Source organism: Micromonospora sp. NBC_01405 (genome assembly GCF_045040155.1).
In the GTDB taxonomy this organism is placed as follows: Bacteria; Actinomycetota; Actinomycetes; order Mycobacteriales; family Micromonosporaceae; genus Micromonospora.
The window spans coordinates 6737759-6795429 of sequence record NZ_CP109532.1 but is presented as its reverse complement, the minus strand read 5'-3'; the positions used below and the strand labels follow the sequence as shown (position 1 = coordinate 6795429).

The window sequence follows — 57671 nt, the reverse complement described above, 5'->3', positions numbered from 1 at the left end:
CGTTCTCGGCGTCGATGTTCGCCGACTGCCGCTGCGGCTCCTCGGTCTGCGCAACGAACTCGCCGGCGAGGCGCTGGGCGGCGAACGGCGTCTCGGCCGACCACGGCCGGGCGATGACCGGCGACGGGATGGATCGGGTACGTCCAGGCCCGTAGAGCGTGGCGGCCAGGATCTGCCAGGCGGAGGCGAAGTCGTCGTGCCCGGCCGCGTAGCGCTGCCGTGCGAACGAGCGCAGCCAGTCCTCCAGCTGCGGAACGTCCCAGGCGAGGTCGGTGGCCAGCTCGTAGAAGACCGTGTTGTTCTCGATCGCCTCCGGCGCGAGCCCGATGCCCACAAGCCGGGACGGCCGCGCACGCCTCAGCTCGTCGACGTCGCGGCGCAGACCGCTCAGGTCGCCGAAGAGGGCGAAGCGACCGCCGAAGTTGTGGATCGCACACCAGACCCAGCGCCGCTCGAACATGTCGTCGCGACGCCACATGGGGGCGTGCTCGCCCCACAGGTCGAGCAGGACGAGCCGCTCCTCCGGTACGCCGGAGAGGAACGCGCGCACGCGCTCCGGCCGCCAGAAGTCGCGCTGGTAGTGGAACGGCCAGCCCTGGAGCACCCAGGTCGCCTCCGGGTCGCCGTCCGTCATCGCCTGGTAGACCGCCCGGCCGACCGCCGCCAGGTAGCCGGGCTCGCCCGACGGGGGCACCGACTCGATGAACGGGTCGACGGCGTAGTGGTGGTCGGTGCCGAACAGGTCCCGCTGGATGCTCAGGAACTCCGCGGTCAACGACGCGAACCGCTCGCTGTCGGGACCGAGGATCGGGGTGAGCCAGCCCTGCCACTCGATCTCACCGGCCGAAGCATCGGCGAGCTCCGGAGGCACGTGCCCCCCGAACATCGGCAGGACCGGCGTCATGCCCAGCGAGCGTTGCCGATCGAGGATCCGCCGCGCCAGCTCGACGTGACGGCTGATCCAGTCCGCCGGCAGCGGCCCACCGAACGAGTTGGTGTTACCCATCCACGTCCACGGGAAGTGCGCCGCGCTGCCGATCCACTCGTCGATCCGGGCCGTGTCGAGCCCGGCGCGCCGGAACATCTCGGCCAGCACCGCCTCGTGGCCTACCTGCATGAGCGGGTGGGTGACGCCGTGCAGCGCCATCCAGTCGATCTCCTGCTCCCAGCGGTCCCAGTCCCAGTACGCCGCCGAGTAGCCGTAGGTCACGGCGTTGAGGTAGTAGCGGACCGGGAACGGGCTGGAAAGTCGGGTCGCGGGTGCCTCCGGCCACGGCTGCGGCCGGGGGTCGAGCCGTGGCTGTTCCCAGGTCACCTGGCGGCCGGCGTGCGCCTTGAGGTACTGCGAGAACGCGGACGCCGCGGCGACGGCGTCCGAGCCGCGCAGGGTGAGGACGCCGTCGCGGCACTCGTACCCGGCGACGGCGGCGTCCTCGCCGGCGGGAACCCTCTCCACCCGCACGTTGTCGGCGGTGCCGGCGACGCGAGCCACGAGAGCGCGGACCTCGTCCACCGTCACAGCTCCTCGAGGGTGTGGTTCAGCCGCGACCGCTCGGCGGCGAAGGCGACGAAGTGGCTCTCCACGCTCTCCTCCAACGAGCTCGGCGCCGCCTCGACATCCTCACCGGCCAGCGCGCGCCGGACGCGCTCGGTGAAGTCCTTCATCAGCCCGGCGTCTCCGCCCCCGTGTCCGGTGAATGCCTCGGTGACGTCGTTGACGCCCCCGGGATCAACGGCGTCGACCTGGAACGTCTCGTCGGTCGGGTGGGCCTCCAGGCTGGGCGGCGTCTCGACGAAGGGCGTCAGGTCGATGCGGCCCGTGCGCATGTCCGCGGTGATCTGGCCATGGCTGCCCATCAACGTGATCGTCCGGGTGTTCCACGCGGTGAAGGCCGAGACCACCAGTGACGCCGTGACACCGTTGCCGAACCGCAGCGCCGCCGTCTGATGGTCGACGACGTCGTTGTCCATCCGGTAGACGCACCGCCCGTAGTCGGTCATCCGCAGGGCCTGTCGTCGGCCGGCCACGCTCGTGTCGTTCGTGACGACCGTGACGGGCGGCCCGTTGACGGCGGCGAGCTGGTCGACATACAGGCGTTCGGCGTTGTAGGGACAGGTGTCGGCGACCGCGCAGCCGTCGACGCAGCGCTCGGTCGACCCCTTCGGCGCGTGCTCAACCCGGAAGTGGCGGCGTTCGCCGAATGAGGCGACCGCCGTGCACGGCGACCCGACCAGCCACCGGAGGATGTCGATGTCGTGACACGCCTTTGCCAGCAGCATCGGGCTCGACTGGTCGGCACGGTGCCAGTTGCCGCGTACGTAACTGTGCGCGAAGTGCCAGTACGCGATGTTCTCGATGTGCGAGATGCCCTGTAGTTCGCCGATCCGGCCCTCGTCGAGCAGGCGGCGCAGGGTGCCGAAGAACGGGGTGTAGCGCAGCACGTGGGCGACGGTCACCGTGCCGGGGCTGTCGCGGGCCGCGGCCGTCAGCCTGTTCAGCTCCTCGGGCGTCGGCGCGATGGGCTTCTCGAGCAGGACGTGGTGGCCCAGTTCGAGAGCGCGGAGGGTGGGATCGACGTGATCACGGTCTGGGGTCGCGACGATGACGGCGTCCCACGGCCCACGCGCCGAGAGGGCCTGCGGCCAGTCGGTGAACCGGTGGGCAGCCGGGATGGCATGCGCGTCACCCAGACGGTCGCGGCGCTCCGCGTCGGGTTCGGCGACCGCGACGACCCGAGCGGCCTCGGGGTGCTCCAGGCACCACGTGGCGTATGCGTGGGCGCCGCGTCCTCCCGCGCCGAGTACGAGCAGTCGCACTGGACCCGATCCCGGTGTCACAGGGCCTGTCACGTCGATCATCCTTTCGGTGTTCACTTGTCCGCCCCCGCCGTCAGGCCGGCGACCATGTAGCGCTGGGCGAGGAAGAAGATGGCGATGACGGGCACGGTCACCGCGATGGAGCCGGCCAGCAGCACGGTCACCGGCACCTGGAAGTCGGTGAGCTGGGCGAGACCGAGCGGAGCCGTCCATCGTGACCGGTCCTGGACGAGGAACAGCAACGCGTAGAAGTACTCGTTCCAGGCGATCATGAAGACGTAGATGGCGGTCGCCACGACGCCGGGCAGCGCGATCGGCAGCACGACCTTGCGCAGCATCGTCGGCAACGAGCACCCGTCGAGCAGCGCCGCCTCCTCGACGCTCTCCGGCAGGGCGAGGAAGTAGTTGCGCATCATGTACAGCGCGACGGGGACGGTGGCGGCGACGTAGACGACGAGCAGCCCGACGAGCGACCGGGAGAGTCCCAACCGGCTCAGGATGACGAACTTCGGCACCGCGAGCACGATGCCCGGGAACAGGTAGACGGCGAGGATGATCCCGCTCGTGAAGCGGCGGCCCCGGTACCGCAGGCGCGCGACGGCGTACGCCCCGAAGATGCACGCGACGATCGACACCACGACGGTGGCAAGGGCGACCATGAGGGAGTTGAGCACGAACCGGCCGAGCCCGAAGCCGCCCGCCGACTCGTCCTTCATCGCCGTGACGTAGCTGGACAGGTCGATCTCGCCGAGACCGGGGACGATGTCGAGAGGCTCCAGCAGCACCGCGGAGTACGGGCGCAGCGAGAGCAGCACCCCGTAGAGCACGGGCCCCACCGCGCAGACGAGCGCGACGGCGATGAGCGTCCACCGCAGGATGTTGACCGGGCGCGAGGGCCGCATAGCTGAACTCACAACGCCTCCTTCCGCCGGGAGAGCAGGACGTAGCCGGCCAGCAGCACGCAGAGAACCAGCGACATCAACAGTCCGTAGGCGGCGGCGCTGCCGATGTCGGACCGGGTGACCAGTTCGGTGTAGACCTTGATCGCCATGACCTGGGTGCCGCCGGCGCCCTCGGTCAACAGGTAGACGTCGTTGAAGTTCTGGAACGACCAGATGAACCGGATCAGCAGCAACAGCAGGAGCACCCCCCGCAACTGGGGGAGGATGATGTGGCGCAGGTTCTGCCACCGGGAGGCTCCGTCCAGCGCCGAGGCCTCCTCGATCCCGCCCGGCACGTTCTGCAGCCGTGCGGTGACGAAGAGGAAGGCGAGCGGGAACGACTTCCAGATCTCGAAGGCGATGACGACGAGCAGCGACACCGGTACGGGCACGCCCGCCACGTCGGCCGAGGTGGTGCTGAGGAAGCCGACGGGATTCTGCCAGCCGAGGTATTCCTGACCGATCGCGTTGATGATGCCGTACTGCGGGTTGAGCATCGTTCGCCAGATCATGGCCGCCGCGACGACCGGCAGCACGTACGGGATCAGCAGCAACGCGCGGACGATGCCCTGGCCGCGGAAGGGCCGGCGCAGGGCGAGGGCGAGGACGAGGCCGACGCCGATGGACCCGATCGTGGTCAGGGTCGCGTAGACGACGGTGGTCCAGAGCGCCCCCCAGAACGCCTCCGACCGCCAGGCGTCGACGATGTTGTCGAACGTCCACTCGATGGTGGACGGCGACAACCTGGGGATGTCGATCAGTCTCGTGTCGGAGAACCCGAATACGAGGACCAGGAGGAAGGGGAGCAGGACGACCAGGGCGATCAGCAGCAGAGTCGGGCCGGTGAGCAGCTGGCCGTTCAGGTTCTCCCGCTGGGAGCGGCTGAGCCGCTCCCAGCGGGAAGACCGACGTGTGGACGTGCTCACAGGTCGGCCTGGACCTTCTTGACCTCCTCGGCCATCCCCTTCGTCACCTTTGCGGGCGACTCCCCGCCGTAGAGACGCTCAAGGAACTGCGCGAGCACGTTCTCCGCGGTGACCGCCCCGGCCAGGGGCGAGTCCTTCGTGCCCATGCCCCACAGGCTCACGGCGTTGACGCCGTCGCGGATCTGGGTGACCATCTCCGGGCCGTACAGCTCGGCGACGGAGCTCTTGGCCTCCGGCCCGATGCCGAGCTTGCCCCACGCGTCGAGGTAGGCGTTCGGGTCGGCCTTGGTGCCGTTGCGCAGCGGGATCCGGCCCTCGGTCGCCGAGGCGAGCGTGTCCGAGTAGCCCTCCTCCATCATGAACTTGATGAATTCCTTCGCCCCGGCCGTGTTGGCGCCCTCGGGGATGCCGTAGCCGAGCGTGGCGCCGTACTGCGCCGGGTGGTTCCGGTCGAGCACGGTGATGAACCCGGAGTTCTTCGAGAGGAACGCCGGGTCGGCCTTGCACTGCGGGCACGTCGGCGGGTTGGCCTTGTCCAGGCCGGCGAGCTCGTCGAGGATGTGGGTCGAGAAGAGCAGCATCGAGGCCTTGCCGGCGAGGTACGCCGCCCGCGCGCTGGTCACGTCGAAGTCACCCTGCACGCTCGAGTCGCGCAGGACCTTGAACTGCTCAGCCGCCCGGGTGCACTCGGGCGAGTCGATCTTGACGTTGCCGTCCTGCACGAGCTGGCAGCCCGCGCTCTGGAACATGGAGTAGATGCCCTCGGTGCCGGACGGGGTGCCGGCCTGGGTACCCAGGGCGATGCCGCTCACCCCGGTCGCCTTCATCGTGGTGGCGGCCTTCGCCACCTCCTCGAGGCTGGCGGGCACCTTGACGTTGGCGGTCTGGAGGAGGTCCTTGCGGTACACCAGGAGGTGCACCCAACCGTCGCTCGGCACGGCGCCGACCTTGCCGTCCAGGCTGAACGCCTTCAGGGCGTTCGCGTTGAACGTGTCGGCGCCGAGCTCCTCGACGACCTCCTCGGCGGCCTTCGTGTTCAGCAGCCCCTGGGACCGCCAGGCGGCCGTCGTCGTGGCGCCGTGCAACATCACGTCCGGTACGTCACCGGAGGCGGCACCGGTCGCCAGGGACTGCTTCTGGTCGGTCTCGCTGAGCGGGACGACCTTCACGGCGATGCCGGTCTTCTCGGTGAACCGGGCCGCGACCTTCTCCTGCGCGGCGACCCGCTGCGGGGTCGTCTGCGGGGTCCAGAAGGTGATCTCTTTGGCCTTCTCCGCCTCCGACTCGCCCGATCCGCCGCAGGCGGCGAGGGTGGTGAGCGCGGTCACGGCGGCGATCGCCGCCGCGAACCGGCGCTTGGTCAGGTGGGTCATGTCGTGCCTTTCCTTGATGTGCGTGTGGTGACGATCAGGACCGCTCGATGGCCTTGCGCATGACGCGCCCCTGTGAGGTGGCCGGCGGCTGCACGCCGAGCAGTGCGCTGATGGTGGCGGCCACGTCGACCAGGCCGACGTTGCGCAGCGGGACGCCGCGACGGATCCCGGCGCCGGAGAGCACCATCGGGACCTGCGACTCCGGCAGCGCGCCGTGCGAGGCGCGCGGGGCGCCGTCGGTGAGCGTGGACAGGTGGTACGGCTCGACCGGCTCCACGACGAGGTCACCGAGCTTGTCGCTGGCGTTCATCCGGCGCAGGTCCCGCTCGTCATGGACGGCCGCGATCCCCGGGATGCCCTTAATGATCTTGGCAATGTGGCGCGCGTTCTTCGCGGTGTCCGCCCGGCCGCTCAGGGTGATGTCGGCGGTACGCGGGGAGGCCACGATGACGATCTCGCTGGTCGGGTCCGGTACGCCGCCCGAGGAGGAGATGACCTGGACCTTGAGGCCCGTCACGGACAGCCGGTCGAGCACCTCGGGCAGCAGCGGAATGGTCCACTCCCGGGCGCCGTGGTCGGCGGTGACGATGAAGGCCGTCCGGTCCAGGATGCCGGCCTCGCGGGCGGCGTCGCGGACCCGCCCGATCTGGGCGTCCACCCGGGCCAGGGCGGCCGGCAGGTCGGGGTCGGAGAATCCGTCGTCGTGCAGCGCGCCGTCGACGTCGTCGCAGTAGACGGTGATCAGGTCCGGGATCGCGGCCGGGTCGACCATCGTGCCGCCGGAGTTGACGGGCTCGCCACGCAGCAGCGCGATCGCCTGGTCGGCGCGGGTCTCGCAGTTTCCGCCCGGCTGGGTGTACAGCGCGGCGGGGTCACCGTACGTGGCGCCGTAGTTCTGCACCGCGTACCACTGGAGGTAGGCCGAGGTGCGGTCCTGCCGCTTCAGCGAGTGGGCGATCGTCTCGACGCCGGGCTCGATGTACCGTTCCTGCGAGACGCCCTTGTTGGTTTCCTGGTTGTAGTAGTAGCCGGTGTTGCGGTGCACGGCGGGGTACGCGCCGGTCGCCGTCGTCGTCCGGGACGAGTTGGAATACGACGAGTACGACCCGTCTGCGACGCCGTGGGCGCCATTCGCGATCAGTGCCCGGATGTTGGGCAGTTCCGCCAGGTCGGCGTAGCGCCCCTCAAGGAAACGGGGGTCGAACCCGTCGAAGTCGAACATGATCACGTGCTGCGCGGGCCGCGTCTGGCTCTTCGCCGTGTCGGACGACGCCGACGCCGTACCCGCCGGCAGCACAGCCGCCGCGAGCAGTGCAACCGTACCCGCCGCGACACCTCTGGCCGCGTTCGAGCGCCTGATCGGATGCGCCACCTTCTGCCTCCCTCAACCCTTGGTAGCCGTGGACGAGAGTCTGCCGGAGGCACGAGGCAGATTGTCAAGATCGTGGTGTGAGATGCAAGATTCCGGTATGAAGAACCGCTCAGGTGACGGGATAGACGGATCCTTGGACGAACTCGACCGCCGGATCGTCGGCGCGCTGCTCGCTCACCCGCGGGCCACCCACGCGCAGATCGGCGAGGCGGTGTTCACCTCGGAGGCGACCGTGTCCCGGCGGATCCCGCGGCTTCTGCGCAGCGGGGCGGTCCGGGTCATCGGCGTCATGGACGGCGAGGCGACCCGCCGGGCGCGATCGCTGTTCGTCCGGCTGCGCTGCCGTCCGGACGCCGCCAGCCGTTCGGCCGAGCACCTGGCCCGGTGGGAGGAATGCGGATCGGTCAAGCTGCTCACCGGCAGCGTGGACTGCCTGGCCGAGGTCTCCTACACCTCCAACGAGCACCTGCTCCAGCTCATGTTCAAGCAGCTGCCAGGCCTGGACGGCGTCCTCGCCGTCTGGAGCAACCAGGTGATCCGCAGGTTCGCCACACCACACAACTGGAGCCCGAGCCTGCTGCCGGCGGAGGTGGTCGACAGGCTGCGGGCGCAACGGACGGATCGATGGGACGAACAATCGCTCGTCGAGGCGCCGCAGCGGCTCAGCCCGCTCGACGAGATGATCGTCGCCAGCCTCGCCAAGGACGGCCGCCAGGGTTGGCAGCAGATGGCCGAGCGGTGCGGCGCGAGCCCTGCCACCGTACGACGGCGGGCCGAGGCGATGATGGCGGCCGGATTCCTGCGCATGCGGACGGTTGTCGAGCCCAGCGTGGTCGGGCTCACGGTGAACGCGTTCATCTTCCTCAGCATCAACCCCACCCAGCTCGGGCAGGCCGGTGAACTGCTCGCCGCGCACCCCGCCGTCCTCATGATCGCCGCGACGACCGGGGACCGGAACCTGTGCGGCGAGGTCGCGCTGGAGAACGACGCCGCGCTCTACGAGTTCCTGTCCGGCACCATTGGCCAGCTGCCCGGCCTGCAACACGCGGACATCGCCGTTGCCCTACGTTCCGTCAAGCGGGCGGGGATGGTCCTGCCGCTCATGCCGAGCCCTCGTTGACCGGACGCCAGGACGGTCCGCGCGTCAACCGGCTCAGGGCCCGGTGCCCGTGGTCGGCCGACAGCCGCGAGCCGTTGCGCGACGGCGTCTTCCGGCCTGGCGGACCCGCTCAGCGGAAGATCGCCTTCCCCATCTCGGGCACGTCCCGCCCGAGCGACAACAGCTGTCGGATCGCCGTGAGGTACCCGTCCCGGTCCCGGTGCCCGATGGCGAGGTCACAGGCGCCGCCCGCCTGCCCCGCCCTGGTCAGCAGGGCATTCCAGGCAGCCTGGCCCTGCGGGTCGGGATGGCGGAAGTACCGGCGGGCGCCGGCGACCCGTTCGGAGAGTTCGACGCAGCGGGGCCGCACCTCGGTGTCGATGAACGGCCAGTCGGTCAGTGCCCGGTCCGACCCGTCGGCGATGAGCTGATCGAGCCGCCGCAGCACGTCCAGCACGCCGGTCAGGACCTCGTCGGCCCGCTCGTTCCCGCCGAGCGCCCGCCAGGCGTGCACCTGCGCCGCCCGCACCGTGGGTGAGGTGGCCTGCGCACTGAGCACGGGAGCCAGCGCGGCGGAGGCGGTGGGCGTCGAGGCAGGTGACCGGAGGTCGGCCACGGTCACGGCGGCGGTCAACGCCGTCATCAACAAACACGGCGCCACCACCAATGCCCGGCGCGGTGCCAGCCGGCTGGGGTGGACCGGGGCGGGGGAGTCGTCCCCGGCCCGCCGGGCGACCGCGGCACGGGCGCGGAACCGGCGGAGCGTCCTTCCTGCCAGCGTGCCGAGGGCGGCGACCGCGACGGCGAGGAACACGCCCAGGCCCAACGTCGTCGGGGCAAGCAACGTCAACAACGACCAGCCGCCCAGGGGATCGGGCCGGCACGACGACGACGCCAGGATCGTGAGCGGACGGACGCAACCGTCGACCGAGGCCAGCGCGGCGGTGGTGACCAGCCCGGCCAGCCCGGTGGCGCCCGCCACGACCAGGGCCTGGATCAGCGGGCAGCGGTCCGCCAACGCGGCGGTGACCCCGGCCGCCAGCCACATGACACCGATGACGACGACCATGAGCCACGTCACGTAGGCGACGAGGTGGGTCTGTTCCCGACCGGCGATCACCGGCGACCACACCCGCAGGGCGGCGGTTGCCGCCACCGCCGCCACCGTGGCACAGAGCGCGCCGATCCCGGCGGCGGACAGGACCGGCCGCGGCCGGGTGGGGCCGGTGGCGCGGGGGAGCCAGGCCAGGAACGGGAGGACCCAGAGTGCCCCGGTGGTCCAGAGCAGCTCCGGGCTCCTGCTCAGGGCCAGCAGCACCGGTAGTCCGGGAGCGGAGGCCAGCAGCGGTCCCTCGTACCCGTGGCCGCCGGTCATGCTCTGCTCGTGTGCGTCGACGAGATCGCCGCTGAAGGACAGGAGACCGCCCGCGAGGATGGTGCCCTGGGCCTCCCACCATCGCCACCACAGGGCCAGCACGAAACAGCTCACGCCGAGACCCACCAGCAGCGGCCAGCGTCGTCGCGCACCCGTCGTCCCGGCGGCCGAGACCTGGGCGTACTCCGCCGTCCACCAGACGGCCGCGAGCCCCGCGAGCACGGGCAGCACCAGGAAGACGGGCTGCTCGGGGAGCAGGTCCCAGACGCTGCCGGTGCGACCGACCGCCAGCTCACCCACGATCAGGCCGACCCCCAGCCAGCAGCCGGCCGGTAGCCCGGACGGTGCCGGGCCGGTGGTGAGCGCCGCGTGGGTCACGGCCGGCCAGAGCAGCAGCCCGGTGGTCGTGGTGACCAGGACCGCGACGACCACCGCCACGGCCCAGCTCTCCCAGCTGCCGGTGACCCCCAGCAGGGACAGCAGCGCCGGCATCATGGTGGCGGCGATCGTCGCCGTCGCGCCGGTCAGGAAGAAGGGCAGCGCCCGTGGCGTGAACAACGCCCCCGGATCGGCCAATGACCTGAGCCGCTGCTCCCAGCTCGGATGGGTGTGCCAGAGCGAGGCCCCGGCGGCCACCAGCCGCCTCGTGGCGAACCGGGGGGAGGCGGCCCGTTCTGTCACCTCCGGCCCGGCGGCGGCCTCCCAGAGCCGTACGTCCGCGCCCCAGCGCCGGGCCGTGCGGTCGGCGTGGAACTCACGGGTACGCAGGATGTCCGCGCGCGCCAGGTAGACCAGGACGATCGTGACGGCCAGCATCGCCACGTGGTGCGCCACCCGGGACTGTTCCCGCGTCGCCATGTACGAGCCGGCCGTGTCAGGCAGGCTCACGGCCGCGATGTACGCCAGATCGAGGGGGACGACCACCCCCAGCAGGATCCGCCACAGCGAGACGGTCGCGTAGGTGATGTCGACGTCGCGGTTGTGCAGGTGCGCCAACTCGTGCAACACCACCGCCCGGAAGCCCTCGGGCTCACGGTGGCGCTGGGCGACCAGGCCACCGTCCAGGCAGACGGTGTAGCGGCGCAGCCGGCCGAAGACCACAGCGCCGGTGGTCGGCACGGCGGGCGCGATGACGAAGCGGGGTGGGCGGCGCAACCCGGCCACGGCAACCAACTCGGCCAGGGTGGCCGTCAGCCCGCCGTCGCCGTCGACCTGCTCGACCGGCACGACCCGGCCCCGCCGCCCCTTCCACATCGGCAGCACCCAGTACAGCACCGCCGCGCAGACCACCAGCAACAGCAGCGCCGCAGGATTCCACCACCACGCCAGGGCCGGCACGAAGCGGTCCACACAGGTCTCGAACGCGGACTGTTGGTCGACCGTCCGCAAGCTCACGTCGAGGTCGCTCAGGCCCGGATCGCCTCCGGCCGCGAGCCCGCAGCCGACCCGTACGCCGTTCGGGTCGGTGCGCGCCTTGATGAGGTTGACCGTGATGACCGCGGCGGTCCCCACGAAGAGGACGATCAACAGGACGAACCGCGGGAGGGTACCCGCGTTCGACAGCCGCTGGTGCGCGGGCGGGGGCTCCGCTGGCATCGCCCGGTCCGGGGGCGCCGACATCGTGGGGCTACCGCCCGCCGGCCTGGTCGACCGACCCCGACGGGGCGTCGCCAGCCAGGGACAGCCGGCCACCGGCCGGGCGGCCCGTGCCGAGCCGTTCGTCCGCGCGTCGCGCTACCGGCTCCATTTCCGACCCCCGTGGTGTCGCCGTCACCTGCCGCCGCTGATCCTATTGATTGGCGTCGAGGAAGAACACCGGCGTTTCCGTGCCGAGGACGACGAGCTCGCCGGTCAGGGTCCCGCCGGATCGCGGTCCGGCGGGACGCTCACGCCTCACTTCCGTCCGTCCGTCCGCCTCGGGCGGCAGGCACGCGCGCTCTTGTTGGGCGATGACAGAATCGGCTGGTGTCGTGAATGGAGGGTGTTGCGGTGACCGGTGTCGAATTGATCGCGGCAGCGTTGGCGGCGGGGGCGGGCGCGGGGACCAGTGCGGTGGCGGTGGACGTCTACACGGGGTTGCGTGACGCGCTGCGGCGCCGACTGACAGGCCGCCGTGCCGCAGAGCAGCTCCTGGAGGCAGCCGAGACCGATCCGGGGGTGTGGGAGAGACGGATCGGTGCGGAACTGGCCGATTCCGGTGCCGACCGGGACGAGAAGGTCCTGACCGCCGCCAGCCGGCTTCTCGATCTGGTGGATCCGGAGGGCTGCCGGGCCGGCAGGTACACGGTGGATCTGCGTGGGACGCAGGGTGCGCAGCTCGGTGACGGCACCGTACGTGTGGACACCGCCTACGGGCCGACCGCAGGCATCATGACCGGCCCGGTCAGTGTCAGCTACGGGCAGTTGCCGGTCCCCCCGGCCGGGCCGGGGGCGTAGTAGGGTCGACCGCCCCCGGCACCGGCCCCACCGACCCCGTCGCAGCGGTACATCTCCACACCACCTACGGTCCGGTGGGCCAGTTTCACGCCCCGGTGACGGTCAACACCGGTCGAGTGGTGCGGTGGCCACACCGCGTCGGGGTGATCCCGACGGTGGCCGACGCCTACCAGCACCGACGGCGCACCATCGAGCTGGAGCAGGCCACCGCAGAGGGCGGGACAGCGGTGCTGTCCGGGCTGGGTGGGGTGGGCAAGACCCAGCTGGCTGCCGCCGCCGCCCACCATGCGTGGTCGCGGCAACGGGTTGATCTGCTGGTATGGGTCACTGCCGCCACCCGGCAGGGCGTTGTCGCCACGTACGCCCAGGGCGCGTACGGAGTCCTCGACACCGCCGACGAGGAGGGTGAACAGGCCGCGACCCGGTTCCTGGCGTGGCTGGCGACGACCGATCGGCGCTGGCTGATCGTGCTCGACGACCTGCAGGCCCCCGCCGACCTCATCGGTCTGTGGCCGCCCGCCATGCCCACCGGCACGGTGCTGGTGACCACCCGCCGCCGCGATGCCGCTCTCGCCGGCGGCAAGCGCCGGCTGCTCGACGTCGACGTGTTCACCCCTGGCGAAGCGACCGCGTACCTACGGCACAAACTGCCGCACGAGCCCGCCGATCAACTCCACCAACTCGCCGCCGACCTCGGCCACCTTCCGTTGGCGCTGGCCCAGGCCACCGCCTACCTCACCGACCGAGGGCTGGACTGCGCCGGGTACCGAGCTCGGCTGGCCGACCGGCAACGCGCGCTCGCCCACCTGCTGCCCGAGCCCGAGGCGCTGCCCGACGAGCACCGCGCGACGGTCGCGGCGACATGGTGGTTGTCGATCATCGCCGCCGACCGGCTCCAGCCACGGGGACTGGCCCGGCCCCTGTTGGAGCTGGCCGCGATGTTGGACCCCAACGGGATTCCTGTCGGCCTGTTCACCACCTCGGCGATCACCGACCACCTCAGCGGCCTCGACCGCGGCACCGGCGCTGAGCCAGTAGCCCAGGAGGCCGTCACCGACGCCCTGCACAACCTGCACCGACTCAGCCTCGTCACGTACGGCGCCAGCCAGCTCCAGATCCACGCCCTCGTCCAACGCGCCACCCGCGACCAACTCACCCCGGACCAACTCGACACCGCCGCCCGGATCGCCGCCGACGCGTTGCTGGAGTTCTGGCCGGCCCCGGAACGGGACACCCCGGCCGGCAGCCAGGTCCTGCGCGCGAACACCGCAGCACTGTACGAGCACCCCCGCCACGCCCTGCTCGATCTCCACTGCCACGCCGTGCTGTTCCGGGCTGGACGCAGTCTCGGCGACACCGGCCAGCCCGCCGCCGCCGTGGCCTACTTCACCGATCTGCACACCGACTGCCTGCGAGTGCTCGGCCCAGACCACCCGGACACCCTGACCGCCCTTCACCAGGTCGCCCAGTGGCGGGGTGAGGCCGGTGACCCGGCCGGCGCGGTCGAAGCCTTCACGCGGGTGCTGGCCGAGCAGCTCCGAGTGTTGGGCCCCGACCACCCCGACACGCTGACCACCCGCAACAACCTGGCCTACAGTCAGGGCCGGGCCGGTGACCCGGCCGGCGCGGTCGAAGCCTTCGCACGGGTGCTGGCCGATCGGTTGCGGGTCATGGGTCCCGACCACCCCGACACCCTCTTCACCCGCAACAATCTGGCCTACTGGCGGGGTGCGGCCGGCGACCCGGCCGGCGCGGTGGAAGCCCTCCGGCAGGTGCTGGCCGACCGGTCGCGGGTGCTGGGCCCCGACCACCGACATACGCTGAGCACCAGCAGCAACCTGGCCTACTGGCGGGGTGCGGCCGGCGACCCGGCGGGCGCGGTGGAAGCCCTCCGGGAGGTGCTGGCCGCCTACCTTCGAGTGTTCGGCCCCGACCACCCACACACCCTGACCACCCGGCGCAACCTGGCCCACTGGCGGAGCGAGGCCGGTGACCGCGCCGGGGCCGTCGAGGCGACCGAGCACGTGCTCGCCGACCAGCTTCGTGTGCTCGGCCCCCGGCACCCCGACACTCTTGCCTCCCGACGGAAACTCGCCCGGTGGCGAGACGACGATGAGGGCTGACCAGGAACAACCCCCGGCGCTGGCCGCTACGCGGTGGGGCGCAGCCCGGCGAGGAGCTTCTCCACCCGGGTGCGGATCAGCCCCGGTCCGGGCAGGTCACGGCCGGGACGCCGGGGCGGCGGTGAAGAACCGTCGGCGTGCCCACAGGGAGACGTAGACCAGGCCGACGAGGACGGGTACCTCGATGAGCGGGCCGACGACGCCGGCGAGGGCCTGACCGGAGGCGACGCCGAAGGTGCCGATGGCCACGGCGATGGCGAGTTCGAAGTTGTTGCCGGCCGCGGTGAACGCCAGGGTGGTGGTGCGCTCGTAGCTCAGGCCGATGGACCGGCCGAGCAGGTAGGAGCCGGCCCACATGAGGGCGAAGTAGACCAGCAGCGGCAGGGCGATGCGGACGACGTCCAGCGGCCGGTTGGTGATGGCGTCGCCCTGCAGTGCGAACAGGATCACGATGGTGAACAGCAGGCCGTAGAGGGCGGTGGGGCCGATCCTGGGCAGGAAGCGGGACTCGTACCAGTCGCGGCCCTTGGCGCGCTCGCCGAGGCGGCGGGTGAGGTACCCGGCGAGCAGCGGGATGCCGAGGAAGATGAGCACGTTGCGGGCGATGTCCCAGCCGGAGACGTTCAGTCCGGCGCCGGACAGGCCGAGCCAGTCGGGGAGTGCGGCCAGGTAGAACCAGCCGAGCAGCCCGAAGGCGAGGACCTGGAAGACGGAGTTGAGGGCGACCAGGACGGCGGCGGCCTCGCGGTCGCCACAGGCCAGGTCGTTCCAGATGATGACCATGGCGATGCAGCGGGCGAGGCCGACGATGATCAGGCCGGTGCGGTACTCGGGCTGGTCGGCCAGGAAGATCCAGGCGAGGGCGAACATCAGCGCGGGCCCGACGAGCCAGTTGAGGACGAGTGACGAGACCAGCAGCCGGCGGTCGCCGGTGACGGTGTCGAGGCGGTCGTAGCGGACCTTGGCCAGCACCGGGTACATCATGATCAGCAGGCCGAGGGCGATGGGCAGGGAGATTCCGCCGATCTTGACGGCGTCCAGCGCGGTGTCGAGGCCGGGGACGAGCCGGCCGAGGAGGAGGCCGGCGACCATCGCCAGGCCGATCCAGACCGGCAGGAACTGGTCGAGACGGGACAGGCGTCCGACCACCGCGGTGGTGGGATCGTCGTGGGTGGCGGTGCTCACGGGCACTCCCGTCGGGATTCGTCGTTGAGGTGCGTCCGGTGGCTCTTGCCGGACCGGCTCGGAGGACGGCCCTCCGACAGGGCGCGGCCTACCCCACCGGGGCCGGTTCGACGGTGAGCAGCGTGGCGAGCTGCCGCAGGATGGCCGGCCGGGCCCGGTAGTACACCCACGTGCCGCGCCGCTCGGCGTCGACCAGGCCGGCCTCGCGCAGCGTCTTGAGGTGATGCGAGATGGTCGGTCCGCTCAGGTCGAACGCGGGGGTCAGCTCGCAGACGCAGGCCTCCCCGCCCTCGGCCGAGGCGATCATCGACATCAACTGCAACCGCACCGGGTCACCGAGCGCCTTGAACGCGGACGCGAGGACCACCGCGGTCTCCGCCGGGACCCGGCCCTGCGCCAAGGACGGGCAGCACGGCTCATCGGCGGTGAGGTCGATGGCGGGAGGCGGCGTCCCTTGCTTTGGCATTCCTCTAGGTTGACATTCATCTAATCAGCATGCAAGTCTCTGTTTCGACAGGCATCGAGACAGGCGGCGTGGAGCGGTCATGGTCGGCCGCCGACGTCGTCATGGGCCACCCCGCCCCCCAACCCGAACGGAGCCTGCTGATGGCCGACATCACCGTCCGCCCCATGGCGGCCGACGACGCCGAGCGGGTCCGGGCCATCTGCCAGGCTGGTCTCGACGACGGCGACGCCAGCTTCGAAACCACCGCACCCACCTGGGCGGCGTTCGACGCGAGCAGGCTTTCCGACCACCGCCTGGTAGCCGTAGCCGGCGACGGCACCGTCCTCGGCTGGATCGCCGTCTCGCCGACCTCGACCCGCGCCGTCTACGCCGGGGTGGTGGAACACTCCGTCTACGTCGATCCGGTCGCCCGGGGCCGAGGGGTGGCCCGGCTGCTGCTGGACGCGCTGATCGGCTCGACCGAGACCGCCGGCATCTGGACCATCCAGTCCGGTGTCTTCCCCGAGAACGTCGCCAGCCTCGCCCTCCACGAGCGGGCCGGATTCCGGGTCGTCGGCGTCCGCGAACGGGTGGGCCGCCACCACGGTCGGTGGCGCGACGTCGTCCTGCTCGAACGCCGCAGCCCAGTCATCAACTGAACCTTGTCTCCACGGCGGGGCACCTGCCTGCCTCCTTGATTCGACAGTTCTCAACACAGAGGAGTTGCCTGATGAGCGCCACGGACAACCTGCCCGTCGTGGTGATCGGCGCCGGCCCGGCCGGGCTGGCCGCCGCCGCGCACCTGCACGAGCGCGGCCTGCCCTTCACCGTCGTCGAGGCTGGCGACACGCCGGGGGCGGCGGTGCGACAGTGGGGGCACGTCCGCGTGTTCTCCCCGTGGCGGTACAACATCGACCCCGCCGCACGCCGACTCCTCGACGACGCAGGCTGGGTCGCCCCCGCCCCCGACGCCCTGCCCACCGGCGCCGAGCTGGTCAGCGACTACCTCCAGCCCCTCGCGGAGGTGCCGGGCCTCAAGCCGCACCTGCGCTACGGCGCCCGGGTCGAGGCGATCTCCCGCCTCGGCCTGGACCGGCTGCGCACCGCCGGCCGCGACACCACCCCGTTCCTGATCCGCCTCGCCGACGGCGACGAGATGCTCGCCCGGGCGGTCATCGACGCCTCCGGCACCTGGCGCACCCCGAACGTCGTCGGCGCCTCCGGCCTGCCCGCCCGTGGCGAGAGCGCAGCCGCCGCGTTCCTGGAGCACGCCCTGCCGGACGTCCTCGGCGCGGACCGCGACCGGTTCGTCGGCCGGCACACCCTCGTCGTCGGCGCGGGTCACTCCGCCGCCAACACCCTGCTGTCCCTCGCGGTGCTGGCCGCTGACCGGCCGGGCACCGAGGTGACCTGGGCGATCCGCACCGCCTCGCCGGCGCGCACCTACGGCGGCGGTGGCGCCGACGCCCTGCCCGCGCGCGGCGCCCTCGGCGCACGGCTGCGCGAGCACGTCGACGCCGGCCGGATCCGGCTGCTCACCGGCTTCTCCGTGCACGCCATCACCCCCACCGAGGACCGCGTCTCGGTGGTCGTCCGGCACGCCGACGGCAGCGAGGATGCCGTCACCGTGGACCGGATCGTCGCCGCCACCGGCTTCCGCCCCGACCACTCCATCGCCACCGAACTGCGCCTGGACCTGGACCCGGTCATGGGCGCCACCCGCGCACTCGCACCGCTGATCGACCCGAACGAGCACTCCTGCGGCACCGTCCCCCCGCACGGCGTGGACGAGTTGTCCCACCCCGAGGCCGGCTACCACGCGGTCGGTGCGAAGAGCTACGGGCGGGCGCCGACGTTCCTCATGGCCACCGGCTACGAGCAGGTCCGCTCCGTCGTCGCCGCGCTGGCCGGGGACTGGGACGCCGCCCGGGACGTCCAGCTCGACCTGCCCGAGACCGGCGTGTGCAACAGCAACCCCGCCGACTCCACCGGCGACGACTGCTGCGGACCGACCCCCGCCGCCGAGCCCGCCGGGCGGGGCCTGGCCACCGGCATCTCCGGCGGCCTCCTGGCCGCGCCGCCGAGCCTGGTCACCCTCGACGCCGCCCCCACCGGCCGGACCGGCGGCTGCTGCTCCGACTGATGCCCGCCACCAACAGCGGCACGGTGCCCGCCGGCCATACGGTCGGCGGGCGCCCGCCACCCGCGGCCGGAGCCTGACCCCGCAGGAGATGCGGATCGCGCGGCTGCCGCGTAACGGCTCGGCAATCATGCCATTGTCGAAGGTCTATTATTTCCCTGCGACAATGACGGCACGCCCATTCCGGATACGCGGCACGCCCGGCGCGCACTCCAATCGACCGTAGTGGATGCGAATAGTCGGAGGACAGCGTACGGCAATGCGAGTCCGAATCACATATCTAAACATCCATGCCTCCTGGCCCTAGCATCTGTGTCAGGCAGATGCAGAGTCGTCGGTCGATGTGTCACAAGCGCGTCGGTCGGCGATCAGAAGGAGGCTGGAAGATGACAGGTTCGTCTCGGCGCCGTTGGCGTCTTGGACTGGCGGCCACCGCGGCCACCACCGTGGTGGCCTTCGGGACACCGGCGATGGCGGCGCCGGCGGAGGGGGAGATCCTCCATGCGGGCGGTGCCACCGCCGTCGCCGACTCGTACATCGTGGTCTTCAAGGACACCATGGTGACCCGTTCCCTGGTCATCGACAGTGCCAAGGACCTCGCCGCCCGGCACGGCGGCACGGTGGCCCGGACGTACCAGAACACTGTGCGTGGTTTCGAGGCGCGACTGTCGGCACAACAGGCCCGTCGACTCGCCGCCGACCCGGCGGTCAAGTACGTCGAGCAGAACCGCACCGTGTCGATCGCGGGCACCCAGACGCCCACCCCGTCCTGGGGCCTGGACCGTATCGACCAGCGCGTCCTCCCGCTGAACAACACCTTCACCTACCCGAACAACGGCGCGGGTGTGCGGGCGTACATCATCGACACCGGCATCCGGTTCACCCACAGCGACCTGGGCGGCCGGGCGGTCACCGGGTTCGACGCCATCGACGGCGGCAGCGCCGACGACGGCAACGGGCACGGTACGCACGTGGCCGGCACCGTCGGCGGCACCGCCCACGGGGTGGCCAAGGGTGTCAGCCTGGTCGGGGTGCGGGTGCTGGACAACGCGGGTAGCGGCACCTACGCCCAGGTCATCTCGGGCATCGACTGGGTGACCGCGGACCACGACCCGGGCGAACTGGCGGTGGCGAACATGAGCCTCGGCGGTCCCCTCGACCAGGCGTTGAACGACGCGGTCACCGCCTCGATCGCCGACGGCGTCAGCTACGGCGTCGCGGCCGGCAACGAGACCACCGACGGGTGCACCAAGTCGCCGGCCAGCACCCCGACCGCGATCACCGTCGGCGCCACCACCTCCACCGACGCCAAGGCGAGCTACTCCAACTACGGCACCTGCCTGGACATCTTCGCCCCCGGGTCGTCGATCACCTCGGCCTGGAACACCAGCGACACCGCGACCAACACGATCAGCGGCACGTCGATGGCGGCCCCGCACGTGACCGGCGCCGCCGCGCTGGTGCTCGCCGCCAACCCGTCGTACACCCCGCAGCAGGTACGCGACAAGCTGTACAACGACGCCACCAGCGACGTGGTGACCGGCGGTGGCACCGGCTCGCCGAACAAGCTGCTCTACACCGGCAACATCATTCCGCCGACCCAGGACTTCAGCATCGCGGTCGCGCCGGCCGCCGGGGCGGTCAACCCGGGTGGCTCGCTCACCGCGACGGTCAGCACGACCACGACGATCGGCAGCCCGCAGACGGTGGCCCTGACCGCGTCCGGCCTGCCCGCCGGCGTGACCGCGAGTTTCAGCCCGTCATCGGTCACCTCGGGTGGCTCGGCGACCCTGACGCTCAGCACCGCCGGCACGGCCGTGCCGGGCACCTACTCCGTGACGATCAGGGGCACCGGCCCGGAGACCACCCAGAGCACCTCGTACGCGCTGACGGTCAACGGTCCGCCGGGCTGCTCGCAGACCAACGGCACGGACGTGTCGATCTCGGACAACAGCACGGTGGAGAGCTCGATCACCATCTCCGGCTGCGCCGGCACCGCCTCGGCGGCCGGCACGGTCGCGGTGGACATCGTGCACACGTACATCGGTGACCTGGTGGTGAGCCTGGTCGCGCCGGACGGCTCGGTCTACACCCTGCACAACCGGACCGGGAGCTCGACCGACAACATCAACCAGACCTACCCGGTCAACCTCTCCGGCGAGACCAGCAACGGCACCTGGCGGCTGCGGGTGCAGGACGCGGCCTCCGGGGACGTCGGCTACCTCAACAGCTGGACGCTCAAGCTCGACGGCGCCGTGACCCCGGGTTGCAACGGCACGAACGGCACGGACGTCACGATCTCGGACAACAGCACGGTGAACAGCACCATCGCGATTGCCGGCTGCGCCGGCAACGGCAGCGCGACGAGCACGGTCGCGGTGGACATCGTGCACACGTTCATCGGTGACCTGGTGGTGAGCCTGGTCGCGCCGGACGGCTCGGTCTACGCCCTGCACAACCGGACCGGTGGCTCGGCCGACAACATCAACCAGACGTACACGGTCAACCTCGCCAGTGAGGTCCGTGCCGGCACCTGGACGCTGCGGGTGCAGGACGCCGCCGCCGGGGACGTCGGCTACATCAACAGCTGGACGGTGGCCCTGTAACACCACGCCGACCGGTTCCCGCCGGTCCCGACGTCCGGAGCTCCGGCCCAGGCCGGAGCTCCGGATCGACGCGTGCGGCCCTGCTCCGGCGGTTCAGGCGGCGCCCCCGTTGACGTACAGCACCTGGCCGTTGATCCAACGGGCCGGGCCGGCGAGGAAGGCCACCACGCCGGCGGTGTCGCTCGGGTCGCCGAGCCGGTTCATCGGCGACATCGCCGCCATCTGGGCGATCGCCTGTTCGTCCTTGCCCTCGAGGAAGAGCGCGGTGGTGGTGGCGCCGGGCGCGACCGCGTTCACGGTGATGTCGCGCCCCCGTAGCTCCCGGGCCAGGATCAGGGTGATCGAGTCCATCGCGGCCTTGCTCGCGGCGTAGGCGGCGTAGCCGGGCAGGGACAGCCGGGGCGTCGTGCTGGAGATGTTGATGATCGCGCCTCCGGGCCGGACCCGGCGGGCCGCCTGCTGGTCGACCACGAAGGTGCCGCGGACATTGGTGCGGTGCACCCGGTCCAGGTCTGCGAGATCCAGTTCCGCTATGGGGGAGTGGATCGCTATCCCGGCCGAGTGCACGACGACGTCGATCCCGCCGTACGTCCGCTCGGCGGTGTCGAAGAGTTCGGCCACCGCAAACTCGTCGGCGACGTCGGCCTGCACCGCGACGGCGTCTCCGCCGGCGGCGATGACCTCGGCCACGGCCTGCTCCGCCTCGACCTTGCTCGTGGCGTAGTTGAGCACAACCGCGAAGCCGTCCGCCGCCAACCGTTGCACGGTCCGCCGGCCGATGCCATGGGAGCCTCCGGTGACGATCGCGACGCGCTGGGGGACGGTCATGATTAGCTCTCCTTGATCCCTGAAGGGCCGTCGCGGTGGGGCTGCTCCGGAGACCGGATTAGATCAAACGAAGACCTTTGATGTGCACGGCCACCCCACCTGCCCTTCCGGCTCGCGCGGTCGGGCACCGGCAGACCGCCCCTCACGGCGTGCGTCGCTGCCTCGCTCGTCGACGACGACGATCGTGGCGCGGCGGCGAGCTCCCGCAGGCACCGACGCGCTTTTCCCGCCGCCCGCCGAGAGTTAGGACCCGCGTGCACCGGGTAGGCGGCGGGCGCCCTTACCAGCGGCTGTGGAGGTCGTATGACGGCGATCAGCGCCTTCTTCGAGCAGTTGGCGAACGTTGGTCACGACCCACGGTTCTGCAAGGTGCGCGGTAACGTCCGGTTCGACATCCGGGACGGGGATCGGGTGGAGCAGTGGCTGCTGGACATTGATCATGGGCGGTTGCGGGTGACGCGGGATGCTGGTCCCGCCGGGACCGTCATCACCACGTCCACCGAGGTCGCGGATGCGATGGCGCGGGGTGAGCTGAACGGCCTCGCCGCGATCACGCGGGGCGAGATCCTGGTCGACGGGGACCTCGGCCTGGCGCTGCGGATCGGTCGGCTGTTCCCGGTGCCGCCTGCCGCACAGCGGCAGGCAGTCGCCCAGCGCGGAGGAAAGTGACCCGATGGAGGACACTCCGGGCACCGTGTCGTGCATCGACGGAAGCACCTTCATCGTGTCGGACGCCAGCGGTGATGTGGACGCCTCGCCCGCCACCCCGGTCGGGTTGTTCGCCGCCGACACCCGTTTCCTGTCCCGATGGGTGCTCACCGTCAACGGCGAGCGGTTGACCGCGCTGTCGGTGGATGACAGCCAGTACTACGAGGTGGCGTTCTTCGTGGTGCCGGGCGGGCGGGTCGACTACGTGGAGGCTGACGTGTCGGCGATCCGGCGGCGGCGGATCGGGCCGGATCTGACCGAGTCGCTGACGGTGTTCAACTACGGCGAGCAGGACGTCGACCTCGACGTGCGGTTGGAGGTGGCGGCCGACTTCGCCGACATCTTCGACATCAAGTTCGACATCCGCGACAAGGCTGGCAGTTACTACACCCACATCGGTCCGGACGAGTTGCGTCTGGGCTATCGGCGCGGCACGTTCCAGCGGGAGGTGTCCGTGTCGGCGAGTGAGCCGACCACCGTCGATCCGCGTGGTCTCCGGTTCACGCCTCGGGTGCGGTCCGGACAGCAGTGGTCGACGCAGCTGCGGGTGGTCATGCGGGCGCTGCGCCCGGACGGCGTCGACCTCCGTTCCGCGGTACGGACCCTGCGTCCGGACGAGTCCACCCTGCCGGAGAGCGTGCGCGCGTGGGTCGCGGCGGCCCCGCAACTGGACACCGAGAACACCGCGCTGCGGCAGGTGTACCAGCGCAGCCTGGTGGACCTGGCGGCGCTGCGCTTCGCTCCGCTCTCCCTCGGCGGCTCGACCGTACCCGCGGCCGGGCTGCCCTGGTTCATGACCCTGTTCGGCCGGGACAGCCTGCTCACCTGCCTGCAGACCCTGCCCGTCACACCGTCGCTGACCCCGCCGACACTGCGGATCCTCGCCTCACTGCAGGGTGCCCGGACCGACGACGTCCTGGAGGAGGACCCCGGCCGGATCCTGCACGAGTTGCGCTACGGCGAGTCGGCCGCGTTCGAGGAACAGCCGCACTCGCCGTACTACGGCACCGTGGACGCCTCGCCGCTGTTCGTGGTGCTGCTCGACGAGTACGAACGGTGGAGCGGCGACGCGGCGCTGGTGATCGAGCTGGAGCAGGAGGCCCGAGCGGCCCTGGCATGGATCGACCAGTACGCGGATCTGACGTCCACCGGCTACGTCTCGTACGAACGACGCAACCGGGCCACCGGCCTGGAGAACCAGTGCTGGAAGGACTCCTGGGACAGCATCTCCTACGCCGACGGCAGACTGCCGGGTTTCCCCAGGGCCACCTGCGAGGTGCAGGGCTACGCCTACGACGCCAAGATCCGCGGGGCGCGGCTGGCCCGCACGTTCTGGGGCGACCCAGCCCTGGCCGACCGGCTGGAACGCGAGGCGGCGGCGCTCAAGGACCGCTTCAACCGGGACTTCTGGATCGACGACCGCGGCTACTACGCCCTCGCACTCGACCACGACGGCACCCCCGTCGACAGCCTGTCCTCCAACATCGGACACCTGCTGTGGAGCGGCATCGTCCCGCCGGAGAGGGCCGGGCAGGTCGTCGAGCACCTGATGAGCCCGGCGCTGTTCTCCGGCTGGGGAGTACGCACCCTGGCCGAGGGGCAACGCCGCTACAACCCACTCGGGTACCACAACGGCACCGTGTGGCCGTTCGACAACTCGTTCATCGCCTGGGGTCTGCGCCGCTACGGATTCGCCGCCGAGGCCGGCCGCATCGCCGAGGGCATCATCGACGCCGCCGCCTACTTCCAAGGTCGGCTTCCCGAAGCGTTCGGCGGCTTCGCCCGCGACACCACCCGATACCCGGTCCGTTACCCGACCGCCGGCAGCCCCCAGGCATGGTCCAGCGGGGCCTCCCTGCTGCTCATCCGGACCATGCTCGGCATCGACCCCCACGAGGACCATCTCGCCGTGAACCCCGCGCTGCCACCCAGTTTCAGGCGGATCGCGCTGCTGGACATCCCCGGCCGCTGGGGCAAGGTCGACGCCTTCGCCCGCCACCGCCCGGACCATCTGCCGACCGACGACATGGGCCACCGTCTCGCGCCCTGAGTCGAAGTCCGTGCCAGGACGTCCGCGGACCTCTCTCGACGATTCCGGTGGGCGTGGTGTCACCCTGCGCCCGGGGGTCAAGTTGGTCAGGAACCCCAGGCCGCGCTCCGGCGGCGGAGCCTGGCGCGTGTCCAGGCCTTGCCGAGCTCACCGGCGATCAGGATGGTGGAGCCCGCCGCCACGCACGCCAGCCACTGGCCGGAGGTGAGGTCGACGGTGGCGAAGAAGCGGCGCAGGGGATCCATCTCGACGACCAGGACCACAAGCACGACGACGACCGCGACGGCGATGAACGCCGACGGGTTCCGCAGTGTCTCGCGGGCGAAGACACTGCGGCTGAAGTGCCGGACGTTGAGCAGGTTGAACACCTGGAAGAACACGAAGGTGACGAAGGCCATGGTGCCGGCGACGGTGGCCAGCCCCGGCGCGGGTTCGGGGCCGGGCGCCAGCACCAGAACCGCGAGGGTTCCGGCGGCCATCACCGCACTGGCCAGCAGGATCCGCCCGAGCCGGTGCCGGGTGAGGATACGCTCGCCGGCGGGCCGTGGTGGCCGGCTCATCGCGTCCTGACTGATCGGGTCGACGCCGATGGACATCGCCGGTGGGCCGTCCATGACGAGGTTGACGAAGAGGATCTGCAGGGCGGTGAACGGCGTACCGCCGGCGATGCCGGTCAGCGACGCGACCAGGAACGTCAGCACGAAGCCGAACGCGGTCGACACCTGGAAGCGCGTGAAGTTGACGATGTTGTCGTAGATGCCGCGGCCCTCGCGGACGGCGCGGACGATGGTGGCGAAGTTGTCATCGGTGAGGACCATCGTCGCGGCCTCGTTGGTGACCTCGGTCCCGGTGCGGCCCATCGCGATACCGATGTCCGCCCTGCGCAGCGCGGGGGCGTCGTTGACCCCGTCGCCGGTCATCGCCACCACGTCACCGCGGGCCTGCAACGTCCGAACGATGCGGATCTTGTGTTCGGGGGAGACGCGAGCGATCACCCCGATGTCGTCGAGTCGGCGGGCAAGCTCGGCGTCGTCCTCGATCCGATCGAGGTCGGTGCCGCTCACCGCCGTCCCCGGGATGCCCAGCTCGGCGGCGATCGAGCCGGCCGTGACGACGTGGTCCCCGGTGATCATCCGGACGCGGATGCCGGCGGCCCGGCACTCGGCGATGGCCTGTCGCGCCTCGGGCCGGGGCGGATCCACGATCCCCACCAGCGCGACCAGGACCACCCGATCGAGCATGTCCTTGGGGTCATCGGTGGGGGTGAACCCATCCGCCGGAAAGTCCTGCGCGCCGACCGCCAGCACCCGCATGCCCTGCTCGGCGAGCCTCGCGTTGGCCTGGTCGTAGCGGGCCCGGGCGGCATCGTCGAAGGGCAGGATCTCCGCGCCGCCGAGGTGGCGGTCGGCACGGGCTGCCAGCACGTCCGGGGCGCCCTTGACGAAGGACCGGATCGTCTCCCGGCCGTGCTCGTCGGTCCATCGGTGGAACGTCGCCATGAACTTGTAGTCGGCGTCGAACGGAATCTCCAGCAGCCGGGGGCGCTCACGGCGCAGGCCGGCTACGTCGATGCCGCCCTTCTCGGCGAGCACCACCATGGCGCCCTCGGTGGGGTCGCCGACCAGGTCGCCGTCCCGCAGCACGGCGTCGTTGCACAGCGCCATGGCGATCAACGCTTCGTCGAGTGTCCCGGGCAGCGGAGAACCGTCGGTGGTGCGGATCCGTCCGTCGGTGCGGTAACCCTCCCCGGAGACGGTGAACCGCCGGCCCGCCAGCAGTATCTCCCGGGCCGTCATCTGGTTGAGGGTCAACGTGCCGGTCTTGTCGGTGCAGATCTGCGAGGTGCTTCCCAGCGTCTCCACCGACGCCAGCCGCTTGACGATGGCGCCGCGTCTGGCCAGCCGACCGGTGCCCATGGCCAGCGTGAACGCCACCACCGCGGGCAGCCCTTCCGGGATGGCGGCCACCGCCAGCGATACCGCGCTGATGAACAGGTCCCCGAAGTCCTGCCCGCGCACCAGGCCCAGCACGAACACGATCACGATGACCGCGCCGGCGACGAGGGCCAGGGTTCGCCCGAGCGTGTCGATCTGGCGCTGCAGCGGCGTCGGTCCCGGCTTCGCCTGTTGCAGCATGCCGGCGATGCGGCCGGTCTCCGTCGCCATCCCGGTCGCGGTGACCACGGCCGCCCCCCGACCCCGGGTGACCATGGTGTTCATGAACAGCGCGGTCGTCCGGTCTCCCAACGGAGCCCGCTCGTCGATCTCCGCGTCCGCCGCCTTCGCCACCGCCTGCGCCTCGCCCGTCAGCGACGACTCCTGCACCTCCAGCGAGGCCGACGTCAGCAACCGGCTGTCGGCGGGCACCCGGGCGCCCGCCTCCACCGCGATCACATCCCCGGGCACCAACTGCGCGGCGTCCAGCCGTACCAGCCGCCCGTCCCGGCGAACCGTCGCGGTCGTGACCAGCATCCGCCGCAACGCCTCCAGCGACGCCTCCGCCCGCGACTCCTGAACGAAGCCGATCGTCGCGTTGAACAGCACCACCACGGCGATCGCGGCCGGTGTCTCCCATTCCCGACTCACGATCAGGCTGACCAGCGCCGAGACGAGCAGAATCAGGATCAACGCATCCTGGAACTGCCGCAGGAACGCGCGCAACCGCGACTCCCGCGCCGCTTCGGTCAGCCGGTTCGGACCGTGGCGCTCCAACCGGCGGGCCGCCTCCTCGGACGACAGGCCGGTCGCCGGGTCCACTCCCAGGTCCCGGACGACGTGCCCGGCGGGAACGGCGTACCAGGCGCGCGCCTGCGTCGCTGATTGAGCCATTGTCCCATTATTCCCGGCCATACCGCTCCGCACCCCGCAAAGATCGCCAGAGGGTCAGCTCCCGGCGGTGGCACCCCGGTGGTGGAGGATGGCCACGGGAGCGTGCGCGTGCTGGAGCACGGCGTGGCTGACCGAGCCGAGCAGCAGGCCGGCGAGCGCGCCCCGGCCGCGGGCTCCGACAACCACCAGTTGGGCCGTCTTCGACTCCTCCACCAGCACTCCGGCCGGTGAGCCCCGCATCAGCCGCTGCTGGACCGGCACGTCCGGGTACCGCGCCGCGAAGCCGGCCACGGACTCGGCGAGAGCGCGTTCCTCCTCCGCGGCGAACGCCTCCAGGTCGTACACCAGCGGCAGGATGTCACCCGGGCCGAGTGGCGTCGGGTAGAGCCAGGCGTGCACCGCCACCAGCGGGACACCCCGGCGGGCCGCCTCATCGAACGCGAACTCGATTGCCTCGGTGGAGAATTCGGAGCCGTCCACGCCAACCACCACCGGGCCGTCGGCGCGCGACTCGCCGCGCACCACGAGCACGGGGCACGCCGCGCGGGCGGACAACTGCACAGTGGCCGAGCCGATCAGCAGCCCGGCGAAGCCGCCCAGGCCGCGGCTGCCCAGCACCAGCAACGAAGCGTCGCGCGACTCGGCGAGGAGCACCGGAGCCGGCGAACCGTCGACCACCGCGCCGGTGACCTCCACCTCCGGGGCGATCCTGCCAGCTTCGGTCACCGCCTCGGCGACGTACCGCTCGGCCTGGTTGCGCAGCCCGGCACCGGCCGGGGCGCCGGGCGCCGGATCGACCGTGACGCGCATCAGCGGCCAGATGAAAGCGTGGACGATCCGCAAGGGGCGCCGACGGCTGGCAGCCTCCCGAGCAGCGGTGCGGACCGCGTCCAGCGCGATGGCAGAACCGTCGACACCCACCACGACCGGGGCACTGCTGTCCATGACAGCTCCCTTCCTTGGGCTCCTGCTGTCCCAACCCGCCCTGACGTTGATCAGGACTGGTGATTTAGCCTACCCAGCTCGCGGGTGGTGAACGGCAGCCGGCCCAACCGGGGTGACCTGCGTCAACTCTCGTCCCGTCGTCCCGTCGTCGATGTCGGTGGTGGCCGCCGGTGAGCCTCCACGAGGCCGGGTGGGGCACCGGGCGTCGTGAAGGCCCGGCACCCCACCCGCGGACTACCGGGGGGCGCTGCCGAACGCGCTGGACAGGTACGCCCGGGAGTCCGCGATCGCGCCCTCGATGATCCGGGCCGCCTCCCGGGCCTCCTCGGGCCCGTGACCGGCCTGCACCTGGAGCCGGAACCGGGACGAGCCGGTCGGCGTGACCGGGAACTCCACCATGAACGCGAGGACCCCCCGGTCGAAGAGCAGCCGGTTCGCGGTTCGGGCGAGCTTCTCGTTGCCGATCAGCAGCGGGACGATCGGCGAAGGCTCCCCCATGCAGGTCAGGCCCCGGTTGGTCAGCTCGTCGCGGAGCGCATGGATCGCGGTGAACAGCCGGGCGCGAAGCGCGTCCCCCTCGGGGGACCGGATGATCCGCGTGGCCTCCCGGACCACCGCGGTCTGCACCGGGGAGAGCGCGTTGGAGAAGAAGTGCGAACCGCCGAACATCTTGATGTACTGCTTCAGGGCCGGCGAGCGGGAGGCCACGAAACCGCCGTTGGAGCAGAACGTCTTCGAGAACGCGCCCATGACGATGTCGACCTCGCCGAGCAGGTTCTGCATCCCCAGCACACCGGTACCGCCCGGCCCCATCGAGCCGAGGTCGTGTGCGACGTCGACCAGCAGGGTGGCATCGTGCTCCCGGCAGACCCGCTGGAGGGTCACCAGGTCCGGCCAGTCGGCGTCCACCGAGAAGAGGCCGTCGGTGACCACCAGGATGCCGTTGCGGGTGTCGTGCGACCGGATGTCGACCAGGTGCTGGCGGACCGCCTCGACGTTGAGGTGCTCGTAGCGCACCACGTTGCGGGTCGCCGCCCGGGCGCCCTGCTGGAGGCAGGAGTGCGCGAGCCGGTCGATCAGCACGTGGTCGGACTGGCGGACCAGACCGACCACCGCGCCGAAGCCCGCCGCCCACCCGGTCGGGAAGAGCGTGACGTGCTCCAGCCCCACCAGCTCGCCGAGGGCGACCTCCAACTCGTCGGAGATCCGGGTGTTGCCGAGCACCATCGGCGAGCCGGCGCTGTGCGGACCGTAGTCGCGCATCGCGCGGGCCGCCGCCTCCCGGATCGCCGGGTGGGTGTTGAACGACAGGTAGTCCTGCGAGTTGAAGTTGATGCCCCGGGTCCGCCGGCCCAGGTCGTTGGTGATCTCGGCGATGCTGTCCGGGGCCGCCTCCAGCACCCGGGAGTACTGCCAGGTCTCCGTACGACGGCGGGCCTGCACCCAGCCGTAGAAGTCCTCGGTGCGGGCGAGCAGGTTCCGGCCGGCGGGGCGGTAGAAGTCGTAGGCGTTCTTGTCCAGCGCGTACTCCTCGTCCGGGTCGACGGGATTGCGCAGGTGGGCGGGCTCCCACATCTCCGTCAGGTCCGCGACGATCTGGGCGAGTTCGCCGTCGGCCCCGGACCGGTCGAGGGTCGGGAAGTCGTCCCACGGGATGTGGGCGGCCCAGTTGCGGGTCATCTCGGAGACCTCGGCCGCGGTACGCGCCATGGCCTCGACGTCGCCGCGCCGGGCCGCGTGCAGGATGACCTCGATCAGCTCGCCGTCGTCACGCTGGTGCAGGTCGGTGATGGTCACGGTGTCGGCTCCCTGGTACGGCATCAGGCGAAGAGGTTCTGCTGGTACATGCGGGACGTCGCGGCGAAGTCGTCGAAGACCGCGTAGTCGGCCGAGGACTCCTTCGCGGCGTCGTTGAGCAGGAAGAGGTTGGACGCCTGGAAGAACTCCGAGACCGGGGCGACGTCGGCGTGCGTGGCGATGAACCGGTCGGTCTCCTCCTGGTTGCCGCGCAACGCGAGGAACAGTTGCAGCTCGTCGTGCCGGTACGGCTGCATCTCCGCGAACGTGCACACGTAGTCGTAGTAGGCGGCGGCGTTCTGGCTGCGGCGGCGGCCCTCGTACGCGGCCATCGACTCGTCGATCGACACCTCCCCGGTCAGCCACCGGTCCAGGGCGGCACTGACCAGTTCCGCGTCGCGGAAGGCGTGGGTCATGCCGATCGCGGTGCACTGGTCCTTCGCGGACTCGGCGTCGCCGACGAGCACCCAGCCGGGCCCGTGCAGCGGCCGGAGGAAGGCCGACTGGTCCAGGGTGCCGTAGATCCGCTCCTGGCGCGTCCCCCGGGTGCGGACCACCTCGCCCAGCTCGGGGCTGACGAAGTCCAGCGCCCGCTGCATGTTGCCCGGCACGTCGGCGCGGAACTCCCGGGACCACTCGCTCGGCCCCCAGACCAGGACCATGTTCTGCGCGAAGTTGGTCGGCACCACCGCGCAGCCGAGCCGGCCACGCCGATGGATCTGCCCGGACCCGAGGTCGAACCCGGACCAGTAGCTCCAGTAGGCGAACGTGCACCGGGGCCGCTCGTCGTACTTGGGCAGATCGAGGGCGCGCGCGACGAACGAGTTCCGGCCGTCGGCACCGACCACGATCCGGGCCCGCTCCTCGAACACCTGGCCGTCGGCCGCTCGCCCCCGGACCCCGACGACCCGGCCGTCTTCGACGATCAGCTCCCGTACGGTGCAGTGGGTGCGGACCTCGGCGCCGGCCTTGGCCGCGGCCTCGACGAGGATCTCGTCCAGCACCCGGCGGCGGACGGAGGCGTAGCTCTGCACCACGCCCGAGTCGTCGCCGTGCAGGTCCCGGAAGTACTCGCGCAGCAGGTCCGTCGGCACCGATCCGGTCAGTCGGATGCCGTCGTTGACGATGTCGATGGTCGTGTGCGTGGGGGTGACCTCGGCGACCTGGTCCAACAGGCCCCAGCGGTTGAGGTAGGACATCCCGTGCGGCCACAGGAAGTGTGTCGAGATGACGTCACTGGGGAACGACGACCGATCCACCACGAGCACCCGGTGCCCTTGCCTGGCGAGCAGCAGGGCGGTGGAGGCACCCGCGCAGCGGGCGCCGACCACTATCGCGTCGTACATGATTCGCAGTTCCTCCGATGGGGGTTCGGCTGCCCAGCCGGCCGACCATCCGGCGCGGCAGCGACCGGTGCGGCCCGGCAACCGCCCAGAAGGTCGCCGGCCGAGCGGGAATTAGACCGCCACCGTACACAGTGGACCGAAGGGGATCGCCGAGCGGTCGGGGTTTTTGCCTCGCGGCCGGCTCGTGGCGCCACCGTCTCCCACTCAGGTCGCAAACCGATTGCGTCCCTGCGCCAGATGGCGCGGCGGCGCTGCTCCAGCAGGCTGTGCCAAGGGCATTCGAGTGACGCCGAACGGACCTCCTCCGGACACCCGAAAGCCTCGGAAGGCAGCAGAAGACCATGTTCCACGCAGACGCACCCGTTCGGCTCACCTCACGACCCCACCCACCCCGATCCGGGGCCCGCCCCCCGCGCCGCGCGGCGTTCCTGGCGACACTGTTCGCCCTCGCCGCGACGGCGATCGCAGGCTGCGGCGCCGGCACGTCGCCGACCAACCCGGCCCCGCCCGTCGGCGCCCCGGCCGCCCCGGGCGCGTCGACCGACCCGGCCGCCCTGAACGGCAGGGACGTCAACGCCTGGCTCGACGGCCTGCTCCCGGCCGCCCTCCAACGGACCGGCATCGCGGGAGCCTCGGTCGCTGTCGTCCGCGACGGGAAGATCCTCACCGCACGGGGATACGGCCACGCCGACACGGGCACCGACGACGGCGCGGTCCCCGTACCCGTCGACCCCGACCGGCACCTGTTCCGGGTGGGATCGGTGTCGAAGCTCGTCACCGCGACCGCCGTCATGCAGCTCGTCGAGAAGGGCGCGCTCGACCTTGACGCCGACATCCGCGACCATCTCGACCTCACCCCGCCCCGCAGCTACGACCGGGCCGTCACCCTGCGGCACCTGCTGACCCACACCGCCGGGTTCGAGGAGCGGGTCGGCGGCCTGATCGACCTGGCGGGCACCGGGACCGACCTGCGCGAGGCGCTGGCGACCGACCCGCCCGAGCAGATCTACGAGCCGGGCACCGTGCCCGCCTACTCCAACTACGGCAACGCGCTCGCCGGATACATCGTCGAGCGGGTGAGCGGAACGCGCTTCGAGGAGTACGTCGAGCGCAACGTCCTCGGCCGCGCCGGCATGACGTCGTCGACCTTCGCCCAGCCGCTGCCGCCGCACCTGCGGGAGCGCCTGTCGAACGGATACGACGAGGCCTCCGCCCCGGCCGTACCGTTCGAGACCGTCGGCGTCCCACCCGCCGGGGCGCTCAGCGCACCGGCGACGGACATGGCCCGCTTCATGCTCGCCCACCTCGGCGCACCGGCCGGTGGGGCAGCCCTGCTCAGCCCCGCGACCCTCGAACTCATGCACCGGCCGGCGCTCGACGCGGCCTCGCTCGGCACCCTCGCCGGCGGCCCCCGGATGACTCTCGGGTTCTTCGAGGAGAACCGCAACGGCCACCGGATCCTCGGCCACGGCGGCGACACCTCGTACTTCCACTCCCACCTGCAGATCTACCCCGACGACCGGGCCGGCATCTTCATCTCGCTCAACAGCAACGGACGCGGCGCGATCGACAGCCACGAACTGCGCCAGGCGGTCCTGTCGGGGTTCGCCGACCGCTACTTTCCGCCGGCCAGGCCCCTGCCGGCCCGGTCCGTCGACGCGGCGACCACCGCCGAGCACGCCGCGATGGCCGCCGGCACCTACGAGAGCTCGCGGGCGATGCGCAGCACCTTCCTGACCGCGATCGGCCTGGTCGGCCGTACGACGGTGAGCGTCCGGGACGGCGGACGGCTGCTGTTCGAGCCCGGCCCGCTGTCGGACTCTCCCGCCCTGTACGAGGAGATCACCCCCCACGTCTGGCGGGAGGTCGGCGGGCAGCGCGTTCTCTCGATGCGGGCGGTCGACGGCAGGGTGCAGGCGATCGGCTTCGAGTCCGCGTTCGCTCTCCTGCCGGTCGAGCCCGCCCGCAGCTCCACCCTCGCCGTCCCGGTGATCGTCGCCTCGGCGGTCGTGCTCGTCCTCGCCGTCCTGTCCTGGCCGGTCGGCGCGGTCGTCCGCCGCCGCCTCGGCCGCGCCCCCCGCGACCCCGCCGGGCGCACCGCGCGCGTCCTGACCCGCCTCGCCGTTGCCGGCGCCGTCCTCGCACTCGTCGGCTGGGGGTTGAGCATCGTCAGCATCATGGGCCTCCAAGACGTCCCGAGCGCCGCCCTGCGGGCCGTGCAGGCGTTACAACTGATCGGTCTGCTCGGTGTCCTGCCCGCCGCCGTCCGGCTCGTCGACGACATCCGCCGCCGTGCCGGCTGGCACCGGAGGGCCGCCAGTGGCCTGATCCTGCTCGCGCTCGCCGGTACGGGGTGGTTCGCCGTCGAGTTCATGCTGCTCGCCCCGGACATCTCCTACTGACCCGCCGACGCGCGCCGACTCCCTACGAAGGATGCTGATCGCCATGGCAGATCACCCCGGTGCTGGCCGAGCGCCCGCCGACACCCCCGGCTTGCCTGGACTGACCCGGCGGTTGGACGAACGACTCACCAGGATCGGAGTGACCGGACGGTTCGCGCGGGACTGCCTGCTGGCGGCCGGTGTCACCGTGGCGACGTTCGCGACGCTGGCGACGTTCCTCCGGTTCGCCGCGCCCGTCGAGGGGCTCTCCGTCGACCCGGCGCGGGCCCGGGTGCTCGTCGCCGTCGCCTGCGTGCAGGCGCTGGTGCTGTGCCTGCGTCGGGTACGTCCGCGGCTCTGCCTCGGGCTCGTCGTCGGCCTACAGGTCGTCGTCACCGCGGTGGTCCCGTCCGAAGCGACGGTCCGTGGCGCCGCACCACTCGTCGCGGCCTACACCGTCGGCACCCTTTTCCCCGCCAGGACGGCGCTGCTGCTGGCCGGCGCGGCCGCGGTGGCCGAGGCGTCGGGGGTGATCGCGGTCACCGTCGGGGTGGCCCCCGACATCCTCGTCGCGGGGCTCGGCCACCTCGCCTCGGGTGCCCTGTCCTACCTGGGGGCGACCTTCGTCGGCAGCTACGTCGCCACCCACCGGCGCTACCTGGAACTGGTGCGGGTGCGGGCGGAAGACGCGCTCCGGGCGCACCGGGACAAGGTGCGGGTGGCGATCGGCGCGGAGCGCGCCCGGATGGCCCGGGAACTGCACGACGTCGCCGCCCACCACCTGTCCGGCATGGTGGTGCAGGCGGCGGCGGTCGAGCGGCTGATCGACCGCGACCCCGCGGCGGCGAAGGCCGGCGTCGCGTGGATCCGCGGGCAGGGCAAGGAGACCCTCGACAACCTGAGACTCGTCGTGGGTGTGCTCCGGGGGCGGTCGGTCGACAGGGACAGCGCCGGGCACGACGACGACAACGCCCCGGTGCCGGGACTGGTCAGCCTCGACGACCTCGTGCGCACCGCACGCGACCTCGGCACCTCCGTCGAGTTCGTCGGGGAGGGACCGCGGCGCGAGGTGTCCCCGATCGCCGACGTCGCGCTGTACCGGATGGTGCAGGAGTGCCTGTCCAACGCCCGCCAGCACGCCCCCGGCGCCCCGGTGCGCGTGGAGCTCCGCTTCCTGCCGCGCGAGGTCGCGCTCAGGGTGTCGAACGAACCCGCCACGCGCGCCCCCGAACCCGCGGCACGGACCGGCGGCGGAGTCGGCCTGGTCGGCATGCGGGAACGCGCACAGCTGATCGGTGCGCAGTTCGAGGCTGGGCCGACGCCGACCGGCGGGTGGTCTGTCACAGTGACGTTGCCGACGGGACGCGACGACGCGCCAGCCGGTTCGACGGCTACGGCCACGAAGGGAGAGGACCCGGCATGATCACGGTGATGCTCGTCGACGACCAGGCGGTCGTGCGGGCCGGTTTCCGCGTCATCCTTGAGCAGGCGGGTGACATCGAGGTCGTGGCGGAGGCGTCCAGCGGATCCTCGGCTGTCGAGCTGGCCCGCCGGCTGCACCCGGACGTCATCTGCATGGACGTCCGGATGCCCGGCGGCGACGGGCTCGCCGCGACCCGCCAGATCGTCGCCGACGCCGTCGGGGCGCCGCCGGCCGTGCTCGTGGTGACGACCTTCGACCTCGACGAGTACGTCTTCGGCGCGCTCGAGTCCGGGGCGAGCGGATTCATCCTCAAGGACTGCGAGCCCGACGACCTCATCGACGCGGTCCGCCGCCTCGCCAACGGATACGGGCTCGTCGACCAGGCCGTCACCCATCGGGTGATCTCGGAGTTCGCGCGGCGCAGGCCGACGTCCCCGTCCGACGCCGCGGCGGCCCACCAGCTCACCGCGCGGGAGAGGGAGATCGTGGGGCTGCTCGCCCAGGGCCTGTCGAACGTCGAGATCGCCGGTGAGCTGTTCATCGAGACCAGCACGGTCAAGTCCCACCTCGGGCGGGCCATGGCCAAGATCGGCGTACGCGACCGGTTGCAGACCGTGGTCTGGGCGTACCAGAACGGTCTGATCCCGCGCTGACCGGCGAATGCCCCGGGAGGTCGCCTTCACGCCGCCCCGTGTATCGGGCAGTCGGGTGGCGGCCGGACGATTGCACCCCGCATCGGGTCGGGGACCCGTCCTTCGGCCCCTATGGAGCTGCCCCGTTCACGCTCCCGCTCCATCGACCGCACAAACGGGGCAGCTCCATAGGGGCCGACGGAGGGTAGACCGGCCCGGCAGGGACCGACCCGGCGAAGACCGACTCGGCAGGGGCCGATGCCCCCTCGCCGCCGCGACGGTCAGTACATTTGTCATGGAAAAATCATATCTATGGATGTATTCGTTAGGCTGGTCCGGCCTGTGCCGCCAGTTTCGCGAATCCCGAGGGGATGATGACCATGATCGAACGGGCATGTCGTGGGGCGCTCACCGTCGCCGTGCTCACCACGGCCGGGCTGGCCGTCGCCGCGCCGGCGCGGGCGGCCCAGGCCGACATCACCGTCACCTCGGCCAGCGCGGTGACCGTCTACCAGCTCCAGGTCAACGGCACGGTGACCTGCACCGGATCGACCGGTGCCGCGCACCTCAGCGTGTCGGCGACGCAGGTCCTGCCGTTCTCGTTCGGGACGGCGTCCATGGACGTGCCCTGCGCGAACGGTCCGGTTGCCTGGGAGATCCTGATCTTCAGCGGATTCGGGTGGCAGTCCTTCCACCAGGTCATCGTGAACGCGCAGATGACCGACGACGTCCAGGGCGCGGACAGCACCTCCGGCAACTGGTGGGCGTAGGCCGCTGGACAGGCCGACCGTGGCTGGCCGCACGACGCGGCCAGCCACGGGGGCGTCAGGTTCCGTAGACCTCGACCTCGTACAGCCGGGCGGCGGTGTCGGTGGTCTGGGTGGCGGTGAGGACGTTGAGGCGCACGTACCGGCCGTCCGTCGAGACCTGGTGGCTGGTGATGTCGGCGGTGTTGCCCCTGACCTGCGCCACGGTCGTCCAGGTCGTGCCGTCGGCGGACAGTTGCACGTCGAAGTCCCTGGTGTTCCAGGCACGGTTCTCGCCGCCGGCACCGGCGTGGTGGATGCCGATCGACCCGACCCGGCGGTTCGCGCCCAGGTCGACGCGCAGGGATCTGGTGCCGCCGGTGGCGCACCACTTGTCGGAGCCACCGCCCGAGGTGCTGCCGTTGACGGCCTTCTCGGGCCCCTCGCTCGCGGCGCACTGGGAGTCCGCGGTGGCCGGCCGGTTCAGTGCGAGACTGGTCTGGTTGTTCGTGCCGTACACCTCGAACTCGTCGATGCGCGCCGCGTTGTTGCCGTTGTTGGTGGGCGTGGTGACGTTCAGTCGGACGAAACGGGCGGGCGCCGCGAGGATCGGGTGGTAGGTCCGGCTCGACCGGTTGCCGGACACCGAGACGCGCGTCGTCCAGGCGGTGCCGTCGGTGCTGGTCTGGATCGTGAAGTCGCCGGTGTTCCAGCCGGTGGTCTCTCCGCCGAGTCCGGCGTGCTTGACCACGAACGAGCGGACCGTCTGGTTCGATCCCAGGTCGACCTGGAGGAACTTGGTGCCGGCGGCGAGCGAGCACCACTTGCTGGCGCCGCCGAGCCGGCTGTCGAGGGCCTTGTCGGGGCCCTCGGTGGAGTTGCACCCGGCCGATCCGGTGGCCGGCTTCCCGGCGGCCAGGTTGGGACCCAGCTCGGGGGCGACGGCCGGAGGGGTGGACCCGTCGGTGAACGACGGCGGCGCGTCGACGGGACTGGTGCCCCACGACGAGGGTGCGGCGCCCATCGCGTACGACAGCGTCGCCCCACCGGCGAGGTCGCCGTACCGCAGCCAGGTGCGCTGCGTCGCCGAGCCGTCGCGGGACAGGCTCTGCACGTACTGGTTGCCCTGCCCGGCGTTGGCGGCGTTGATCTGGAGGTCACCGGTCGGACGGTCGACCAGGATCGACGGGAAGATCGGCCCGTGCAGGGCCAGGGTGTCCGCGCCGGGCGTGGGCGGGTACATGCCGAGCGCGGACCAGACGTACCAGGCCGAGGTCGCGCCGAGGTCGTCGTTGCCGGGCAGCCCGCCGGCGCCGGTGGTGAACGACTCGTTCATGATCCGCCGGACCGCGGCGCTGGTGCCGGCCGGCGCGGCGGCGAAGTGGTAGGCCCACGGCACGCCGTGCTCCGGCTCGTTGCCGATGTAGAAGTACGGCTGCGACTGGCCGCCGTTGGTCTGGATGAAGTGGTGGTCGAGCCGCTGGATCGCGGTCTGCCGGCCACCCATCAGGTCGATCAGGCCGCCGAGGTTGTAGGGGATCATCCAGGTGTACTGCGACGCGTTGCCCTCGACGTAGTTCGACTGGCTGGCCGGGTCGAGCGGCCACGGCCAGGTGCCGTCGGCGTTGCGCGGATGGACGTAGCCCGACTCGGTGTTGAACACGTTGCGCCACCACTGGGCCCGTGCCATGTGGGTGTCGTACGTGGCCGGGTCGCCCAGGGCGCGGGCGAACTGGGCGACCGCGAAGTCGCTCGCCGAGTACTCCAACGAGTCTGAGGGGTCGCCGTCGATGTACTGGCGCTGCACGTAGCCGCTCTGCCGCCCCCGGACCGGGCTGCCCTGGGTCGTGCCGCCGGCGGAGCTCTTCTTCATCAGCGCCAGCGCGGCGGCGGTGTCGAAGTCGCGGACACCGAACTGGTAGAGGCTGCCCACGACGATCGGGCCGGGGTCCCCGGTCATGACGAACGCCTCGCTGGTGTTGTGCGACCACTTGGGCAGCAGTCCGCCGTGCTGCCCGTCGAGCACCATGGACTTGGCGATGTCGGCTGCCTCGCCGGGTGCGAGGAACGCGATCAGCGCCGCCCAGGAACGGTAGATGTCCCAGCCGGAGTAGTTCTGGTAGACGGGGTGGCCGGCGGTGCGGATGACGTTGTCGAATCCGCGGTACTGCCCGTTGACGTCGTTGGACACGTTGGGGTTGATGAAGACGCGGTACAGCGCGGTGTAGAACTTCTGCAGGTCGGCGCCGGAGCCGCCGGCGACCTGCACCCGGTTGAGCACGGCGTTCCACTGGGCGGCGGCCTGGGCGCGCGTCGCGTCGAAGCCGAAGCCGGGTTGTTCGCCGGCGAGATTGGCCTGGGCGCCGGCCTGGCTGACGAACGATATGCCCACCCTGACCTGCACGACGGGATTGCTGGACGTGTCGAAGGTCAGGTAGCCGCCGGAGTTCGTGCCGCTGGTGCTGGCCGATCCGGCGTTGACCGTTCCGCCCAGCCAGGTGCCGATCCCGGTCGGGGCGCGGTCGAACTCCATCCGGTAGAAGATCTGGTAGGTCTTCGCGCTGCCACAGAAGCCGCCGCCGGTGACGCTGCCCGTCACGGAGGAACCGCTGATGGTGATCGAGCCGTTTCGGTTGCCGGTGGCGCTGCGGCTGGTGTTGATCAACACTCTGGCCGTGGTGCTGGACGGGTACGTCAGGCGGAGGGCGGCCGTGCGCGTGGTCGCGGTGGCCTCCACCCTCGTGTTGCCGTAGTTGCTGAGCACCGCCTGGTAGAAGCCGGGACTGGCCTGCTCCTGGCCCTTGTTCTGGGTGGCCCGGTAGGACGTCCAGGACGTCCCGGGTGAGGACCCGAGGGCGCCGGTGATCGGCAGGATGCCGAGGTCCTCGTTGTTGGGGCAGCCCGCGCCGTTGAAGTGGGTGAGGCTGAACTCCTCGATCTCGGTGTCGCTGTAGCGGTAGCCGGAGGGCGAGGCCGTCGGTGTGTCAGGGCTGAGCTGCACCATGCCGAAGGGCTGGACCGGGCCGGGGATCGTACTGCCACCGGCGCCGCCGCCCACCGGGTTGGGGGCGTTGCTGTCGTCGGTGCCGATGAACGGATTGACGTGCTGCGTGAGATCGGCCGCCGTGGCCTCGGCGGGCGGGGCGACGGCGACGAGCGCGGACGCGGCGGTGATGGCGGCGGCCAGCAGGCTGAGCAGACGGGACGGGCCTGGTCGGTGCATGCTCCGGGTCCTCCTTGGGCGAGGGGTGGCGCCTTCCGGTGACGAACTTTCTATTTACGACTATCAATGAATTGTTCTAAGCCTTGAACTCCCCGGTGTCAACGGGCGCCGCCCGAACGGCCGGCACGTCGGCCGGCCCACCCTCCGAGGTCACGCCGATCCGCCCCGCGTCAACTGGCGGGCGGCGCACCATGGTCCGGTCCGAGACGGGTCGTTCCCGGAGTCGGTTCCGGCCGGGGGAGGGCTACGATTCCGGTGATGGTGCGGGGTGGTGGGAGCGACGAGCGGCTGCGCCGGATCGAGGCGGTCGCCGACGCCGCGCTGTCCCAGCTCGGCGTCACCGACTTCCTCGACGAACTCCTTGACCGCGTCCGAGAGGTGCTCCGGGTTGACACCGCCGCCATCCTGCTGCTGGACGTGCACGCCCAGCAGCTTGTGGCCACCGCGGCGAAGGGGCTGGAGGAGGAGGTCCGCAGGGGCATCCGGATCTCCGTCGGCAGTGGATTCGCCGGCCGGATCGCTCGGGACAGGCATCCCGTCATGATGGACAACCTCACGGCCGGCGACGTGGTCAGCCCGATCCTCTTCGGCAACGGGGTCCGCTCGCTGCTGGGCGTGCCCATGTTCGCCGGCGGCGAGGTGATCGGCGTATTGCACGTCGGCTGCCTCAAGCCGCATCGATTCACCGATGACGACGTGAAGCTGCTTCAGTTGGCCGGCGAGAGGGCGAGCCTTGCCAGCCAGGCCGGGGCCGGCAGCATGGACCGCGCCGCTGCCCTCGCCCTGCAACGCAGCCTGCTGCCCACCCACCTGCCCGACGCGCCCGGCGTCGACATGGCCGCCCGCTACGTCCCCGGCCACGACGCCGGCGTCGGCGGTGACTGGTACGACGTGTTCACGCTGCCCTCCGGCTGGCTGGGGGTCGTGATCGGCGACGTGTCCGGACACGGACTGCGCTCCGCCGTGGTGATGGGACGCCTGCGCAGCGCGCTGCGCGCCTACGCCCTGGTCTGCGACGACCCGGCCAGCGCGCTGACCCTGCTCGACCGCAAGGTCCACCATTTCGAGACCGGGAACCTCGCCACGGTCCTGTACGCCATGATCTCCCCGGACCGCACCACCATCCGACTGTCCCTCGCCGGGCACCTGCAACCCATCCTGGCCGCGCCGGGCCGGCCAGCCAGCGTGCTGAACAATCCGGTCGATCTTCCGTTGGGAACGGGCCCGCGTCAGCCGGCCCGCCGGTACACCGAAGTCGTGTTCCCGCCCGGGGCGGCCCTCATCTGCTACACCGACGGGCTCGTCGAACGCCGCGGCGAAGTCATCGACGTCGGCATCCAACGGCTCTGCTCAGCCGTCGAGCCAGGTCCCGCCGAATCGGTCTGCGCCCGCGTCATGACCACACTCGCCGCCGAGCAGACCACCGACGACATCGCCCTGCTCGCCATCCACTCAACCCGCCGGGATCAAGCCTGACCCGCAAACCGGGCGCCGGCGCCGACGGCGGCGATCGGGTGACGTGATCAGGCTGGCCTGCGTGTGCAGCCGCTCCAGCCCGCGCCGTAGCATCCGCCTTACTGTTCAGCGGGGGCCGACGGTTGCGAAAGGCGTGAGACGTGGCGGTAGCAGGGTTCTCAGGGATCCACCACATCGCGCTGAACGTGCGCGACCTCGATGCCTCGGTTCGCTGGTACAGCGAGGTCCTGGACTTCTCACCGCTGTTCCGGTGGGACACCGACAGCTTCGACCGGCAGCTGATGCGCCACCCGAGCGGGGTCGTCATCGGGTTGACGACGCACAGGCACGCGGATGCCGGCGCGGAGTTCAGTGAACGTCGGACGGGACTCGACCACCTGGCGTTCGCGGTGCGGACGCGGGCCGAGCTGGAGGCGTGGGCCTCCCGGCTGACCGATGCCGGCGTCGCGCACTCCGGGATCACGGTTACGCCACCGATGGACTTCACGCTGATCGCGTTCCGGGACCCGGACAACATCCAGCTCGAGATGTACCTCGCGGAGAAGAACGCCCCGGATCGCTGAGCGGCGGCCTCCGTCGCGCCGCAGCGGAGCCGGCGCTCGACGGCCGACCGCGTCCGACCTGACGGCGAAGTGCCGGCGAGCTGACGCTGAGTGACTTTGGTGACCCTCGGGCCCCCGTGTTGCCCGAGTCTGTGTGGGTTCTGCCGACCGTTCGACATCGCTGCCGCGGCGGAGGCCCGGGGCCGGGTTCGAGGGCCGGCGGTGCGGTGTGGCGGTCGGGGTCGCGTCCGCGTGTGGCATGCGCTTGATGCCACGTGACGTGCGCCGTAGCCTGTCGAGGATCATTCGTCGCGGGCGGCTCGGAGTCGCGCCTCAGGGGGTTCGTGTGCCGGAAGCCGCATTGCTCCGCCTGGTCCGGACGGCGGCCTCTGACGGTGTGCGGGTGCGCCTCGACGCCGTCCGCGATCCGGACGGCCGGATCACTGACTGTCACCGGCAGAGGTGGCTCGCGTCCTCACTCGAGGGTCGCTCCGCCCGCGCTCGGCGAACCGCATCAGACGACTGCCATGACGTCCTCGACGTCGATCGGGTGAGGTGAACCGTGTTGTCCGCGAAGGAAAACGCGCTGTGGATGCTGGAGCGGTTGCTGCCGGAGACCGGCGTGAACAACGTGCCGCTGGCGCTGGTGACGACGGAACGGTTGGACACCGCGGCGGTACAGGCGACGTTGGACCAGTTGGCGCGGCGGCATCGGGCGCTGCGGACCCGGTTCGTCGAGGTTGACGGGCTGCCGACGCGGGTGGTGGCGGAGTCCGCGACGGTGCCGCTCGAGGTGGTGCAGGCAGCGTCCGACGAGGCCGGTCAGGTGTGCCGGACCGTCACGGGGCGGCCGTTCGACCTCGCCGTCGACATTCCGGTCCGCGCGGTCCTGGTGCGAAGCCCGGACCGGCACCTCATCTGCCTGTGCCTGCACCATCTCGCGGTGGACGCTGTGTCAGGCGCGGTGCTGATCGAGGAGTTCGCGGCGCTGTATCCGGCGATGCTCGTCGACGGCCGGCCGCCGGCGGCGCTCGCCGGGCCCGGACCGGCCCCGGAGGTCGCCGAGCCGACGGCGGCGGCGCTCGCCTTCTGGCAGCGGCATCTCGCGGACCTGCCGGGCGTTCCGGCGGCGTTGGAGTTCGGACGGCCGGACCCGGCGGCGCCGACGTTCGCCGGCGGCACCGTCACCCGGCGACTGTCCGCGGCGGCGCTCGCCGGTATGCGAGACCTGCGCCGGACGTGCCGCGCGACCGACAACATCGTGTTGTTGACGCTGTACTACGTGCTGCTGATGCGGCATGGCGCGGGCCAGGACGTAGTGGTGGGGGTCCCGGTCGATCTGCGGGACGGCGCGGCCCGTCGGGCGGTCGGCTATCACATGAACACGCTGCCGCTGCGGCTGGATGTGACACCGGAACGCACGTTCCATGAGTTGGTGCGGGAAGTCCGTCGGTTGTTCGTCACCGCGATGGACCATGCCGATGTCTCCTACGAGGGACTGGAGACGTCGCACACGCGCAACGACGCGGCGTGGTGGGTGCCGCCGTTCCGCCACATGTTCAACCACCGGCCGCCCCCGGAGCCGATGACCGGTGGCCGGGACGAGTTGGCGGCGGAGATGTGGGAGATCGACAGCGATCACAGCAGGGTCGACCTCGAACTGGTGGTGATGCGCGAGGGTGACGGCGTCACGCTGAAGGCGGTCTACGGTTCGGACGTCCACGACGCGGACGACATCGCCGCGCTTCTGGCGCGGTACGAGGCGGTGTTGGAAAGCCTGCCGGCTCAGGTCGACCGGCCGATCGGTGGGCTCGATGTCTGGAGCGCCGCGGATCAAGCCGTGGTCGACGACGCCAACGCGACGACGGTCGACGGCCCGCGCAGAACGGTGGCTGAGGAGATCGCCGCGCAGGCTGCGGCCCAGCCGGAATCGGCGGCGATCATCGGTCGCGACGGCGTGACGTGGACGTACCGAGACGTGGTGGCGCGGGCGGCCGGTGTCGCCGCGCTGCTGGCGCGGGCCGGGGTGGGAAAAGGCGCGATCGTCGGCCTCTACGCCGAACGGGGCTTCCCGTGCGCGGTGGCCGCGTTGGGCATCTGGCAGGTGGGGGCGGCGTACCTGCCGCTCGATCCGGACCAGCCGGCCGCGCGACTCGCGTACGAGCTCACGGACGCCGAGGTCACCGTGCTGCTGGCGGACCGGGAGCCACCGCCGGGCGTGGTTCCCGCCGGCTGCCGGGTGATCGAGCTCGGCACGGTGGATCCGGATGAGCGCGGCTGGCAGGCGCCGGCGCCGACCGAAGCGGCGTACGTCATCTACACCTCCGGCTCGACCGGGTTGCCGAAGGGCGTCGTGATCAGCCACGCCAACCTGGCGAACGTGGTGCGGCACTTCATCGCCGACATCGGCGTGACCAGGCAGGACGCCCTGCTGTGGCTGACCACCTACGCGTTCGACATCTCCGCCCTCGAGATTTTCCTGCCGCTGGTCGCCGGCGCCCGGGTGGTCGTCGCCGACGACGCCGCCCGCAGCGACGGCGCGGTCCTGCTCGACCTGGTGCAGCGCTACGACGTGTCGGTGCTGCAGGCGACGCCGACGACGTGGCGGCTGGTGGTCCAGGACGCGAAGGGCCGGCTGCGGGGGCGGCGGGTCCTCTGCGGTGGTGAGCCGCTGCCGGCGCATCTGGCGCGGGCGCTGCTCGCGACCGGCTGCACGCTGTGGAACGTGTACGGGCCGACCGAGACGACGATCTGGTCCACCAGCGCGCTGGTCACCGACGTCGACGGGGGCGTGGCGGTGGGGCGGCCGATCGCGAACACCACCGTGGTCATCGCCGACGGGGACGGCCGGCCGCAGCCGCCCGGAATGCCGGGCGAGGTGTGCATCGGCGGCGACGGCGTGGCCATCGGCTACCTGCGTCGTCCCGAGTTGACGGCGCAGCGGTTCGGTGAGCTCGGCGGTGCGGGCCGGTTCTACCGCACCGGCGATGTGGGCCGCTGGCGTCACGACGGCACGCTCGAGCTGCGCGGACGCACCGACCGTCAGGTCAAGCTGCGGGGCCACCGGATCGAACTCGGCGAGGTGGAGGCGGTGCTGGAGCAGCATCCACGGGTGAGTGCCGCCGCGGTGGTCCTGGCCGGCGATCCGAGCGCCGACGGCGCACTGGTGGCCTTCGTGCGTGGTGCCGACGCGGACATCGCCGACGACGTGTGGCGTTTCGCGAAGGACCAGCTCGCGTCGTACGCGGTCCCCACCGACGTGGCGGTGCTGGAAGTGATGCCGACGACCGGCAACGACAAGGTGGACTATCCGACGCTGACCGCGATGGCCGAACAGCGGGCAGCGGCCCGGAGGGCCGATTCGGCCGAGGGTGCTCCGGTGGCCGACGGCCTGGTCGGTGAGTTCGTGGCGTTGTGGCGGAGCATTCTCAGCGCACCGCAGCTGCACGAGCAGTCGAATTTCTTCCGCAGCGGCGGTCATTCGCTGCTCGCCGCGAAACTGGCGCAACAGGTCACCAGGTCGACCGGGGTGAATGTGCCGTTGGCCGCGATCTTCTCGGCACCGACACCGCAGGCGCTGGCCGGGTTCGTGCTGAACCAGCAATCGGATGGGGCATGACGATGAGGCTCGGACTCAGTCTCGGTATGTTGCACGACCGGACCAGTCTCGATGATCTGTTGGCGTTGGCGCAGGCGGCGGACCAGTTGGGGTACGACGCGCTGTGGATCGCCGAGGCGTACAGCAGCGACGCGCCGACGCTGCTGGGCTGGCTGGCCCCGCAGACCGAGCGGATCGACCTGGGCGCCGCGGTCATGCAGATTCCGGCGCGGGCGCCGACGATGACGGCGATGACCGCGGCGACGCTCGACCTGGCCAGCGGCGGACGTTTCCGACTGGGGCTGGGGATCTCCGGCCCGGTGGTGTCGGAGGGCTGGTACGGGGTGCCCTTCGGACAGCCGTTGACCCGCACCCGGGAGTACGTGGCCGTGGTCCGCGCGGCACTGACCCGCCGACCGGTCCGGTTCGCCGGGCGGCACACGACGTTGCCGCTGCCCGGGGCGCCGGGCGAGCCGCAGCGGTTGACGATGCGCCCGTTGCGGGGCGACCTGCCGATCTATCTGGCGGCGTTGGGGCCGAAGAATCTGGAACTGGCCGGGGAGATCGCCGACGGATCGCTGTCGCTCTTCCTGCCGCCGGAGGGCGTGGCGGAGACACTCGCGCATATCGCGACGGGCCGGGACCGGGCGTCGGGCGACAAATCCGAGTTCGATCTGGTCGCCACGTTGCCAATGGCGATCGGTGATGACCTGGAGGCGTGCGCGAATAGGGTGAGGCCGTATGCCGCCCAATTCCTGGGCGTGGGCGGCACGGCCCGGAACTTCTACGTCGAACAGGCCGAGAGACTCGGTTACGGAGACGCGGCGCGCAAGGTGCGAAAACTGTTCCAGGAAGGCGACCCGGACGCGCTCGCGGCGGTACCGTTTGAATTCCTCGACCGTACGTGCCTAATCGGCCCCGCCGAGCGGATCGAGGCCAAGGTGCGCTCGTACGCCGCAGCCGGTCTCGGCACGTTGTCGGTCGCGCCACGCGGCGCCACGATGGACGAGCGAATCGCCGGGCTGCGGGAGATGGCGGCTATCTGGCGGCGTTGTGGCTTTCCGCTTCGGCGTACTGGATGAGCCAGTCACGGAATTCGGAGGTCGCAAATATCTCTGTGTGTGAGGAGCTGTACCGGATGTCGACGCCGTCGCTGAACATGGTGGCGAGGTGTGCCATCACCTTGTCCTTGCTCTCGGCGATCGAGGTCAGGTAGGAGTCGGTGAACCAGGCGGTCGCCGTGGTGGAGACCGGGGCCAGCGTGTCGCCACCGGTGAGGCCGATCAGGTCGGCGACGACCCCGAGCCCGCGGTAGAGGACGCGTTCCATCGGGTCCTGGTGGGGGCGTGGATCGTCCATGCGTTCCAGCACCTGGGCGAGCGGTGTCTCGGTCGCGGGTTTGCGCAGCAGGCGCGCGGCCGGCTCGGGACGGCGCTTGAGCTGGTGCAGCCGGAACATGACGGCGTCGCGTCTCGACGCGGCCAGGTGCCGCAGGTCAGGGTCGATGAAGAACATCCGTTCGACCGTCTCCCCCTGGCCTTCCAGCAGGTTCGCCACCGCGACGGCGATGACGGCGCCGGCGCAGTACCCGGCGAGCCGGTAGGGGCCCGTTGGCTGGGCGGCACGGATCTGGTCGGTGTACCGGACGGCGAGTTCCTCGATCGACGCGGGCGTGGGCTCGTCGTACCAACCGGGGGCGCGCAGACCGATCAGGGGGGTCGGCAACCCGATCCCGTCGAGGTGCTTGAGGAACCAGCTCACCTCGCCGTCGGCGCCGTGCACCAGCCACGACGCGGTGCCGCTTCCCCCCGCGAGGCGCAATTGCGGGCCGGGCCGGTTGATCGGCTGGTCGGCGATGAACTGGCCGAGCTGTGCCGGAGTCAGCACGCTGAGTGCCGCCGGGTCGGCGCGGAGGTGGAAAATCTCGAACAGATCGCGCCGGATGCGTTCCCATTCCCCGTCGATGATGCCCAACTCACCGAGAGTAACGTGGATCGGCGGCAGCTGTAACAATCCCATCGCCTCGGCGATGACTATTTGGCTGCCGACTGTCGCGTAATCGGCAAATTCGCTACTCAAGCGGCTCAGGGAGTCTTGTGGCACGCGTCAGTGTAGCTGAGAACCGATGGGGGAGACGTGGCGCAGTGACCGTTGACATGCCCTGGGACGCCCGACTATCGTCCCGGAGGCTGGTTGGCCCAAAAGTATTGTAAGGGAGTGTTGGTGCCAGACACTCACGGCGCATCCGACAACGCCATAGCTATTGTCGGAGTGGCGGCACGGTTACCGGGCGCACGCAATGTCCGTGAGTTTTGGCGCAACCTCCAAGGCGGTGTGGAGTCTGTCGAGCGACTCGCCCCCGAGGTGGCGCGCGCACGGCAACTTCCGTCCGAAGCGGTGGACACGCCGGGTTTCCAACCGGTTACAAGTACCGCCGCCGATCTCGACCTGTTCGATCCTGAGTTCTTCGGATTCACACAACGTGAGGCCGAGCTTTGCGATCCGCAGTTCCGGCTGTTCCTCGAGCTTTCCTACACCGCGCTCACCGACGCGGGCTACGACCCGCGCGGGATCGGGCAGCGGGTGGGCGTGTTCGGGGGCGCGACCACGAACCGGTACCGGACCGACTACATCGAACGCAATCGCGCCGTCAGTCGCGCCGCCGGCCTGACCAGCATGAGCACCGGCAACAACCCGGACTACATCGCCCCGCTGGTGTCGTACCGCCTCGGGTTCATGGGGCCGAGCGTGTCCGTCTACACCGCGTGCTCGACGTCCCTGGTCGCGGTGCACCAGGCGATGCAGGCGCTGCGCCGCGGCGAGTGTGATGTCGCGATCGCCGGCGGCGTGCAGGTCGACCTGCCGTTGGGCGGCGGCTACCCGTACCTGGAGGGTGGGATCCTGTCGCGGGACGGGCACGTCCGTCCGTTCGCGGCCGATGCCACCGGCACGATCTTCGCCGACGGCGGCGCGCTGGTGGTGCTCAAGCCGTTGGCTGCGGCAACGGCGGCCGGCGACCAGGTGTACGCGGTGATCAGGGGCTCTGCGGTCAACAACGACGGCAACCGGCGGGCCGGGTTCACCGCGCCCGGTGTGGACGGTCAGCTGGAGCTGGTCCGGGCGGCGTTGGACGACGCTCAGGTGCATCCCGAGGCGATCGGGATGGTCGAGGCGCACGGCACCGGCACGGTCGTCGGTGACCCGATCGAGGTGGCGGCACTGAGCGCCGCATACCGGGAGCGCACCGAACGTCGCCAGTACTGCTGGCTCGGTTCGGCGAAGGGCAACCTCGGCCACCTCGGCCCGGCGGCCGGCACGGTCGGCCTGCTCAAGGCGATCCTCGCGGTCCGCGACGGCGTCATCACACCGACCATCAACTGCGTCGAGCCGAACCCGGCGATGGACCTCGCGAACTCCCCGTTCCGGCTGGCCAGGGAGGTCCAGCACTGGTCCAACCCCGAGTGGCTCGACCGGGACGCGCCGCGGATCGCCGCGGTGAGTTCGTTCGGCATCGGCGGCACCAACGCCCACGTCATCGTCGAGCAGCCACCGGCGCCGCCGGAGCCACCGGCTCGGACGACGGGGACGCCGCAGCTGTGGCCGGTGTCCGCCCGTTCCGCCGACGCCCTCGCCGCCAGTTGCGCGGCGCTGGCCGAGCACCTCGGCGACGCCGGGCACGACCCGGCCGACGTGGCGTTCACGTTGCAGGAAGGGCGGGCCGCGTTCGCGCACCGCAGGCTGGTGGTGGCCGGCGACCCGCAGGCGGCGGTCGCGGAGCTGGGCGGCGAGCCGACGGTACGCACCGTCGCAGGGGTCGCGGGGTCGCCGCAGGTGACGTTCCTGTTCCCCGGCCAGGGCGCGCAGTTCCCGGGCTCCGGGCGCGAGTTGTACCGGACCTGGCCGGTCTACCGGGACGCCGTCGACACCTGCGCCGACCAGTTGGCGCCGCTGCTCGGGTTCGATCTGCGGGAGCTGCTGAACGCCGAGGTCACCGACGAGCAGGCCGCGGCGAAGCTCAACGAGACCGCCGTGACCCAGCCCGCGTTGTTCACCGTGGAATGGGCCATGGCGCAGCTCCTGCGCTCGTTCGGCATCGAGCCGGTGGCGCTGCTGGGCCACAGCATCGGGGAGATCGTGGCGGCGACGGTCGCCGGCGTGTTCGCGCTGCCGGACGCGTTGCGGCTGGTCGCGCGGCGGGGACGGCTGATGCAGGCGCTGCCGCCGGGCGGCATGCTGTCGCTGTCGCTGGGCGCGGAAGCGGTACGGGCGATGCTGCCGAGCGAGCTGGACATCGCCGCGAGCAACTCGCCGTCGTCGTGCGTCGTGTCCGGTGAGCTGGCCGCGGTCGAGCAGTTCGCGCAGGAACTGGCCGACATCGGGCTGTCCGGCTCCCTGCTGCGCACGTCGCACGCGTTCCACTCGCGGATGATGGCACCGATCTGCGACGACCTGGCAGCGCTGGTGGACAGCTTCCCCCGGCAGGCGCCGCGGCTGCGGTACCTGTCGAACGTCACGGGCGACTGGATCACCGACGAGCAGGCGACGAGCGCCGCGTACTGGGCGACGCACGTACGGCAGGAAGTGCGGCTGGAGGACTGCCTGGCGCGGCTCGACGAGCTGGCCGACGCGGTGCACGTCCAGGTCGGGCCGGGGCAGTCGATGTGCGTCTTCGCCCGCCAGTACGCCGCCAGTCAGGGCCGGTCGACGAGCGCGCTGACCACGATGGCGCTGCCGAACGACACCACCGCCACCGACGTGACGGTGCTGGCGACCACGGTGGGCCGGCTGTGGGTGTCCGGCGTCGGCCTGGACTTCTCGGCGGTGCGGACGACCGACGGCGGGCGGCGGGTGAGCCTGCCCGGTTACCCCTACGAGCGGCGGCGCTGCTGGGTGGACCCGGATCCGGTGCGCCCGGGGGTGTTCGAGGACGACGTCGAGGTGCCCAACGACCCGTTGCTCACGCCGTTGTACCTGCCGGCGTGGCGGTCGCAGCCGGTGCCGCGCCGGGGCGGGAGCCTGCTCGGCGAGACGTGGCTGGTCCTCGCGGGCGACGACCCGGTGGGCGCGGAGATCATCGCGGAGGCCCGGCGGCGGGACGTGTTCGTGCTGCCCGCGTACGCCGGCCCGGGGTTCGTGTCGGCACCGGACGGCTACGAGTTCGACCCGGACGACAGCCACGACGTGGAACTGCTGGTGGAGGCGGTGTACCAGGCGGGTCTGCTGCCGGACCGCATCGTCTACGCGGTGTTCGACGGCGGCCCGGCCGTCGATCCGGAACTGGTCGCGATGCGGGGCTACCACCGGATGGCGGCGTTGGCCAAGGCGATGCTGCGGACCTTCCGGGCCGAGGTGGAACTGGTGGCGGTCACCGACCGGGTGTGGTCGGTCAACGGCGAGCCGGCGCGGCCCGAGGGCGCCACCGTCGCCGGTCCGTTGCGTACCCTGCCGCGTGAGCTCAGCACGGTACGGGTGCGGCAGGTCGACGCGGCGCTGACCGCCGCGGCGGTCGCGGTGGCCGTGGTCGGTGAGATCGGTGCCGGCGGCGACGCGGAACTGGTGGCGCTTCGCGGACATCGGCGCTGGGTGCACCACCACGCGTCGATCCCGAACGAACCGGTGAGCGTGCCGCGGCCGGTCGACGGCAGCGGCGTCCTGCTCATCACCGGTGGGCTCGGCGGCCTCGGCCTGGCGATCGCGCAGGACCTGGCGGAGCGGCAATCGACCGACTTGGTGCTGGTGAGCCGGGGCGGACTGCCGGACCGGGAGCGCTGGGACGACCCGGGCACGCCGCACGGCGTGCGGGACCAGATCGCGGCGGTCAGGCGGATCGAGGCGAGCGGCGCCCGGGTGCTGGTGCTGCGCGCCGACGTGACCGACGCCGACGCGATGGCGTCGGTGGTGCGGCGGAGCCAGGCCGAGCTGGGCCCGATCACCGGGATCATCCACGCTGCCGGAATCGCCGGGGGACAACTGCTGGCACTGCACGACGCGGAGACGGCCGATCGGGTGCTGGCGCCGAAGGTGCGTGGCACGCTCGTGCTCGACGCGCTCGTGCGGGCCGGTCAGCTGCCCGAGCTGGACTTCATCGCGCTCTTCTCGTCGATCGTCGCCGTCTCGGCCGACTACGGGCACAGTGACTACGCGGCGGCGAACACGTTCCTCGACGCGTACGCCACGTCCCACGCGGACGGTTCGCCGTACGTGGTGGCGATCAACTGGTGGGGCTGGCAGGAGGTCGGCATGGTGTCGACCGACCGCGCCGGGGAGGGGTTCCGCACCCTGCGACGGCTGCGGGGCGGCTCGGCGGTGACGGCGCTCGACCACCCGTTGGTGCACCGCGCGTCGCCCGACGGGGAGGGCTGGACCTTCGAGGTCGACCTGGACGTGGACAGCCACTGGGTGTTGACCGATCACCGGATCGGCGGCGTCGGTGTGCTGCCGGGCACGAGCCTGCTGGAAATGGTCCACGCGGCTGCCCGGCACGTGTGGGGTGAGGTGCCGGTACGGCTCGAGGACGTCGTCTTCATCGACCCGGTGCGCGTCACGGCGGCAGCGACCGGAACGATCACGCTGTCGCCGGCGCACGCGGGCGGATTCGAATTCGCGATCAGCTTCGCCCTCGCGGGCCAGTCGGCCACGGTGCACTGTCGCGGCAAGGTCCGTGCCGTACCGGACGGCACCGCCGAGCGTATCGACATCGCGGAGTTCCGGGAGGAACTGGTCGAGGAGGACGCGACCCAGCCGTACTCGGGGCTCGTCGCGTTCGGGCAGCGGTTCCAGGCGGTCAGCCGGTACTGGGCGAAGGACAACCGGGGCCTGGTCGAGTTGGAGCTGCCGGCGGTGGGGCGCGACGACGCGGACCGGTACGCGCTGCATCCGGCGTTGCTGGACCGGGCGGTCTACGGGTTGTCCGGCGTCGAGGGTCGCCGCTACCTGCCGTTCCTGTACCGGTCGGTGGAGGTGCACCGCCGTATTCCGGAACGGTGCTGGGTGGTGCAGACCTATCACAGCGACCCGACGCGACCGGAGTTCATGGAGATCGACGAGGTCATCGTCGACGCCGACGGCACGGTCTGCGTGACCGTGAAGGGGTACTCGCTGCGCAGCGTGGACGAGGCGGCGGCGGTCACGGCCGCGGTGCCGGGGGTCGAGCAGGCCGCTCGCGGCGCCGGAATGCTGACCAACGCCGAGGGCGGCGAACTGTTCCGGCGGATCATGCGGATGCGACCGGGGCCGCAGGTCATCACGTCGATCGGATCGCTGCCGGAGCGGTTGGCGATCGCCCGTACGTTCAACCAGCAGGCGGTCGAGGCGGCGGAGACGGTCGCCGAGCCGATACGCACGATCGGTACGACGTTCGTGGCGCCGCAGACCCCGGTTCAGCGGGAGCTGGCGCGGCTGTGGTGTGAGTCGCTCGGGCTGACCCAGGTCGGTATCGACGACGACTTCTTCCTGCTCGGCGGCTCGTCGCTGACGGTGGTGCAGCTGGCGTCGCGGATCCGGGAGCGGCTGACGGTGGAGTTGTCCGCCGCGGACATGTTCGAGTACCCGACCATCCGCAAACTGGCGGGCCTGCTGGATTCGGATTCCGACCGGACCGCCAATGCCATCGGCTGAGTACGAGTTCGGCCACGGACAACGGTGGCGGGTGTGGCCGACCCTCGTGGCGCGTACCGCCGGGATGCCGTTCGACTGGCTGGAGATCGAGGCGACCGGCGATTTCGACGTCGACGAGAAGGCAGCGCGGCAGGCGCTGGCAGCCGTCGACGAGCAGCCACGGCTGCGGGAGGCACTGCTGTGGCAGAACCCCGCGGTCTACCGTCGCCGGTACCGTGCCCGCGAGAAGGCGGGAAAGCCGAGCGAACAACGCAAACGGGACCGGGCACTGTGGGCCTACGCCTCCCGGTACTGCGCCAAGAACGACATGATCGGCTTCTTCGGCCCGGTCGTCTGGGGGCGGTGGACCGACGGGCCCACCGACGTCAGCGAAGCGGGCCGGCCACCACGGCAACGTGGCACGTTCTTCGAGTCGTGGGCGATCCGCGCCGTCACCGACGCCCTGCACGAACGGCACGACCTGAGCCGCTGGACAGTACCGCGACGTGCGCCGGTGACCCACCTGGAAGGCGAGACGCTGTTGCTCGCCGACGGCACCGAACTGCGGCTGTCGGCGCTGCGCAGCCGGGTGCTGCAACTGTGCGACGGCCGTCGTACCGTCGACGACGTCGTGGCGGAGGTCGCCGACACCGACCGCGACACGGTGCTCGCCGAGATCGACCGGCTGCGGACGATGCGGCTACTGACCAGCGGTTTCGCGGTGATCCGAGGCGTGAGACCGGAGCGTGCGCTGCGGGGCCAGTTGCTGCGGGTGACCGACCCGGCCCGACGCGCGGCGGCGCTGACCGACCTCGACCGGGTCGTCGAGGCGCGGGACCGGGTGGCCGCGGTACGCGAGGACCTGCCCGCGCTCGACGCCGCACTGACCGACCTCGACGCCCGGTTCGTCGAGCTGACCAGCGGCAACGCGTACCACCGGGCCGGCGACTTCTATGCCGGGCGCACCGTGCTGTTCCAGGACTGCCTGGGCGACCTCGACGTCTCGCTGAGCACCCGGCTGCTCGCCGACGTCGGACCGGCGCTGGACCTGGTGCTCGCCGGGGCCGCGTGGTACTGCCGTCGCACCGCCGCCGAGTACGAGGCGTGGCTCACGCCGCAGGTGGACCCGGTGGCGGGGGTGCCGCTGCTCAACGTCATGGATATGGTCGGCAGGTCGGCCACGTACGGCGACTCGTCGCCGCCCGCGGAGGCCGCCGCCGCGGAGCTGCGGCGCCGCTGGGAGAGCCTGCTGGTGCCCGATCCCGACGCCAGGGCGGTGCAGCTGACCAGCGAGGGCCTGCGGGCCGGTGTCGAGGCGGCGTTCCCGGCCGGCCCGCCGCTGTGGGCGCAGGCCCGCTGGCACAGCCCCGACCTGATGTTCGCGGCCACGGACCTGGAGCAGGTGCGCGCCGGCCGGGCGTTGACGGTGCTGGGCGAGGTGCATCCGGCCATGCAGACCATGGACGTGCTGTCGGCGTACGAGTTCCATCCGGATCGCCCGGCGCTGTACGCGCTGATCGACGAGGCGATGGGCGACGACCGGGTCATGCCGCTCTACCAGCTCGGCTCGGGCGTGCTCAACTCCCGCACGGTGCCGCCGGACACGTACCTGTCGGCGCGGTACCGCTACCTCGGACTCACCGCGGAGGCGCCGTACGGGCCGGCCGACAGGCTGCTGCCCGCTTCCCGGCTACGGCTGCGGCGCGGCGACGCGGGACTCGTGGTGACCGACGTGCGGGGCGACTTCGAGGCACCGGCGGTACAGGTGTTGGGCGACTTCCTGTCGCACGCGGCGGCGCAGCGGTTCGGCATGTTGCCGACCCGCCCCCACCAGCCGCGGGTCACGGTCGACAACCTGGTCGTGGCGCGGGAGTCGTGGACGGTCCCGGCGGGACGCCTGGACGGCGCGGCTCGGGTGTCGCATGCCGCGGCCGGTCGGCTGCGCGACGAGCTGGGCCTGCCCCGGCACGTCTTCGCCACCATTGCCGGAGAACGCAAGCCGTTCCATGTCGACCTGTCGAACCCGATGTCACTGGCGGTGCTCAACCACCGACTACGACGGCGGGGAAACGCCCAGCTCCGGTTCAGCGAGATGCTGCCAGGGCCGGAGCAGCTGTGGCTCAAGGACGCCCACGGCCGGCGGTACACCGGGGAGTTCAGGTTCGTCTGCGTGGATCGGCTCGGCCGATGAGCGTTCACCTGGCGCCGACGACGCCGGCTGCCCGCCGCGGCCCGCCCGGCCGCGCGGCACCATGTCGTGACCGGGGATTGGTTCTTCGTCGTCGACACCGAGCGGTCGGTGGCGGCGACGCTGTTTGGTCAGATCATCGGCCGCAGGGTGCGGTGGTGCTGGTGTTTCGGTGGGAGGCAGTGTGAAAGCCGTCGTGGTGGAGCGGTTCGGCCCCGCGGAGTCGCTTTCGGCGACCGACTTCGCCGAACCGGTACCGGGCGAGAACGAGGTCCTCGTCCGGGTGGAGAAGGCCGGTGTCAACTTCGCCGACAAGCACGTCGTCGAAGGCTCCTACAGTTACCGGCCCTCGTTGCCGTACATCCCGGGCATCGAGGCGGTCGGCACCGACCCCGACGGGCGGCGGGTCGTCGCGTTGCCCCGTACCGGTGGGGCGTGGGCGGAGTGGGTGGCCGCGCCCGCCGCGACGTTGGTCGCGGTGCCCGACGCCATCACCGACCTGCAGGCACTCGCGGTGGCCAACCAGGGGTTCGCGGCGTGGCACATCCTGCGTACCGCGGGCCGGATGACCCGGCAGGACACCGTGGTGGTCACCGCCGCCGCCGGCGGCGTCGGGTCGCTGGCGGTGCAGCTGGCCCGGGCGTGGGGCGCCAAGCGGGTGATCGCGCTCGCGTCCACCGGGACCAAGCGTGACCTCGCGGTCCAGCTCGGCGCCGATGTGGCGCTCGACCCGACCTCCGAGGACCTCGCCGACGAGTTGGCCGCCGCGAACGACGGCAAGCCGGTCGACCTGTACCTGGAGATGTCGGGCGGTGCCGCCCTCGACACCGCGCTCGCGTCGCTGGGGCGGCTCGGCCGACTGGTCACCTACGGCGCGGCGTCGGGCCGGGGCAGCACACCGATCCGCTCCGAGTCGCTGATGCAGGGTTCCCGCAGCGTCGTCGGTTTCTGGGCGAACGACCTGGTCACCCGCTATCCGCGGATCACGGCGGAGACGATGACCGGTCTGTTCGCGATGATCAGCAGGGGCGCCCTGACCCCGGTCACCGAGCACGTGTATCCGCTGGCCGAGGCGGGCAAGGCGCTGACGGCGCTGGCCAACCGGGAGACGACAGGGAAGCTCATCCTCGATGTCACCGGCTGACGGGGAACCGTTCACGTCACCGACCGACGAGGGACTGTTCTCGCTGATCAGCGCGGCAGGGCGGCGCGACCCCGAGCTGGCCGCGATCCGCTCCGGCGACCGGTCGATCAGTTACGCGCGGCTGCTCACCACCGCGTCGTGGCTGGCGGGGCAGTTGCGCGCCGCCGGTGTCGGGCCGGGCGACGTCGTCGCGGTCTGCGCCGGGCGGTCGACCGAGTACCTCCTCGGCATCCTCGCCGCGCTCGCCGCCGACGCGGTGTTCCTGCCGATCGACCCGGACACGCCACCGGGCCGGGTCGCCGCCGTGCTCGGCGAGGCCGCCCCGGCCGCCATCCTGCGGGCGCCATCGTCTCCCCTGCCGGGGACGACGACGCCGGTCATCGACCTGGACTGGGCGGCGGCCCCGGCCGCCGCCCCGGTGGCGCAGCCGACGGCGCACGGCGACGATCCGGCGTACCTCATCTACACCTCCGGTTCCACCGGCACGCCCAAGGGGGTGCTCTGCCACCACCGGGGGATCAGCAACCTGCTGGCCGACTTCGCGGCGCGGCAGCCGCTCGCCCCGGGCGCGGTCGGCACGATGTGGTCGTCGGTCGGCTTCGACGCGTCGGTGTACGAGATCTTCTCGGTGCTGCTCGCCGGCGGCACCCTGCTGGTCGTGCCCGACGACGTGCGGCTGGAGCCGGGGGCGATGTTCGCGCTGATGGCCCGGCACGCGGTGGCGACCGCCTACCTGCCACCGGCCATCCTGCCGTCGCTGCGCACGTGGGTGGACGCGCACCCGGGTGCGCTCACGCTGCGACGGCTGATGGTCGGCGTGGAACCGATCCCGGAGCGGCTCCTGCACAGGATCGCCGCCGCCGTCCCGGGGCTGAAGATCATCAACTCGTACGGGCCGACCGAGGCCCACGTCATCGCCACCGCGTACGACATCACCGGCGACGACCCCGAGCCGGACGACGGCCGGACCCCGATCGGCACGGCGGTACGCGGCGTCACCACGCACGTCCTCGACCCCGACAACCGCCCGGTCGCCGCCGGGCAGGTCGGCGAGCTGTGGGTCGGCGGCGTCCAGGTGGCGCTCGGCTACCACCGGCGGCCGGAACTCACCCGGGAACGCTTCGTCCCCGACCCCTTCGACACCGCCCGTTCCGCCCGCCTGTACCGCACCGGCGACCTGGTGAGACGTCGCCCCGATGGCAACCTCGTCTACTGCGGACGCGTCGACCGGCAGATCAAACTGCGCGGATTCCGCGTCGAACCGGCCGAGGTGGAGGCGGTGCTCGAACGCCACCCCGGTGTGTCGGGCGTGGTCGTCGTGCAGCCGGAGTCGGCCGCCGAGACGCTCTGCGCCTACGTCACCGGCGCGGGCACCGCGGAAT

The 57671-nt window shown here is 71.3% G+C and carries 36 protein-coding genes (2 of these 36 running past the window's edge); 20 read left to right on the top strand and 16 right to left on the bottom strand.

Annotated features, from left to right (window positions below; genetic code table 11):
• The 6 genes in view from OG559_RS29175 to OG559_RS29150 are tightly spaced (at most 53 nt apart) and all read right to left on the bottom strand, a layout consistent with a single transcriptional unit that may run on beyond the window.
• Positions 1–1513, bottom strand: partial view of an alpha-N-acetylglucosaminidase TIM-barrel domain-containing protein gene (locus OG559_RS29175; protein ID WP_405109753.1) — the 5' portion only. Its footprint begins 635 nt before the window's first position; the window shows 1513 of its 2148 coding nt (coding positions 1–1513); the start codon lies at positions 1511–1513; its stop codon lies beyond the left edge, outside the window.
• A 2-nt stretch (positions 1514–1515) separates the two neighbouring features.
• Positions 1516–2817 (bottom strand): Gfo/Idh/MocA family protein, encoded by a 1302-nt coding sequence (locus OG559_RS29170; protein ID WP_405109750.1) that lies wholly within the window; start codon positions 2815–2817, stop codon positions 1516–1518.
• Positions 2818–2870: 53 nt separating this feature from the next.
• Positions 2871–3731, bottom strand: coding sequence for a carbohydrate ABC transporter permease (locus tag OG559_RS29165; RefSeq protein ID WP_405109747.1), 861 nt, complete (start codon positions 3729–3731; stop codon positions 2871–2873).
• A complete protein-coding gene (locus OG559_RS29160; protein WP_405109744.1) occupies positions 3728–4684 on the bottom strand; it encodes a carbohydrate ABC transporter permease in 957 nt (318 codons plus the stop codon). Before OG559_RS29160 ends, OG559_RS29165 begins: the two co-directional genes overlap by 4 nt.
• Positions 4681–6057 (bottom strand): ABC transporter substrate-binding protein, encoded by a 1377-nt coding sequence (locus OG559_RS29155; protein WP_405109741.1) that lies wholly within the window; start codon positions 6055–6057, stop codon positions 4681–4683. Before OG559_RS29155 ends, OG559_RS29160 begins: the two co-directional genes overlap by 4 nt.
• 34 nt (positions 6058–6091) lie before the next feature.
• Positions 6092–7429 (bottom strand): alkaline phosphatase family protein, encoded by a 1338-nt coding sequence (locus OG559_RS29150; protein WP_405109738.1) that lies wholly within the window; start codon positions 7427–7429, stop codon positions 6092–6094.
• 133 nt (positions 7430–7562) lie between these two features.
• Between OG559_RS29150 and OG559_RS29145 the strand changes: the two genes are divergently transcribed.
• Entirely contained in the window at positions 7563–8549 is a 987-nt protein-coding gene (locus OG559_RS29145; protein ID WP_405109735.1) for an Lrp/AsnC family transcriptional regulator, read from the top strand.
• 109 nt (positions 8550–8658) lie between these two features.
• Here OG559_RS29145 and OG559_RS29140 read toward each other — a convergent pair whose 3' ends face one another.
• On the bottom strand, positions 8659–11499 hold the full coding sequence (locus tag OG559_RS29140; protein ID WP_405109732.1) for a M48 family metalloprotease: 2841 nt from the start codon (positions 11497–11499) through the stop codon (positions 8659–8661).
• Between the two features lie 393 nt (positions 11500–11892).
• Here OG559_RS29140 and OG559_RS29135 point away from each other — a divergent pair, with 393 nt between their 5' ends.
• A complete protein-coding gene (locus OG559_RS29135; protein WP_405109729.1) occupies positions 11893–12339 on the top strand; it encodes a hypothetical protein in 447 nt (148 codons plus the stop codon).
• 74 nt (positions 12340–12413) lie between these two features.
• The gene (gene fxsT / locus OG559_RS29130; RefSeq protein ID WP_405109726.1) at positions 12414–14462 is read left to right on the top strand and encodes an FxSxx-COOH system tetratricopeptide repeat protein; all 2049 of its coding nucleotides are present in this window, start codon (positions 12414–12416) and stop codon (positions 14460–14462) included.
• A gap of 96 nt (positions 14463–14558) precedes the next feature.
• On the opposite strand, the gene arsB is transcribed toward fxsT, so the two are convergent.
• Together arsB and OG559_RS29120 are read right to left on the bottom strand one after the other, a co-directional pair.
• Positions 14559–15647 carry an ACR3 family arsenite efflux transporter gene (gene arsB, locus OG559_RS29125; protein WP_405109723.1) on the bottom strand — a complete coding sequence of 363 codons (1089 nt, stop codon included), beginning with the start codon at positions 15645–15647 and terminating at the stop codon, positions 14559–14561.
• An 88-nt stretch (positions 15648–15735) separates the two neighbouring features.
• Positions 15736–16113: an ArsR/SmtB family transcription factor gene (locus tag OG559_RS29120; protein WP_405109720.1), complete on the bottom strand. Its 378-nt coding sequence runs from the start codon at positions 16111–16113 to the stop codon at positions 15736–15738.
• A 140-nt stretch (positions 16114–16253) separates the two neighbouring features.
• Between OG559_RS29120 and OG559_RS29115 the strand changes: the two genes are divergently transcribed.
• The 3 genes from OG559_RS29115 to OG559_RS29105 all read left to right on the top strand — a co-directional run bounded on the left by OG559_RS29115 (position 16254) and on the right by OG559_RS29105 (position 20838).
• Positions 16254–16751 (top strand): GNAT family N-acetyltransferase, encoded by a 498-nt coding sequence (locus OG559_RS29115; RefSeq protein ID WP_405109717.1) that lies wholly within the window; start codon positions 16254–16256, stop codon positions 16749–16751.
• A gap of 71 nt (positions 16752–16822) precedes the next feature.
• Positions 16823–18235 (top strand): FAD-dependent oxidoreductase, encoded by a 1413-nt coding sequence (locus OG559_RS29110; RefSeq protein WP_405109714.1) that lies wholly within the window; start codon positions 16823–16825, stop codon positions 18233–18235.
• 383 nt (positions 18236–18618) lie between these two features.
• The gene (locus OG559_RS29105; protein WP_405109711.1) at positions 18619–20838 is read left to right on the top strand and encodes a proprotein convertase P-domain-containing protein; all 2220 of its coding nucleotides are present in this window, start codon (positions 18619–18621) and stop codon (positions 20836–20838) included.
• A gap of 93 nt (positions 20839–20931) precedes the next feature.
• Here the strand turns inward: OG559_RS29105 and OG559_RS29100 are convergent, their stop codons facing one another.
• Positions 20932–21666 carry an SDR family oxidoreductase gene (locus OG559_RS29100; protein WP_405109709.1) on the bottom strand — a complete coding sequence of 245 codons (735 nt, stop codon included), beginning with the start codon at positions 21664–21666 and terminating at the stop codon, positions 20932–20934.
• Between the two features lie 303 nt (positions 21667–21969).
• Between OG559_RS29100 and OG559_RS29095 the strand changes: the two genes are divergently transcribed.
• Entirely contained in the window at positions 21970–22335 is a 366-nt protein-coding gene (locus OG559_RS29095) for an SCP2 sterol-binding domain-containing protein (RefSeq protein WP_405109706.1), read from the top strand.
• Positions 22336–22339: 4 nt separating this feature from the next.
• Complete coding sequence (locus tag OG559_RS29090) at positions 22340–24424, top strand: glycogen debranching N-terminal domain-containing protein (RefSeq protein WP_405109703.1); 2085 nt, start codon at positions 22340–22342, stop codon at positions 24422–24424.
• Positions 24425–24510: 86 nt separating this feature from the next.
• Here OG559_RS29090 and OG559_RS29085 read toward each other — a convergent pair whose 3' ends face one another.
• From OG559_RS29085 to OG559_RS29070, 4 genes are all read right to left on the bottom strand, one after another.
• Complete coding sequence (locus OG559_RS29085; protein ID WP_405109700.1) at positions 24511–27252, bottom strand: cation-translocating P-type ATPase; 2742 nt, start codon at positions 27250–27252, stop codon at positions 24511–24513.
• A 54-nt stretch (positions 27253–27306) separates the two neighbouring features.
• Positions 27307–28197, bottom strand: coding sequence for a universal stress protein (locus OG559_RS29080; RefSeq protein WP_405109697.1), 891 nt, complete (start codon positions 28195–28197; stop codon positions 27307–27309).
• A 234-nt stretch (positions 28198–28431) separates the two neighbouring features.
• Positions 28432–29994, bottom strand: a complete 1563-nt coding sequence (locus OG559_RS29075) for an aminotransferase class I/II-fold pyridoxal phosphate-dependent enzyme (RefSeq protein WP_405109694.1) — start codon at positions 29992–29994, stop codon at positions 28432–28434.
• A 23-nt stretch (positions 29995–30017) separates the two neighbouring features.
• On the bottom strand, positions 30018–31340 hold the full coding sequence (locus tag OG559_RS29070; protein ID WP_405109691.1) for an NAD(P)/FAD-dependent oxidoreductase: 1323 nt from the start codon (positions 31338–31340) through the stop codon (positions 30018–30020).
• Positions 31341–31681: 341 nt separating this feature from the next.
• Between OG559_RS29070 and OG559_RS29065 the strand changes: the two genes are divergently transcribed.
• From OG559_RS29065 to OG559_RS29050, 4 genes are all read left to right on the top strand, one after another.
• Entirely contained in the window at positions 31682–33742 is a 2061-nt protein-coding gene (locus OG559_RS29065) for a serine hydrolase domain-containing protein (RefSeq protein WP_405109689.1), read from the top strand.
• Between the two features lie 139 nt (positions 33743–33881).
• On the top strand, positions 33882–35144 hold the full coding sequence (locus OG559_RS29060) for a sensor histidine kinase (protein WP_405109686.1): 1263 nt from the start codon (positions 33882–33884) through the stop codon (positions 35142–35144).
• Positions 35141–35797: a response regulator gene (locus OG559_RS29055; protein ID WP_405109683.1), complete on the top strand. Its 657-nt coding sequence runs from the start codon at positions 35141–35143 to the stop codon at positions 35795–35797. Before OG559_RS29060 ends, OG559_RS29055 begins: the two co-directional genes overlap by 4 nt.
• A gap of 359 nt (positions 35798–36156) precedes the next feature.
• A complete protein-coding gene (locus tag OG559_RS29050) occupies positions 36157–36546 on the top strand; it encodes a hypothetical protein (RefSeq protein ID WP_405109680.1) in 390 nt (129 codons plus the stop codon).
• Between the two features lie 55 nt (positions 36547–36601).
• Here OG559_RS29050 and OG559_RS29045 read toward each other — a convergent pair whose 3' ends face one another.
• Entirely contained in the window at positions 36602–39745 is a 3144-nt protein-coding gene (locus tag OG559_RS29045; protein ID WP_405109677.1) for a GH92 family glycosyl hydrolase, read from the bottom strand.
• Positions 39746–40003: 258 nt separating this feature from the next.
• On the opposite strand from OG559_RS29045, the gene OG559_RS29040 reads away from it, so the two are divergent.
• From OG559_RS29040 to OG559_RS29025, 4 genes are all read left to right on the top strand, one after another.
• Positions 40004–41221 carry a PP2C family protein-serine/threonine phosphatase gene (locus tag OG559_RS29040; RefSeq protein WP_405109674.1) on the top strand — a complete coding sequence of 406 codons (1218 nt, stop codon included), beginning with the start codon at positions 40004–40006 and terminating at the stop codon, positions 41219–41221.
• 140 nt (positions 41222–41361) lie between these two features.
• A complete protein-coding gene (locus OG559_RS29035; protein ID WP_405109671.1) occupies positions 41362–41784 on the top strand; it encodes a VOC family protein in 423 nt (140 codons plus the stop codon).
• Positions 41785–42328: 544 nt separating this feature from the next.
• Positions 42329–45382, top strand: a complete 3054-nt coding sequence (locus OG559_RS29030) for a non-ribosomal peptide synthetase (protein WP_405109668.1) — start codon at positions 42329–42331, stop codon at positions 45380–45382.
• Between the two features lie 2 nt (positions 45383–45384).
• Positions 45385–46443 carry an LLM class flavin-dependent oxidoreductase gene (locus OG559_RS29025; RefSeq protein WP_405117055.1) on the top strand — a complete coding sequence of 353 codons (1059 nt, stop codon included), beginning with the start codon at positions 45385–45387 and terminating at the stop codon, positions 46441–46443.
• Here OG559_RS29025 and OG559_RS29020 read toward each other — a convergent pair.
• A complete protein-coding gene (locus tag OG559_RS29020) occupies positions 46400–47464 on the bottom strand; it encodes a thioesterase domain-containing protein (RefSeq protein WP_405109665.1) in 1065 nt (354 codons plus the stop codon). The genes OG559_RS29025 and OG559_RS29020 overlap by 44 nt on opposite strands.
• Positions 47465–47578: 114 nt before the next feature.
• Between OG559_RS29020 and OG559_RS29015 the strand changes: the two genes are divergently transcribed.
• The 4 genes from OG559_RS29015 to OG559_RS29000 form a co-directional block, all read left to right on the top strand.
• Positions 47579–52978, top strand: coding sequence for an SDR family NAD(P)-dependent oxidoreductase (locus OG559_RS29015; RefSeq protein WP_405109662.1), 5400 nt, complete (start codon positions 47579–47581; stop codon positions 52976–52978).
• Positions 52965–55148 (top strand): lantibiotic dehydratase, encoded by a 2184-nt coding sequence (locus OG559_RS29010; protein WP_405109659.1) that lies wholly within the window; start codon positions 52965–52967, stop codon positions 55146–55148. Before OG559_RS29015 ends, OG559_RS29010 begins: the two co-directional genes overlap by 14 nt.
• Before the next feature lie 181 nt (positions 55149–55329).
• A complete protein-coding gene (locus OG559_RS29005; RefSeq protein WP_405109656.1) occupies positions 55330–56289 on the top strand; it encodes a zinc-binding alcohol dehydrogenase family protein in 960 nt (319 codons plus the stop codon).
• On the top strand, positions 56276–57671 hold the 5' end (the start) of the coding sequence (locus OG559_RS29000; RefSeq protein WP_405109653.1) for an amino acid adenylation domain-containing protein. Its footprint extends 3422 nt past the window's final position; the window shows 1396 of its 4818 coding nt (coding positions 1–1396); the start codon lies at positions 56276–56278; the stop codon falls past the right edge of the window. Before OG559_RS29005 ends, OG559_RS29000 begins: the two co-directional genes overlap by 14 nt.

Coding starts and splice junctions, on each gene's coding strand:
- OG559_RS29155 (WP_405109741.1), bottom strand. CDS start 6,057: ATGACCCACCTGACCAAGCGCCGGTTCGCGGCGGCGATCGCCGCCGTG.
- OG559_RS29140 (WP_405109732.1), bottom strand. CDS start 11,499: ATGCCAGCGGAGCCCCCGCCCGCGCACCAGCGGCTGTCGAACGCGGGT.
- OG559_RS29120 (WP_405109720.1), bottom strand. CDS start 16,113: ATGCCAAAGCAAGGGACGCCGCCTCCCGCCATCGACCTCACCGCCGAT.
- OG559_RS29115 (WP_405109717.1), top strand. CDS start 16,254: ATGGCCGACATCACCGTCCGCCCCATGGCGGCCGACGACGCCGAGCGG.
- OG559_RS29110 (WP_405109714.1), top strand. CDS start 16,823: ATGAGCGCCACGGACAACCTGCCCGTCGTGGTGATCGGCGCCGGCCCG.
- OG559_RS29105 (WP_405109711.1), top strand. CDS start 18,619: ATGACAGGTTCGTCTCGGCGCCGTTGGCGTCTTGGACTGGCGGCCACC.
- OG559_RS29100 (WP_405109709.1), bottom strand. CDS start 21,666: ATGACCGTCCCCCAGCGCGTCGCGATCGTCACCGGAGGCTCCCATGGC.
- OG559_RS29095 (WP_405109706.1), top strand. CDS start 21,970: ATGACGGCGATCAGCGCCTTCTTCGAGCAGTTGGCGAACGTTGGTCAC.
- OG559_RS29090 (WP_405109703.1), top strand. CDS start 22,340: ATGGAGGACACTCCGGGCACCGTGTCGTGCATCGACGGAAGCACCTTC.
- OG559_RS29085 (WP_405109700.1), bottom strand. CDS start 27,252: ATGGCTCAATCAGCGACGCAGGCGCGCGCCTGGTACGCCGTTCCCGCC.
- OG559_RS29080 (WP_405109697.1), bottom strand. CDS start 28,197: ATGGACAGCAGTGCCCCGGTCGTGGTGGGTGTCGACGGTTCTGCCATC.
- OG559_RS29070 (WP_405109691.1), bottom strand. CDS start 31,340: ATGTACGACGCGATAGTGGTCGGCGCCCGCTGCGCGGGTGCCTCCACC.
- OG559_RS29065 (WP_405109689.1), top strand. CDS start 31,682: ATGTTCCACGCAGACGCACCCGTTCGGCTCACCTCACGACCCCACCCA.
- OG559_RS29055 (WP_405109683.1), top strand. CDS start 35,141: ATGATCACGGTGATGCTCGTCGACGACCAGGCGGTCGTGCGGGCCGGT.
- OG559_RS29050 (WP_405109680.1), top strand. CDS start 36,157: ATGATCGAACGGGCATGTCGTGGGGCGCTCACCGTCGCCGTGCTCACC.
- OG559_RS29045 (WP_405109677.1), bottom strand. CDS start 39,745: ATGCACCGACCAGGCCCGTCCCGTCTGCTCAGCCTGCTGGCCGCCGCC.
- OG559_RS29040 (WP_405109674.1), top strand. CDS start 40,004: ATGGTGCGGGGTGGTGGGAGCGACGAGCGGCTGCGCCGGATCGAGGCG.
- OG559_RS29025 (WP_405117055.1), top strand. CDS start 45,385: ATGAGGCTCGGACTCAGTCTCGGTATGTTGCACGACCGGACCAGTCTC.
- OG559_RS29010 (WP_405109659.1), top strand. CDS start 52,965: ATGCCATCGGCTGAGTACGAGTTCGGCCACGGACAACGGTGGCGGGTG.